Below are 55,340 nucleotides of genomic sequence, written 5' to 3' on the forward strand. Positions count from 1 at the left end.
GCGGAACTCGCGGACGTGCACGCGCATGAACGCGTACTTCGCCTTTACCCCTTGGCAAAGTACGCGGCGGCTTTTTTAGGATGTCGCGCTCCTCGGTCACCCGCCGCAGCTCGGCCTTGAGCCGGCGGATCTCGGCCGAGTCACTCGGCGCGGCGGCAGCACCGGACGCCGGTGCCGTCTTCCTGGCCGCCTGCACCCAGCCATACAGCGTGTGCTTGGGAATCCCGATGCGGGAGGCGACGTCCACCACCGTGAAGCCGCGCTCGATCACCTGCTTTACCGCCTCGGAACGGAACTCATCCGTGTACTGCTTGTTGCTGCTCATAAACACCTCAGTCGTTGCCATGGATTATGGCGCCCGGATGTCTACGAAAGGCTGGTCGATCCACCCAAGAACATGGCACGGGCATGGCACGGATGTGGCACGGAATGCTCCAGGCGCCCCAAAAGCAAAAGGGCCAATGAGCGCTGACTCATTGACCCTTGTGCTTTTTGGATGGTGCGCCCGGAGAGATTCGAACTCCCGACCCCCAAGTTCGTAGCCTGGTGCTCTATCCAACTGAGCTACGGGCGCAGAAGCGGAATTATGCAGATCCGCTGGTTGCACGTCAACGGAAACTTCCGTGTCAGCGCAGGTTTTTCGCGTTTCGCCGCAAGTGGCGGAGACTGAGGGATTCGAACCCTCGATGGAGCTTTTGACCCCATACTCCCTTAGCAGGGGAGCCCCTTCGGCCTCTCGGGCAAGTCTCCGTGAGGCGAAACGCGAGCCGGCAAGAATACAGGCAACAAGCCGATCCGGCAAACCTCAGGACGACTTTTCTTCGTCCCGGTTGTCCTCGCCGCCCTGGATCCGCTGATAGATCTCCTCGCGGTGCACGGCGACGTCCTTGGGTGCGGTGATGCCGATCCTGACCTGGTTGCCTTTCACCCCAAGCACGGTGACGGTTACCGAATCACCGATCATCAAGGTTTCACCTACCCGTCTGGTCAAGATCAACATCGCGCAACTCCCCTGTCGCTGGTATTCATGCGCTGCCGACCATACGGGAGCACAGACGTCCAGTCTACCCGATCATACTGGTGCGGTTTCGGGATCCACAACCCAACTCAAGTACTGCAGCACTCACGCCTGCAGGGTCTCGCGCACCCTGGTCGGTACGCCTTCCAGCGCGGCGACCAGCGCGGGGCCGTCTTCGCCGCCGCCCTGCGCCATGTCCGGACGGCCGCCGCCCTTGCCGTTGATCCGGCGGGCGACTTCGCCCAGCACATCACCGGCCTTGACTTTGCCCAGCGCCGCACCGCTGACGCCCGCCACCAGCGCGGCCTTGCCGCCTTCGGTGCCGGCCAGCACCACGACTGCATCGCCCAGCTGCTGTTTGAGCCGATCCACCGCGTCGCGCAGGGCCTTGGCGTCGAAGCCTTCCAGCCGCACCGCCAGCACCTTGATGCCAGCGATCTCCTGCGCCTGCGCGGCGAGGTCGCCGGTGGCGTTGGAAGCGGCCTTGGCCTTGAGCGCCTCGACTTCGCGCTCCAGCTTCTTCTGGCGGTCAAGCAGCGCATGCAGCTTGCCGGAAAGATCGGCGGCGTTGCCGCCCAGCAGGTGCGCGGCTTCGTGCAGGCGATGCTCTTCGTCGGCCACGAAATCCAGCGCGCCCTGCCCGGTCACCGCCTCGATGCGGCGCACGCCGGCGGACACCCCGCCTTCGGACACGATCTTGAACAGGCCGATGTCGCCGGTGCGGCCGACATGGGTGCCGCCGCACAGTTCGGTGGAAGTCGGGCCGAAACGCAGCACGCGCACATGTTCGCCGTACTTCTCGCCGAACAGCGCCATCGCGCCGAAATCCAGCGCTTCCTGCATGCCCATGTGGCGCACTTCGCCCTCGTGGTTGGCGCGCACCTCGGCATTGACGCGGCGCTCGACCTCGGCCAGTTCAGCCGCGGTCATCGGCTGGAAATGCGAGAAGTCGAAGCGCAGCCGGTCCGGCGCAACCAGCGAGCCCTTCTGCTGCACATGGGTGCCCAGCACGTTGCGCAGGGCCGCGTGCAGCAGGTGGGTAGCGCTGTGGTTGAGGATGGTGGCGCCGCGGCGGCTTGCATCGACTTCGCCGCGCAGGTGGTCGCCCACGCGCAGGCGCCCGAACTGCAGGCGGCCCGCGTGGCCGTGGAACTGGCCGGCCAGCTTGAGCGTGTCGCTGACGTTGAAGCGGCTTTCCACGCCGTCGAGGTCGCCGGTATCACCGACCTGGCCGCCCGACTCGGCGTAGAACGGCGTACGGTCGAGGATGACGATGGCGTCATCGCCGGCCTCCGCCACTTCCACCGGCTTGCCGTCCTTCAGCAGCGCCAGCACTTGCAGGCTGCCTGCGGCCAGTTCGTCGTAGCCGAGGAACACGGTGGGCGCGAGTTTTGCGACCAAGTCCGCCGGCAGCTGCACGCCACCGCCGAACTTGCCCGCGGCGCGCGCGGTTTCCTTCTGGTGCTCCATCGCCGCATCGAAGCCGGCCACGTCCACCGACATGCCGCGCTCGCGTGCCATGTCCTGGGTCAGATCGAGCGGGAAGCCGTAGGTGTCGTACAGGCGGAACGCATCGACGCCGGGGATGACGTTGTCGCCGACCCGGCCAGCCACGTCCTCGAAGATCTTCATGCCGGAATCCAGCGTCTCGGCGAAGCGCTCCTCCTCTGCCTTGAGCGCGCGCTCGGCAGTGGCGCGGCCTTCGCGCAGCACCGGGTAGGCCTCGCCCATCAATTCGTCGAGGGTTGCCACCAGCTTGTGGAAGAACGGCTCGCGCACGCCCAGCATCCAGCCGTGGCGCAGGGCGCGGCGGATGATCCGGCGCAGCACGTAGCCGCGGCCTTCGTTCGACGGCAGCACGCCGTCGACGATCAGGAACGCGCAGGCGCGGATGTGGTCGGCGATCACGCGCAGCGACTTGTTCTCCAGGTCGGCGGTGCCGGTGAGCCGGGAGGCATGCTTGATCAGCGCCTGGAACAGGTCGATCTCGTAGTTGGAATGCACGTGCTGCAGGATCGCGGTGATGCGCTCCAGGCCCATGCCGGTGTCCACGCAGGGCGCGGGCAGCGGCGTCAGGGTGCCGTCCGCGCCGCGGTCGAACTGCATGAAGACGTTGTTCCAGATCTCGATGTAGCGGTCGCCGTCCTCGTCGGGCGAGCCCGGAGGGCCGCCGAAGTGGCTTGGGCCGTGGTCGTAGAAGATCTCGCTGCACGGACCGCAGGGCCCGGTGTCGGCCATCTGCCAGAAGTTGTCGGAAGCGAACGGCGCGCCCTTGTTGTCGCCGATGCGGATGATGCGGTCTTCCGGCAGCCCGATGTCGTCGCGCCAGATCGCGTAGGCCTCGTCGTCGGTGTGGTAGACGGTCGCCAGCAGGCGCTCCTTCGGCAGCTTCCAGACCTCGGTCAGCAGCTCCCAGGCCCAGGCAATGGCGTCCTTCTTGAAGTAATCGCCGAACGACCAGTTGCCGAGCATCTCGAAGAAGGTGTGGTGGCGCGCGGTGTAGCCCACCGAATCCAGGTCGTTGTGTTTGCCGCCGGCGCGCAGGCAGCGCTGCACGTCCGCCGCGCGCACGTAACTGCGCTTCTCCGCGCCAAGGAACACGTCCTTGAACTGCACCATGCCGGAATTGGTGAACAGCAGGGTCGGGTCGTTGCCTGGCACCAACGGTGCCGACGGCACGATGGTGTGGCCCTTGGAGGCGAAGAAATCGAGGAAGTCGCGGCGGATCTCGGAGGTGGTCTTGACTGGAGTGTTCATGCGGGCATCGGGGAGGTGGCGGGCAGCGCTGCGCCCGCGAACCGCTCAAGATGCAGCCGCGAAACCGAGTTGGCAACCCAAGGCCGCAAGTTTACAGGCGATCAGCCCTGCTCGGCCTCCATTGCCGCGCGCACATGCTCCATCCCGAAGCCCCTGCGCAGCAGGAAATCCGCGGCCTTGCGGCGGGCGTCGCGATCGCCGGCCAGCGCCTGCGGATGGCGGCGCTGCAGCAGGTCGCGGGCGTTCTCGACCCAATCGCCCTCGAACCCCCCCATGACGGCGGCAATGATTTCGCTGCCCAGACCGTGAGTGGCCAGCTCCGCGCGGATATAGGCGGGGCCGTAGCCCCCGCTGGCGCGGGTGCGCAGCAGCGATTCGGCAAAGCGGCCGTCGTCCTGCCAGCCCGCCTCGGTCAGCTTGCCGATGGCGGCGTCGGCCTGGGCGCGCTCCACCCCGCGCTGCTGGAGCTTGCGCGCCAGCTCCAGCCTGGAATGCTCGCGCCGGGTCAGCAGGCCCAGCGCGCGTTGCAGGGGCGTGGGCTCCGGGCGGCGGCGACGCTTCGGCGCTGACGAGGCTACCCCGTCGTCACCGCCGCCCGACCCGGTCATTCTTCGGCGGCCCCGCCCTCGTCGCGCGAGGACTCTTCCGGCACGAACTGCTCGCGCAGTGCGGCTTCCAGCTTCGCGGCAGAGGCCGGATTCTCCTTGAGGTACTGACGGGCGTTCTCCTTGCCCTGACCGATGCGCTCGCCGTCGTAGCTGTACCAGGCGCCGGCCTTGTCCACCAGCTTGGCGTTCACGCCCATCTCGATCAGTTCGCCCTCGCGGCTGATGCCCTCGCCGTACAGGATCTCGGTGACCACCTGCTTGAACGGGGGCGCCAGCTTGTTCTTGACCACCTTGATCCGGGTCTGGTTGCCGATGATCTCCTCGCCCTTCTTGATCGAGCCGATCCGGCGGATGTCCAGCCGCACCGAGGCGTAGAACTTCAGCGCATTGCCGCCGGTGGTCACTTCCGGGCTCTGGCCGGGCATCATCACGCCGATCTTCATGCGCAGCTGGTTGATGAAGATCACCAACGTGTTGCTGCGCTTGATGTTGCCGGTCAGCTTGCGCAGCGCCTGGCTCATCAGGCGGGCCTGCAGGCCGGGGAGCTGGTCGCCCATCTCGCCTTCGATTTCGGCCTTGGGGGTCAGCGCGGCCACCGAATCCACCACCACCATGTCGACGGCGTTGGAGCGCACCAGCATGTCGGCGATCTCCAGCGCCTGCTCGCCGGTATCCGGCTGCGACAGGTACAGATCGTCGAGGTTCACCCCCAGCTTCTGCGCATAGATCGGGTCCAGCGCGTGCTCGGCATCGATGAAGGCGCAGGTGCCGCCGACCTTCTGGCACTCGGCGATGGCCTGCAGGGTCAGGGTGGTCTTGCCCGAGGACTCCGGCCCGTAGATCTCGACCACGCGCCCCTTGGGCAAACCGCCGATGCCCAGCGCGATGTCCAGCATCAGCGAACCGGTGCCGATGGTTTCCACCGCTTCCACGGTGCGGTCGCCCATGCGCATCACCGAACCCTTGCCGAACTGGCGTTCGATCTGGCCCAGGGCCGCCGCAAGCGCGCGCTTCTTGTTCTCGTCCATCGTGGTGCTCCTCAAGTCGGTGATCTCTGTCAGGTGGTCAGCTTAGGCAGACCTGGTCGCACGGACTGCGACACGGCGGCCCGCATGGAAAAAATCCCACCCGCGCCCTGGGCCGGGTATCGGGATATGCCGCGTCGGCGGCTCGGGGGTCTACGCATTGGGACGCACCAGGCCGCAGTACAGGCCTTCGATGGCGAAATCCTGGCCCGGCTTCACCTCGATCGGCGCGTAGTCCGGATTGCGCGGCAGCAGGCGGATGCGGCCCTGGCCCATCCGCAGCAGCTTGACCGTGATCTCGTCGTCGATGCGGGCGATGACGACCTGCCCATTGCGCGCCTCGTTGGTGCGGTGCACGCCGATCAGGTCGCCGTCGAAGATGCCCTCGTCGCGCATCGAATCGCCGCGCACCTTGAGCAGGTAGTCCGGCGTGGGCGAGAACAGCGCACGGTCCATCAACACCATCTGCTCGCTGCCGATGTCGGCACCGATCGGCACACCGGCGGCCACCTGCCCCAGCACCGGCAGCTGCAGGGTGTCGTCGTTGGCGGGGAGGTCGAGTTGGCGCGGCCCATCGGGCAGCTGCAGCAGGCGCAGGCTGCGGGCGCGCCCGGGGCTGCGCCCGACGACGCCGGCCGCCTCCAGGGCCTCCAGATGGTACTGGGCGGCGCGCACGCCCTTGAAACCGAAGGCGCGGGCGATCTCCGCCTGCGAGGGGGCGAAGCCGTCTGCTTCGATGCGCTCGGCGAGGAAGGCGTGGATGGCGCGCTGGGTGTCGGTCAGGCTCATGGTTAGTAGTAATACTACTAACAACCCCGGCCGTCAACGCCCGGTCAGGCCAGCTGCGACTCCAGGCCGCGCAGCGCCGCGGCCACGGTCTGGCGGCGGACCGCGTCGCGGTCGCCTTCGAAGTGGAAGACTTCGGCGCGGGCGTAGCCGCCGCGCCGCTTCCAGCCGACCCACACGGTGCCGACCGGCTTGTCCTCGCTGCCGCCGCCGGGTCCGGCGATGCCGGTGACCGCTACCGCGATGGTGGCGCCGGAATGCACCAGCGCACCGGACACCATTTCCACCACGGTCTCGCGGCTGACCGCGCCGAACTCTTCCAGCGTCTGCGGGCGCACGCCCAGCAGCGCCTGCTTGGCCTCGTAGCTGTAGGCCGCCATGCCGCAGTCGAACCAGCCCGAGGACCCCGGCACATCGGTCATGCACTTGGCGATCCAGCCACCGGTACAGCTCTCGGCGGTGACCAGCATGTGCCGAAGCGCCAGCAGGCGCTCGCCGGTGGCGCGGGACAGGGAATCGAGCTCGGCATCGGAGGGGGCGATCATCAACGGACCCGGCGGAAGACTTGCGGGCGTTGTAGCGCATCCGGCGCCGAAAACAAAACCGGCCCGCGGGTGCGGGCCGGTGGATTGCATCGCTGAAGGCTGGACTCAGAAGCGGAACCGCAGGGTGGCGCCGTACATCCGCGGGGCGCCGAGGAAGGCGTTGTAAGTGTTCTTCGGGTTACCCGGCTCGGGCGTGCCCAGCGCCTGCAGCGGGCCGTCGAAACCGACCTGCACGTAGTCCTCGTCGAACAGGTTCTGCGCCCACAGCTCCAGCTGCCACTTGCGGTCGCGGGAACCGATGCCGAGGCGTGCGTTCGCCACCGTGTACGCGTCCTGCGCCTTCTCGGCATCCAGGTCGGAGCCGGTGTTGTAGCTGGACATGTACTTGGCGCCGATGTTGAAGCGGCCTTCCAGGTTGGCGCCGATGTCCCATTCGTAGGTCGCCGACAGCGAACCGGAGAACTTCGGTGCGAAGCTCATCTGCGCACCGGGCAGCTTGTACAGCGCGCCCGGATAGGTGAAGTCCGCACCCGGGATGTCGTTGCCGTACTTGGTGTCGGCGTACATCGCGCCTGCCTGCAGCATCAGGCCGGGCGTGGCCTGCCACAGCAGTTCGGCGTCCAGGCCCTTCGACACCACTTCCGGGATCGAGCGCACCACGAAGCTGGTGCCGAGGAAGCTGTTGAGCTGGAAGTCGTTGTAGGTCTGGTGGAACAGCGCCGCGTTCAGCAGCAGGTTGCCGCCGGCCCAGGTGGTCTTGGCGCCCAGCTCCCAGCTGTCGACGAACTCACCGGGGAAGGAGGTGTCGTTGACCGGGGTGATGCCGGCGCCGCCGCTGGACAGGCCGGTGGACGACTGCACCCGATCCATGTTGAAGCCGCCCGCCTTGTAGCCGCGCGCGTAGGACAGGTAGGTCATCGTGTGCTCGTTCCAGCGGTAGGCCGCCTTCACCGTGCCGGACCATTCGTTCTCGCTGCGCGACTGGTCGGTGACCCGGCCGTTATGCAGTGCGTTGGCCCACGGCAGGCAGCTGTAGCCGACGATGTTGCTGATCAGCGCCTGCTGGTTGGCGGCCGGCAGCGAGGCAAACGGCACGCCGCGCGCGGTCAGGGCGGCGGCAATGCGGCCGATTGCAGCGGCGCTGACCCCGGTGGGGCCGAAATACGAGGCGCAGCCGGGGCTGCCGTTGGGGTTGCTGTAGACCGAGTGCAGGTCCTTGGTCTCGCGGGTGTAGCGCAGGCCCAGGGTGAAATCCAGCGCTTCGGTGGCGTGCCAGGTGGTGTTGCCGAACAGCGCGGTGCTCTTGGCATCCTGGGTGTAGCGATCCAGGGAGCCCAGCCCGGCGAAGGTGGTGCCGTAGGGCTTGCCGGTCGCGGCCGACAGGAAGGTCGCCGCGTTTGGCAGCGATGCCAGCGCCGGGTTGATCATCGACAGCAACCCGATCGACAGGTAGGGCTCGTAGTGCGCGCCGATGCGGTAGCTTTCGGTGCGGTTGATGGTTTCTTTCGTATAGAAGCCACCGAACAGCCAGTCGACCTTGTCGGTGGCGCCGGTCAGGTGGAATTCCTGGCTGAAGTTCTTGAAGCGCGCGTACGACTCGTCCTCCTTCGGATCCATGTAAAGGATGTCGGCGGTAGTGAAGTCGAAGTCGCGTCCGTTGACCGCGTCCCAGTCACGGCCGGCGGTGATCGAGGTGAGCCTGGTCCCGCCCAGCATGTCCAGGTCGATGTTGACCTCCGCCTGCACGCCGCGGTCGCTGATCTTCTGCGCGGTGCTGCGGTTGCTGTAGGAAACGCGCGACCACGGATCGGCCTGACCGGTGGGGGCGATGGCACCGCCGCCTGCCAGCGCGTTGATCAGGGTCGAGCTTTGGCCGCTGACCAATTGCACGGCGGTGCAGCAGTTCTCGTCGCGGCGGGTGGAATCGGCCGACAGGATGATCTCCACGTTGTCGGTCGGGGCGATCAGCAGCTTCGCCCGGAAGGTGTCGAAGTCCTGGTCGTAGTCGCGATCCTCGCTGCGCGGGCCGGCGCCGGTCTTCACCGACATCCAGCCATCGCGGTTGCGATGCGCGGCATACACGCGAAGCGCGGCGTAGTCGCCCAGCGGGGTATTGAACGAACCGGCCAGCCCCAGCGCGGAATAATTGCCGAAGGTGACTTCGCCGTCGGCGGAGCGCTCGAAGCCCGGTTTGCGGGTGACCACGTTGATCACGCCGGAGGAGGTGTTCTTGCCGAACAGGGTGCCCTGCGGGCCCTTCAGCACCTCGATGCGCTCCAGCTCTCCGAGGTCACCGAAGCCAGTCGAGTTGCGCGAGCGGTAAACGCCGTCGATCACCACGCCCACCGAGGATTCCAGGCCGACGTTGTCGCCCACCGTGCCGATGCCGCGGATGCGCGCGGTGGTGATGGTCTCGCTCTGGGTGCTGGTGACGGTCAGCCCCGGCACCAGGATCTGCAGGTCCTTGATGTCGCGGACGCCGGTGTCCTGCAGGGTCTGCTGGGACAGTGCGGTGACCGCGATCGGCACGTCCTGCATGACCTCTTCGCGCTTCTGCGCGGTGACGACGATGGTATCGAGGGTCTTGGCTTCCTGCTTTGCCGCCGGGGCGGCATCCTGCGCGAAGGCAGGCAGGGCGAGCGTGGAGACCAGTCCGGCGATGACTGCCATGGACAGCGGACTACGTTTCGGTTGCTTGCGAAGCATGACCTTCCCCCCAGCTGGTGGTTTCGATTGAATCGATATGGATAGCTGCCTGTTGCCGCGGCCACGTGGGGGTATGGCCGCATGGCAAGGACGCTAGCACACCTGCAACAGGGCGAACAGCCGCCGCGTGCGCGCCCGCGGTAAGGGACGGGAGCGGATCGCAGGACGTGTGCGGAGCGCATCGGTCTGCGCTCAGCGCCGCACCCGTCAATGCCTCGTGAACCATCTCCGCGCACGGTGGCAATACACTCGTGCGCAAACCAGGGAGGCCGCCATGACAAGCAGATCCGACCTCGACGCCCGGCTGGATGCCATCGCTGCGCAGATGCCGCGCTTCCGCCAGGACATGCAGCGGGTGTTCGCGGACATCGATCGCCGCGACGACCAGCCCTGTCCGGAAGCGGAGCCAGCCGCGAACCCGCGGCAGCAACCCGACGCCCGCCCCGCCACCACGGTGGACCGTGCCGCACTCCATTGAAGACAGCTGGACGGTGCTGCCACGCGCGTTCTACCGCCGGCATCCCGCGCTGGTGGCGCCGGAACTGCTCAACAAGCTGCTGGTGCGGGCCGACGGACGCGTCGCCCGCATTGTCGAAGTGGAGGCCTATGCCGGCCACGAAGACCCGGCCGCGCATTCCTTCCGCGGCCAGACCGCGCGCAACGCCACCATGTTCGGACCGCCCGGCCACCTGTATGTCTATTTCAGCTACGGCATGCACTGGGGCAGCAACGCCGTCTGCGGCGAAGTGGGCGAAGGCGTGGGCGTGCTGCTGCGCGCCGCCGAACCGTTGCGCGGCATCGACGCCATGCGCGCGGCGCGACCCGCCGCCCACCGCGACACCGACCTGGCCAGTGGCCCGGGCAAGCTGTCGCAGGCGTTCGGCATCACCCGCGAACTGGATGGCGCCGACCTGGTGCTGGGCGATCGCGGCATCCGCATCGTCGGCGACGGCACGCCGCCGCCGGAACACCCCATCGCGGGCCCGCGCATCGGCATCAGCAAGGCCACCGATTTCCCCTGGCGCTGGCACGTGCCCGACCATCGCCACGTCTCGGTGCGGCCGCGCCGGCCGCGCGGCTGAAGGCCTCGCGGAACCGCGCCGATCCGGCAAGCCTGCGCCTTGTGGCAGGCGCGCAGCCGTCCCCTTCCCCGGTGTTGCCCACTAAGATGGCTGCCCACCTGCTGCGAATCCGCAGCCACCTTTCGATCCCGGCAACCGCGGCACATGCCCGACACCAAAGAACAATCCAGGAAACCCGCGCCAGCCGCGGAACACACCCCGCTCATGAAGCAGTTCTTCGCCGCCAAGGCGGAGCACCCGGACGTGCTGCTGTTCTTCCGCATGGGCGACTTCTACGAGCTGTTCTTCGATGACGCCCGCAAGGCGGCGCGGCTGCTCGACATCACCCTGACCCAGCGGGGCAATTCGGCCGGCCAGCCGATCCCGATGGCGGGGGTGCCGCACCACGCCGCCGAAGGCTATCTGGCACGGCTGGTGGCGCTGGGCGAGTCGGTGGCGATCTGCGAGCAGATCGGCGACCCGGCGACCTCCAAGGGCATCGTGGAGCGCAAGGTGGTGCGCATCGTCACCCCCGGCACCGTCACCGACGAAGCCTTGCTCGACGAACGCCGCGACACCCTGCTGCTGGCGATCAGCCGCGGCAAGCACGGTTACGGCCTCGCCTGGGCCGACCTTGCCAGTGGCCGCCTGCGCGCCAACGAAGTGGTCGGCGAGGATGCGCTGGAGGCCGAGCTGGCGCGCCTGCAGCCGGCGGAAACGCTGATCGCCGACGAAGACGGCTGGCCCGCCTGCGCGCTGGAATCGCGCGGCCTGCGCCGGCGCGCGCCGTGGCTGTTCGACGCCGACTCCGGCCGCCGCCAGCTGCTGCAGTTCTTCGCCGTGCATGACCTCACCGCCTTCGGCCTGGACGAGCGCCCGCTGGCGATCGCCGCCGCCGCCGCGGTGCTGGGCTACATCGAGGAAACCCAGAAGCAGCGGCTGCCGCACCTGCGCAGCATCGCGCTGGAAACCAGCTCCGAGGCCATCGCCATGAACGCGGCCACGCGCCGCCACCTGGAGCTGGATTCGCGCGTCGATGGCGATGTCAAAGCCACCCTGCTGGGCGTGCTGGATTCCACCGTCACGCCGATGGGCGGGCGCCTGCTGCGGCGCTGGCTGCATCGCCCGCTACGCGACCGCCGGGTGGTCGGTGAGCGCCACCACGCGGTGCAGACGCTGATCGAACATCGCGCGGACGACGCCCTGCGCGAGGCCTTCCGCAGCCTTGGCGACATGGAGCGCATCCTCTCGCGCGTGGCCCTGCGCAGCGCGCGCCCGCGCGATCTCTCCACCCTGCGCGACGGACTCTCGCTGCTGCCGGCCGTGCGCGAGATCCTCGCCCCGCTCGACTCTCCGCGCCTCGCCGCGCTGCACGCCGAACTGGGCGAACACGACGCCACCGCGCACGCCCTGCGCAGCGCCATCGTCGCCCAGCCGCCGCTGCTGGCGCGCGATGGCGGGGTGATCGCCGACGATTACGATGTCGAACTCGATGAGCTGCGCCGCTTGTCCACCAACGCCGACCAGTTCCTGATCGATCTGGAAGCGCGCGAACGCGAGGCCACCGGCATCGCCAACCTCAAGGTCGGCTACAACCGGGTGCACGGCTATTTCATCGAGATCAGCAAGGGCCAGAGCGACCGGGCGCCTGTGCACTACACCCGCCGCCAGACCCTGACCGGCGCCGAGCGCTACATCACCGAGGAGTTGAAGGGCTTCGAGGACAAGGTGCTGTCCGCGCGCGAGCGGGCGCTGGCGCGCGAGAAGCTGCTCTATGACGGCGTGCTGGACCTGCTCAACGCGGTGCTGGAGCCGCTGCGCCAGTGCGCGCTGGCGCTGAGCGAACTGGACGTGCTGGCCGGTTTCGCCGAGCGCGCGCAGGCGCTGGACTGGAACCGGCCGACGCTGCGCGACGACCCCGGCATCCGCATCGAACGCGGTCGCCACCCGGTGGTGGAAGCGCTGCGCGATGCGCCGTTCGAGCCGAACGACCTGGTGTTCGATGACGCAACGCGGATGTACGTCATCACCGGCCCGAACATGGGCGGCAAGTCCACTTTCATGCGCCAGAACGCGCTGATCGTGCTGCTGGCCTGCATCGGCAGCTTCGTGCCGGCTTCGCGCGCGGAGATCGGGCCGATCGACCGCATCCTCACCCGCATCGGCGCCGGCGACGACCTGGCGCGCGGCCAGTCCACCTTCATGGTGGAGATGAGCGAAACCGCCTACATCCTCCACCACGCCAGCGAACAGTCGCTGGTGCTGATGGACGAGATCGGCCGCGGCACCTCCACCTACGACGGTCTGGCCCTGGCCGACGCGGTGGCGCGCCAGCTGGCCGCGGCGAACCGCAGCTACACGCTGTTCGCGACCCACTACTTCGAGCTGACCGCACTCGCCGAGCCCGGCAGCGGCATCGCCAATCTGCATCTGGATGCGGTCGAGCATGGCGACGCGCTGGTGTTCATGCATGCGGTGCGGCCCGGCCCGGCCAACCGCAGCTTCGGCCTGCAGGTGGCGGCGCTGGCCGGCCTGCCGAAAGCCGCGCTGCAGCAGGCAAGAACGCGGCTGGCTGAGCTGGAAGCGCAAAGCCGCGATGCGCCGCACGTCCCGCTGAGCGCAGCGGCGCTGGACCAGCCACAGCAGTTCGGCCTGTTCGCGCCCTCCAGCGCCGCGCTGGACGCGCTGGCAGGCATCGATCCCGACGAGCTGACCCCGAAGCAGGCGCTGGAAGCGCTGTACCGGCTGAAGGCGCTGGCATGAGCGTTGCGCCCACTGTGATTGTCGAAGCGCTGCTGACCGGCAAGGCCCGCGCCTACACGCGACCCGGCACAAGCAGCGCCATCGACAAGCGACCGCTGGCTGGCAAGGTGCGCATCGGTGAGCTGGGCATCGAAGGCGACGAGCAGGGCGACCTGCGCGTGCACGGCGGCGTGGACAAGGCGGTGCACCATTACGCCTTCGATCACTACGCGCTCTGGCGCGATGACCTCGGTGCCCTGGCCCTGCTGGAGTCGCCCGGCGCGTTCGGCGAAAACATCAGCACGTGCGGGTTGACCGAAGCCGTGGTCTGCCTGGGCGACCGCTTCGCGCTGGGCGATGCGCTGCTGGAAGTCAGCCAGGGCCGGCAACCGTGCTGGAAGCTCAACGACCGTTTCGGCGTGGCCGACATGGCCCGCCGGGTGCAGGCCACCGGCCGCACTGGTTGGTACTACCGCGTGCTGCGGCCCGGCACGGCGCGCACCGGCGACGTGCTGGCGCTGGCCGAACGCCCCCATCCGGGCTGGACGCTGCAGCGCCTGGGCGAACTGCTGTCACGGCGCGTGCTCGATCCGGCCCAGCTGGAACCCGCGCTGGCACTGCCGCTGGTGCCATCGCACCGCAAGCTGATCGAACGGCGCATGGAACAGGGCGCGGTGGAGGACTGGAGCCGGCGCATCGACGGGCCAGGCGCAGATTGACCCCCACTTCTGGCGCATAGCCAGCATCGATGGCGCCGATCCCGCCAATCGATTTCCCAAGATCGATCAAGGCTCCTAGAGTGGCCGCATCACCCGCCACGGAGCCAGTGCGATGCGCAAGCCCACCGATCCCCTCAAGCCCAGCTTCCTGACCACCGATTTCGGCGCGCCGGTGCCCGACAACCAGAACAGCCTGACCGCCGGCCCGCGCGGGCCGCTGCTGGCGCAGGACGTTTGGCTGCACGAGAAGCTCGGCAACTTCGTGCGCGAGGTGATCCCGGAGCGGCGCATGCACGCCAAGGGCTCCGGCGCGTTCGGCACCTTCACCGTCACCCAAGACATCACCAGGTACACGCGCGCCGCGATCTTCTCCCGGGTCGGCAAGAAGACGGAAATGTTCGCCCGCTTCACCACGGTGGCCGGCGAGCGCGGCGCGGCGGACGCCGAGCGCGACATCCGCGGATTCGCGCTGAAGTTCTACACCGAGGAAGGCAACTGGGACATGGTGGGCAACAACACCCCGGTGTTCTTCATCCGCGATCCGCGCAAGTTCCCCGACCTCAACAAGGTGGTCAAGCGCGATCCGCGCACCAATCTGCGCAGCGCCACCTACAACTGGGACTGGTGGACGCTGCTGCCGGAGGCACTGCACCAGATCACCATCGTGATGAGCGATCGCGGCATTCCCGCCAGCTACCGCCACATGCACGGCTTCGGCTCGCATACCTACAGCTTCTGGAATGCGGCCGGCGAGCGCTTCTGGGTGAAGTTCCACTTCCGCACCCAGCAGGGCATCAGGAACCTCACCGACGCCGAGGCCGCCGAAGCGATCGGCAATGACCGCGAGACCCACCAGCGCGACCTGTTCGATGCCATCGAGCGCGGCGATTTCCCGAAATGGAAAATGTATGTGCAGGTGATGCCGGAAACCGACGCGGAGAAGGTGCCCTATCACCCGTTCGATCTGACCAAGGTGTGGCCGAAGGCGGACTACCCGCTGATCGAGGTGGGCGAGTTCGAGCTCAACCGCAACCCCGAGAACTTCTTCGCCGACGTCGAGCAGAGTGCGTTCGCGCCCAGCAACCTGGTGCCGGGCATCGGCGTGTCGCCCGACAAGATGCTGCAGGCGAGGCTGTTCAACTACGCCGATGCGCAGCGCTATCGGCTGGGCACCAACTACCAGCAGATCCCGGTCAACGCCGCACGCTGCCCGGTGCACAGCAACCACCGCGACGGCATCGGCCGTGTCGACGGCAACTACGGCGGCATGCCCCATTACGAGCCCAACAGCTTCCAGCAGTGGCAGGAGCAGCCGCAGTTCCGCGAACCGCCGTTGAAGATCAGCGGCGACCTCGCCGACTGGTTCAACTACCGCGAGGACGATGCCGACTACTACAAGCAGCCCGGCGACCTGTTCCGCCTGATGACGCCGGAAAAAAAGCAGCTGCTGTTCGACAACACCGCCCGCGCCATGGGCGACGCGCCCGACTTCATCAAGCGCCGCCACGTGGACAACTGCAAGAAGGCCGACCCGGCCTACGGCGCCGGGGTGGAGGCCGCGCTGCGCAAGCTCGGCGCCTTCGCCGGCGAGCAATCCCCGAACAGTCTGGGCTGAAGACTTCGCCATCCCGTCTGGACGCCGGCAGGTTCGCCTGCCGGCGTTTTCATTGCGGGGTTACCCTAGCCGCACCCGCCAACCGGCGACCGCGCAGGAGTCCCGCATGCCGTCCCTGACCGATGACCTCTTTTCCCAGTTGTCCGGCCCCGCCCTGCAGCAGATCAGCCAGCAGCTGGGCACCAACCCTGCGCAGACCTCGGGGGCGATTGCCGCCGCCCTGCCGATGATCCTCGGCGCGATGGGCCGCAACACCGCCCAGCCGGGCGGCGCGGAAGCCCTGTTCGGCGCGTTGGGCCGCGACCACAACGGCGGCGGCGGGCTCGGCGACGTCCTCGGCGCGGTGCTGGGTGGCCAGCAGGGCCGCCAGACCGACGGCCTCGGCCAGCTCGGCCACATCTTCGGCGGCCAACTGCCGCGTGCGGAAAGCGGCCTCGGCCAGGCCACAGGGCTGGGCGGGGACAAGGCGCAGATGCTGCTGAAGATCCTTGCCCCCATCGTCATGGCCTATCTGGCCAAGCGCATGTTCGGCGGCCAGCGGGAAGCGGCATCGCCGCAGGCGCTGGGCGACATCCTCGGCCAGGAACACGCACAGGTGCGCCAGGCCGGCGGCCTCGGCGGTGGACTGCTGGGCGCCGTGCTCGACCAGGACGGCGACGGCCAGCTGGGATTGGGCGATCTGATGAAGATCGGCGGCGGGCTGCTCGGCGGCGGTCGCTGACGCCCCGCCGGGTGCGCGGACCTCCCCGTCCGCGCACCCACCCCGCACGTCCTCCCCGAATGAAGCGCAACGCAAATCTTCCGCAGGCGGGTTCCAGCTTTTTCGTCGGCTGGGGAACCCTGTCACTGATCAACGCCGGCCTGGCCCAGTCCAAGGGCCGCAGCGGCTTCGGCTGGTGGCTGGGCTCGCTGTTGGGCGGGCCGCTGGCGACGCTGCTGATCATCCTGCTGCCAGCGGTCGGCGGCCGGACGGGCTGAAGCCGCGGCACCGCGACTCAGGCGCCGGCCTCTCTTGGGGCTCAGCCGCCGCTGGCCGCCATCGCCTGCGCCAGATCGTCCCACAGGTCTTCCACGTCCTCGATCCCCACCGACAGGCGCAGCAGGCCGGCGGTGATGCCGGTGGCGGCCTTGACCTGCTCGTCCACCATGCGGTGGGTCAGGCCGGCGGGATGCTGGATCAGGCTGTCCACCGAGCCAAGGCTCACCGCCGCGGTCATCACCTTCACCGACGCCATCACCTTGGCAGCTGCGTCGTGGCCGCCGCGCAGCTCGAACGCCATCAGGCAGCCCGGCCCGCGCATCTGGGTGCCGACCAGGTGCGCGCCGTGCGCGCCCGGCAGGCCCGGATAGAACACCTTCGACACCGCCGGGTGTTCGCTCAGGCGCTGCGCCAGCACCTGCGCATTGGCCTGCGCGGCTTCCACCCGCAGCTTCAGCGTGGGCAGGCCGCGGTGCAGCAGGTAGGCGGCCAGCGGGTGCAGCAGCGCGCCGGTGGCGGCGCGCACGGTGCGCAGCGGCGCGGCGCGGGTTTCATCGCAGCAGACCACCCCGGCGATCACGTCGCCGTGGCCGCCGAGGAACTTGGTGGCGCTGTGCAGCACATAGGCCGCGCCCAACTCCGCCGGACGCTGCAGCACCGGGGTGGCAAAGGTGGAGTCGACCAGCACCGGCACGCTGCCGGCGGCCGCGACCACGGCCCGGATGTCGACCAGGTTGAGGGTGGGATTGGCGGGGGTTTCGATCACCACCAGCGCGGTGTCGGCGCGAAGCCGCGAGGCGATGTCCTCGGCCTTCACGAACTCCGCCTCCAGCCCGCACATGCCGGTGGCCAGCAGATGGTCGGCGGTGCCGTACAGCGGGCGCACCACCAGCACGTGCTTGCCGTGCTGGGCGCGATCCAGCAGCACGGCCGTCATCGCCGCCATGCCGGAGGCGTAGGCCACGCAGGCCTGGGTGCCCTCGAGTGCGGCGATGGCGTTTTCGGCGCGGGCCACGGTGGGGTTGTGCAGGCGCGCGTAGATCGGGTTGGCGGCGCTGGCGTGGCCGCCGACCAGTGCATCGAAACTGGCGCTGCCGACGTCGAGGTCGGCGATCGGATAGGTGGTGGACAGGTCCAGCGGCGGCGCGTGCACGCAAAGGTCGCCGAAGTCTTCGCGGCCGGCGTGGACGGCAGTGGTCTGGAAACGGTGCATGGCGGCCTCGTGTGCGATGGGATCCCGCTATCCTAGAACCCTGTTCGGCATGAATCCGTCATGCCGAAGGATATTTCGCCAAGGCAGAGAATCACCATGCTGGATCGAATCGACTACGCCCTGCTCCGCCTGCTGCGGAAGAATGCACGCCTGCCCAACAAGGACCTGGCCGAAAAAGTCGGCATCGCGCCGTCCACCGCACTGGAGCGGGTGCGGCGGATGCGCGAGGACAGGATCCTGCTGGGCTACCACGCCGAGATCGCCCCCGAAGCCATGGGCGTGGGATTGCAGGCGATGATCTCCGTGCGGCTGGCCCGGCACTCGCGCGCACTGGTCGACGGCTTCCACCAGCACCTGCTGGGCCTGCCCGAGGTGCTGGCCTGCTACCACGTGGCCGGCGCGGACGACTTTCTTGCCCACGTCGGCGTGCGCGACAGCGAGCACCTGCGCAACTTCACCCTGACCGCGTTCACCGAGCGGGAGGAAGTGGCGCATATCGAAACGCGGCTGATCTTCGAGTTCCAGCGCAACGTGGAGCTGCCGGCGCGGGAAGCCGGGGCGTGACCTGCCGTCCCTTCACTGGAACAGCCGGTAGGTGCGGGTGCTGACCTCGGACACCCAACGCAGATAACTCACCCGCCACTGCCGCCCGATGTTCGGCTCCCACGGGTCATACACCATCAGGGTGGTGCCGCGTCCGCTGGGGTCGTTGTCGCCGCGGACGCCCACGACCAGCGTCATGTGCCCCGGGCTGCCCTGATAGCCGCCGGGGATCCGGCGCAGATAGCCGCCGGTATTCCACAGCGTATCCACCATCACCGGGCCCTGTCGCACCATGGCCGCGAAGGCCTGCGGTATCCACGAGGCCGGCGGATACGTGCGCAGGTGGTGCACCCGCGCATAGCGCTCGGTCTGCGGCACCCAGTTGGCGACGTCCGACTGGTTGTACAGGCCGTTGGTGTCATCCCACATGTCGGCAGGCGTCGCCGCTTTCACCGCGGCGACGCTGCTGCTCTTGAGCATGGCCGTCGCCGCCGCCCAGCAGGTGCTGTTGGTGGGCTGGGGGATGAAGGTGCGCTGGTGGCGGGCCGGCGGATAGGCTTCCGCATCGAACAGCGCGTTCTGCGTGCACTGGCCCGCCTCGCCGTCCACCACCAGCCAGGCCTGGTCCTGGTAGCGACGCACGGCATTGCGGGTGTTGTTGCCGAAGTCGCCGTCCGGGCGGAGATTGCAGCCCGGCAGCTTGCGGTTGAGCGCCTCCTGCAGGCGCCGCACTTCGCTGCCCTTCGAGCCCATCCTCAACACGGTGACGGCCATGCGCTTGCTCCTTGCGTTTCAGCGCATGGTGGCAACGCGCCGCGCGCGCCGCCATTCGCTGGAAGCACTAGCCAGCGCGCCCGGGCCTAGCGCATTCCGCCTATCCGTTCCGCCAAGGCGCAGCGGCGCCAGCGCGCCGAATGGGGAATCCCGACGGCGCGCTGGCGAGATGCATGCGCATGCCTTCAGTGCGCGTCGTCGGACGCCGGCTTCGGCGCGGTTCGGGCCAGCGCATCGTCGCGCGCGTTGGCGCGCTGCGCGGCGGCGCGCTGCAGGTGCGGCATCGCGTAGTCCTGCAACGCCGGCGTCGGCTCCAGCTCGCCGATCTGGATGTAATAGCCAATGAAGGCGGCGATGTAGAGATCGGCCACGGTGAAGCGGTCGCCGACCAGGTACCGCTTGCCCGCCACCGCCCCTTCCAGCGTGCGCAGCAAGTCGGCCTGGTTGCCGTAGCCGGCCTCCATCGACGGTGCGATGGTGCCGTGGCGGCGCGCGGTGATGAAGAACTCCAGCGGGCTGGCGAACAGCATCCAGCGATAGCAGGCGCCGCGCTCCGGCGTGCCCGGCGGCGGCAGCAGGCCCAGCTCCGGCACCAGGTCGGCCAGGTGCAGGCAGATCGCGGCGTTCTCGGTGATCGCCACGCCGTCATGCAGCAGCGCCGGCACCTTGCCCATCGGATTGATGGCGAGGAAGTCCGGCGACTTCATGCTGGTGCCGAATTCCAGCTGCACTTCCTCGTAGGGCAGGCCGGTTTCCTCCAGCATCCAGCGGGTGATGCGGGCGCGCGACATCGGGTTGGTGTAGAAGCGCAGCTGCGGGGTCATGGCGGGTCCTGGGTTGGGTGGACGCGCAGTCTGCGCCGGCCCTGCTGACAGCTGCTGGCAGCAGCCCTCAATCGCGCTGGCGGATTCGCGCGTGTTCGCGCCAGCGCTGCAGGAGGCCATGCCGCGTCTGCGGGTAGTGCCGGCCGGCATCCTCCAGTCCCAGCACGCGGTCGGCGCGGAAATGGCGGAAGTCGCCGCGCAGCTCGCACCAGGCCGCGAGCAGGCGACGGTCGTCGAGGAAGGCCATCGCGAACGGCCAGACCGTGCGCTGCGAGACCCGGTCGCCGGCATCGGCGTAAGCCAGGTGCAGCACGCGCTGCTCGCGGATGGCGCGACGCAGCGTGGGCAGCCAGGGTTCGGGGGTCTTCGGGCACCAGTCCGGCGCGAACAGGCCGCCGGTTTCCACCTGCAGGCGCAGGGCCTCCGGCAGGATGCCGAGGATGCGGTCCATCGCGCCGCGCGCCGCCACCGCCAGCTCGGGATCGGCATGCGAGGCCACCCAGCGGGTGCCCAGCACCATCGCCTCCAGCTCCTCTTCCGAGAACATCATCGGTGGCAGCAGGAAGCCGGGGCGCAGCAGGTAGCCGATGCCGGGGTCGCCGGCGATGTCGGCGCCCTGCCCGCGCAGGGCTTCGATATCGCGGTACAGGGTGCGCAGGCTGATCCCCAGCTGCTCCGCCAGCTGCGCGCCGCGAACGGGGCGGCGCCGGCGCCGGAGATCATCCAGCAGCTGCAGCAGACGGGTGGCGCGCTGCGTCATCGGGCGATACGCGAAAAAAGGCCCCGCAGCATAGCGGTCGCGACCGCCGTGCGCGCAACGATCACGAGGCGTCGATATCGCCCAGCGCGCGGATCAGCCGGCGCGCGCGCTTGTCGGGTTTGGTGTCGGGCGGGTGGTAGCCGGCGCGCTCGGCGGCGCGCTGCGCGCGGGCCTGCTCGCGCGCGAGCCGGGAGGTTTCGGATTCGCGATACAGGGTCTGCGCGATGCTGGCCGGGCCGCGCACATCGCGCAGCGCCAGCACCTCGATTTCGAAGCGTTCGTCCAGACGCATCACCTGCAGCGCGTCGCCCACCCGCACCCCGCGCGCGGGTTTGGCGCGCTGCCCGCCGATCTCCACCTTGCCGGTATCGATGGCCTGTTTGGCCAGCGCTCGGGTCTTGAAGAAGCGCGCCGCCCACAGCCACAGGTCGAGGCGAACGCTGGCGGTTTCGTCTGGCATCGGCATCGGCATGGCGTGGATTTGCGGCTCCCGAAACGCAAACGGCCACCCGAAGGTGGCCGTCGTGCGGAAGCTGCGCCGGATTACTCGGCGGCGGCGGCTTCGGCAGCGGCCTTGGCACGCGCCTTGGCGTTGCCGGCCAGGTCTTCCTTGATGCGCGCCTTCTTGCCTTCCAGGCCACGCAGGTAGTACAGCTTGCTGGCGCGCACGGCGCCACGGCGCTTCACTTCCACCGAGTCGATGGCGGCGCTGTGGGTCTGGAACACGCGCTCCACGCCGAAGCCGTGGGAAATCTTGCGCACGGTGAAAGCGGAGTTCAGCCCGGCGTTCTTCTTGCCGATGACCACGCCTTCATAGGCCTGCACGCGCTCGCGGTTGCCTTCCTTCACCTTGACGTTGACGACGACGGTGTCGCCGGGGCCGAAGTCGGGCAGCTTGCGCGAGATCTGCGCGGTTTCGAAGTCCTGCAGCAGGGTGTGGATCGAGGGCTTGTTCATGGGATCAACCTTGGATTTTTGTTGCGTGCATTGGCACGCGCCTGTTGGTGTCGTTGTTGCGCGAGTGCACGTGGACCCGCGTCATGGCTCGGTGCAGCGTGGTACATGGGCAGGGCCCAGCCGCGCATTGTAGCGGATATTCAGCCGCGGTGCCGGCTCAGGCGTCACCGGCGGGCGGTTCGCCCACCGCCTGCAGCCAGCGCGCTCGGAATGCCTCCAGCAGCGCCCGGTCGGACTTCGACAGCGCCGCTTCGTCCAGCAGGTCGGGCCGCCGCAGCCAGGTGCGGCCCAGCGACTGCTGCCGACGCCAGCGCGCGATCTCGGCGTGGTTGCCGGACAGCAGCACGCCCGGCACCGCGCCGAGCGCGTGCTCGACCGGGCGGGTGTAGTGCGGGCAATCCAGCAGACCGTCACCCTCGAAACTGTCCTGCACGGCCGACTCGGCGTCATTCAGCGCCCCGTCCTGCAGCCGCGCCACCGCGTCCACCAGCACCGCCGCGGCCAGCTCGCCGCCGGACAGCACGTAGTCGCCGATGGAGATTTCCTCGTCCACCTCGGCCTGCAGCAGGCGCTCGTCGACACCCTCGTAGCGGCCGCACAGCAGCACCAGACGCGGCAGCGCCGCCAGTTCGCGGACCTTGCGCTGGTCCAGCCGGCCGCCCTGCGGACTGAGATAGACCACCCGCGCCGGGGCCGGGTCGGCCTCGCGCGCCGCGCGGATCGCCGCGCGCAGCGGCTCGATCATCATCACCATGCCGGGGCCGCCGCCGAACGGGCGGTCGTCGACCCGGCGGTAGTTGCCCTCGGCGTAGTCGCGCGGGTTCCAGCCGTGCAGCGACAGCAGCCCGCGCTCGCCGGCACGCCCCACCACGCCATGCGCGGCGATCTGGGCGACGAATTCGGGGAACAGGCTGACGATGTCGAAACGCATCGGCATCCGCCTCAGAAGTCCGCGTCCCAGTCGACGGTGACCACGCCGGCATCGAAATCCACGCCATGCACGTACGCCGGCTGCACGAACGGGATCATCCGCTCGCGCTCGCCCTGCGCCACCAGCACGTCGTTGGCGCCGTTGTTGAACAGGTGCGAGACCACGCCGAAATCCGCGCCGTCCAGATTGACCACGCGCAGGCCTTCCAGGTCGATCCAGTAATACTCACCCGGCGCCGGCGGCGGCAGCGCGGAGCGCGGCACCAGGATTTCCGTGCCGCGCAGCGCATCGGCGGCGTCGCGGTCTTCCACGTCCGGCAAGATGGCAATCAGCCCCTTGACGCCCTCGCGCACCTTCGCGCCCTCGCACAGCCGCTCGTTGCCGCGCGCGTCGCGCAGCGTCCACGGCTGGTAGCGGGCGATGGCGCGCAGCGGATCGGCGTAGCTTTCCAGCTTCACTTCACCGCGCACGCCGAACGCACCGTGCAACCGGCCCATCGGGATCATCCGTTCTGGATTCTTCCGCTGGCCGGCGTCCGGTGCGTTCATGCGTTCAATGCGACGGGCCGCGCGAAGCGGCCCGAAGCCGTCAGGCGGCCTTGGCGGCCTGCTTGTACAGGTCGGCGACCTTGTCGGTCAGCTGCGCGCCGTTGTCGAGCCAGAACTTCATGCGCTCGACGTTCAGCTCGATGCGCTTTTCCTGGCCCTGCGCTACCGGGTTGTAGAAGCCCACGCGTTCGATGTTGCGGCCATCGCGGGCGCTGCGGCTGTCGGTGACGATGATGTGGTAGAAGGGGCGCTTCTTGGCGCCGCCACGGGTAAGGCGGATCTTGACCATGGTGCTTTCTCGGTGTTGCCCAGCGGCCGGGATGGCCGGGTAAGCCGGCAAGTATACCGGCGCCGGCCGCTACGGGGAAGCCGCCCCCGCCGCCACGGCCGCCTGTTCGGCCGCCGCGATCCGTTCGGGGCTGGGCGGATGGGTGGACAGGTAGCCGATCGGGCCTTGCTCCAGCGCCTCCGGCACCTGCGCCGACAGCCTCCGCATCATCGAAGCAAACGCCTTGGGCGATTGCCCGTGCCGACGCAGCAGGTCGAACGCATAGGCATCGGCCTCGCGCTCGTGGCCGCGGGAGAACCCGCTGCCGAGCAAGGTGACCGGGATCGACACCGCCAGCGACGAGCCCGAGGCGTCGCCGAACAGCAGCCCGGCGATGACGAACACCGACGACTGCTCCAGCGCGCTGCGCATACCGTGCCGGTGCACGTGGTGCCCGGCCTCGTGGGCCAGCACGGCCAGCACCTCGTCGTCGCTGCCGGCCAACTCCAGCAATTGATCGGTGACGAAGATGCGCCCGTCCGGCAGCGCGAACGCGTTCGCGCCGATCCTCGCCGCGTCCACGAACACGATGCGCATCTGCGCCGAACGCGGTTCGCCCCGCACCAGCTGCAGGAAGCGCTGCTCCAGCGTCGCCCGACGCGCGGCCGGCACTTGGCTTGGCTCGAAATGCAGCCGGTCGAGCAGCGCGACCACCTGCTCGCTGACGTGCCGCTCGACCACCGGCGGCATGCGCTCGGCCGCCTCGCGCGCCAGCCACGGCATGCCGTGGCGCAGGAACAGCACGGTCGCCGCCAGCACCAGCAGCGCCGAGCCGAGGATCGCGCTGCGGCGGCGCTCCAGCCAGTCGGCCCAGCCCTCGATGCGGCCGCCGCCATCCGGGAACCAGCGCTCCAGTTCGGGACTGTCCGCCACTTCCACGCGGCCGCCATCGGGCAGCTGCAGCAGCCGCGGGGTATTGCCCAGCCGCGGCCGGATCCGCACCGCTTCCAGCGGCCACTGCTGCAACTGGCCGTCCTCGAACGCCAGCTGCAGGAACCCGTCGGCGCAGTCCAGCCGCGCCGCGCGCATGCGGCTGGACTGGCCGTCGTAGCAGTGCGCGGCGAGCGCCATCAGAAGCCCAGATCGACGCCCACGTCGAGCGCATCGACCAGCTCCGCGCCGGTGGCGCCGTGGTCACGCTCGTTGTCGCGCACGAATTCCTCCAGGTTGCCTTCCACCCACACCGCGAAGTGGGCCGCGCGGTAGCGGGCGAGCCGGATCATCGCCCACGGCACCGCCAGGCCCAGGGTGCAGACGATGGCGACCAGGTTGCTGAAGTAGATCCACAGCATGTCGCGCACGCGCAGGCTGGATTCGAAGCGGTGCGGGCCCAGCCGCGCGCTGTTCCACAACAGGTTGGCGAACTTCACCCGCAGGAAGATGCCGACGCCGAACATGCCGGCGTAGAGCAGCAGCAGCGCCGCCACCATGCCGACCCCGAGCGCCGCGCCGCCGGCCCCATTGGCCTCGCCCTTGCCAGCGACCACACCGGCCGCGATCACAGCGCCGAAGACCAGGAAGAACAGCACCATCAGGCCGACGCCGATTCCCAGCGCGATCAGGTACGGCACGTAGTAACGCCCGGCATCGCCGGCGTAGACGAAGCGCTGGCGCCCGAAGCCATGACCGGCAACAACGAACTCGTGCTGCCGCAGCTTCATCAGCGGATACAGCAGGGTGGCGGTCAGGCCGCTGAGGATCGGCCAGCCCAGGAACGGGCCGTAGGCCGCGCCGCCCGTGCGGTCGAAGCGGAAGCTCAAGCCGCGCCAAGCCGAATTGCGCGCGCGGAAGCGCAGCCCCAGCACGATGACCAGCGGCATCAGCGCAGCCAGTGCCAGCAGGATCACCGCGTACAGCAGCGGCAGGAAATGCGACGACAGGGCCAGCGCGATCACCACCGCATAGGCGATCAGGCGCCCCTTGAGGATGGCGATGGGGTCGGCCAGGTAATCGAAACTGGAACCCGCCAGCCGGGTATTGCCGTAGAAATAGCGCTCGGTGCGCACCTTCGCCCAGGCCGAGTAGATGCCCAGGGTGACGATGCCGAGCAGCAGGTTGACGAACCAGATGCCGAAATACTCGCCGACGCGGCCGGAGAACTCCGGCTGCTGGCGAACCACCGGCGTTTCCGCCGGCGCGGCAGACACATGCTCCGGCGTACCGGATTCCCCTTCGAACATTGCAGCCTCCCCATGCATGCGTCCCCCGACGCGACGGCGAAGCTTAACCGCAGGCTTCCGGCAGCGCTGCGAATGATTGGCAATGGCGTGCGGGATCAGCCGGCCGGCGCGTGCGGGCTGACGTAGTCGCCGACGCGGGTGCGGAAGGCGACATTGAGGCGGTTCCAGCCGTTGATGGCGATGATGGCCAGGGTCAGGTCCACCAGCTGTTTTTCATCGAAGTGCTGGCGTGCCTGCGCATACACCTCGTCCGGCACGTCCGCGGCACTGGCCAGCCGAGTCAGCGCTTCGGTCCACGCCAGCGCTGCGCGCTCGCGCTCGCTGTAGCAGGGGGCATCGCGCCAGGCGACGAGCAGGTGCAGGCGCTGTTCGGTTTCGCCCAGCGCGCGCGCGTCCTTGCTGTGCATGTCCAGGCACCAGGCGCAACCGTTGAGCTGGGAGGCGCGCGACTTCACCAGTTCCAGCAGCAGCGGTTCCAGCCCGCTCCTGTGCACCTGTTGTTCAAGCTGCAGCATGGCCTTGAAGGCGTCCGCGGACGCGGCCTTGTAATCGAGGCGTTGCGACATGGGTGTTTCCCTCCGAGCGACTCAGTCAAACCACTGCTGCACGTCGTCATAGCCAACGCCTGACGCCAGTACATCGAAACCGCCGGTATCACGCACGGCCTGCGCGGCATCGCGCGCGGCCGACAGCGCCAGCATTGCCAGCCGCGTCGCCGTGCTGACCCGCGCCACGCCCAGCCGGCCCAGCGCGGCCAGATCCGGCAGGCCCGGACGCGCACCGATGTTCACCGGCGCGGCAACCGCAGCGCAGAACTCGCCGATGGTGGCCGGCTCGGCCAGCGCGATCGGGTAGATGCCGTCGGCACCGGCGTCCAGATAGGCGCGGGCGCGGCGCACGCCGTCTTCGAACAGCGCATCCGCGGTCATCCCGCCGACGATCCAGCCATCCACGCGGGCGTTGATGAAGGCGGGAATGCCCATCCCCTCCGCCGCCGCCCGCGCCGCAGCGATCCGCGCCGCTGCATCGTCCAGGCTGCGCAGGCTGGCGTGGGCGATGCCGTCTTCCAGGTTCAACCCCACTGCGCCGGTATCCAGCAACGCGCGCACGCTCTCACCCACCTGTGCGGGCGTGGCGCCAAAACCGGCTTCGAAATCCACCGTCACCGGCACGTCGACCACGCGCACGATCCGGCACACGGCCGCCAGCAGTTCCCGCAGCGGCAGCTGCTCGCCATCGGCATGGCCAAGCGACCACGCCAGCCCGCCGCTGGTGGTGGCGATGGCGGCGAAGTCCATTCCGGCGAACATTGCCGCGCTGCCGGCATCCCAGGCGTTCGGCAGCAGCAGTGGCCGGCCGGCCCGGTGCAGCGCGTGGAAGTGCCGGGCCTTGTCCATCATGCGATCAGCGGAACGGCAGCCCGCCGCGCCCACCCATCATCCCGGACAGGCCGCGCATCATGCCCTTCATGCCGCCGCGGCCCAGCTTGCCCATCATCTTTTCCATCTGCTGGTACTGCTTGAGCACCTTGTTGACGTCGGCCGGGGTCTGGCCGCTGCCACGCGCCACGCGCGCGCGCCGCGAGCCGTTGAGCAGGTCGGGATTGCGGCGTTCCTTCTTGGTCATCGAGTTGATGACGGCGATCATCCGCGGCACTTCCTTGCCGGTGACCTGCTGCTTGACGTGCTCCGGCAGCTGGCCGACGCCGGGCAGCTTGTCCATCAGCCCGGACAGCCCGCCCATGTTCTGCATCTGCTCGAGCTGGTCGCGCATGTCGTTGAGGTCGAACTTCTTGCCCTTGGCGACCTTCTCGGCCAGCTTCTTGGCCTTGTCCTGGTCGACCTGCGCCTCGACCTGCTCGACCAGCGACAGCACGTCGCCCATGTCGAGGATGCGGCCGGCGGCGCGGTCGGGGTGGAACACGTCGAGGCCGTCGGGCTTTTCGCCCACGCCGACGAACTTGATCGGCTTGCCGGTGATGTAGCGCACCGACAGCGCCGCACCGCCGCGGGCGTCGCCGTCGGTCTTGGTCAGCACCACGCCGGTCAGCGGCAGCGCCTCGCCGAAGTGCTTGGCGGTGACCGCGGCGTCCTGGCCGGTCATCGAATCGACCACGAACAGGGTTTCGACCGGGTTGACCGCGGCGTGCAGCGCCTTGATCTCGGCCATCATCGCGTCATCGATGCTGGTGCGGCCGGCGGTATCGACGATCAGCACGTCGGCGAAGGTCTTCCTCGCCTCGTCGATGGCGGCCCTGACGATGGCCTCGGGCTTCTGCGAGGCCTGCGACGGGAAGAACACCGCGCCCACCTGCCCCGCCAGCGTCTGCAGCTGCTCGATCGCGGCCGGGCGATAGACGTCGGCGCTGACCACCATCACCTTCTTCTTGCGCTTGTCCTTCAGGTGCTTGGCGAGCTTGGCCACGGTGGTGGTCTTGCCGGCGCCCTGCAGGCCGGCCATCAGGATCACCGCCGGCGCCGGCACGTTGAGGTTGAGCTCCGCGGCCTGCGAACCCATCACCAGCGCCAGCTCGTCGCGCACGATCTTCACCAGCACCTGGCCGGGGCTGAGCGAACGCATCACTTCCTGGCCGAGCGCGCGCACCTTGATGCGCTGGATCAGCGCCTGCACCACCGGCAACGCCACGTCGGCTTCCAGCAGCGCGATGCGCACCTCGCGCACGGCCTCGCTGATGTTGGATTCGGTCAGGCGGCCGCGGCCGCGCAGGCGCTCGACGGTGCCGGACAGGCGCTGGGTCAGGGATTCGAACACGCGGCGTGGCCTTCGACGGGAAAACGGGGACCGCGAATTATAAGGCCATGCGGCGGCGGCCCATCGGTGCGCGCATCCGCCGGCCGCGCGCGCTTTGCCGGCATGGCCTTGCCCTACACTTGCGTCGTTCACCCAAGGAACGGACATGACCCGCAACCGCTTCGTTGGCCTGCTGCTGGCGCTTGCAGGCTTCCTGCCCCTCGCCGCGCAGGCGCAGGGTGCCGCCGGCAAAGCGGCCGTGCCGGTGGTGGCAAGGGTGGCAGTGGCGTCCAATTTCGCCGACGCCGCCAAACAATTGGCCGCCGCCTATGGCAAACAGAGCGGGCACCGGATCGAGGTCAGCGCCGCCTCCACCGGCAAGCTGTATGCGCAGATCCGCCACGGCGCGCCGTTCGACGCGCTGTTGTCGGCGGATGCGGAAACGCCGCGGATGCTGGTGGAAGAAGGCCTGGCCGACGGCGACACCCTGCACGACTACGCCATCGGCCGGCTGGTGCTGTGGAGCCGCGATCCTGCGCGGGTGAAGGACGGCGAAGCGCTGCTGCGCAAGGGCGAAGTCGAGCGGCTGGCAATCGCCAATCCCGAGCTTGCCCCGTACGGCGCGGCGGCGCGCGAGTCGCTGGACTATCTGCGCCGCTGGGAAGAGCTGCGACCCAGGCTGGTGCTGGGCGAAAACGTCGGCCAGGCCACCCAGTTCGTGGTCAGCGGCGCCGCGCCGCTGGGCCTGCTGCCGCGCTCGCTGGTGCAGGAAGCGCGCAAGACCCACCGCGGTTCCGGCTGGGAGGTGCCGGCCAGCTGGCACGCGCCGATCGTGCAGAGCGCGGTGCTGCTCAAGCGCGGCGAACGCAATCCGGCCGCGCGCGGGTTCCTGAGGTACCTGCAAAGCCCGGCAGCGAAGCAGCGCATCCGCGCCTTCGGCTACGACTGATCCGCGATGGATGCCGCCGCGCCGGCCTGGCTGGTCGCCAGCTGGGTGACCCTGAAGTTGGCCGGGCTGACCACCCTGATCCTGCTGGTGATGGGCATGCCGCTGGCGTGGTGGCTGGCGCATACGCACTCGCGCTGGCGCGCGCCCGTGGGCGCGGTGGTGGCACTGCCGATGGTGCTGCCGCCGACGGTGCTGGGCTTCTACCTGCTGATCGGCTTCGCCCCCGATGGCCCGGTCGGCCAGCTCACCACCGCGCTGGGGCTGGGCACGCTGGCGTTCACCTTCAAGGGCCTGCTGCTGGCTTCGGTGCTGTACTCGCTGCCGTTCGTGGTGCATCCGCTGCAGGCGGGCTTCGCCGCGCTGCCGCCATCGCTGCTGGAGGCCGCTGCCACCCTGCGCGCCTCGCCGCTGGATCGCTTCTTCAGCGTGGTGCTGCCACTGTCGCGGCCGTCGCTGATCACCGCCAGCCTGCTCGGCTTCGCCCATACCGTGGGCGAGTTCGGGGTGGTGCTGATGGTGGGTGGCAATATCGAGGGCGAGACGCGGGTGCTGTCGGTGCTGCTGTACGACCAGGTGGAAGGCATGGCTTATGCCGATGCGCACCTGCTGGCGGCCGGGCTGCTGGGTTTCTCGTTCGCGCTGCTGCTGCTGATGCAGTGGCTGGGCCGACGCACGGCGGTGGCGCATGGCTGAGCGCGCCGACGATATCCACATTGCGCTGCGGCTTGCCCGCGGCGATTTCCGCATGGACCTCGACCTGCGGCTGCCGGGCAGCGGCTGCAGCGTGGTGTTCGGCCCGTCCGGCTGCGGCAAGAGCACCTTGCTGCGCGCCATCGCCGGGCTGGAGCCACGCGCGCACGGCGAAATCCGCGTGGGCGAGGCCTGCTGGCAGGACGCACGCAGCGCGCTGCCGGCGCATCGGCGCGGGGTCGGCATGGTGTTCCAGCACAGCGCGCTGCTGCCGCACCTGTCGGTCGTCGACAACCTGCGCTTCGGCTGGAAGCGCGCCCGCGCCGCGCCGGAATTGCTCGAACGCTGGATCGAGCGGCTGGCGCTGGCGCCGCTGCTGTCGCGCAAGCCGGACTCGCTGTCCGGCGGCGAACGGCAGCGGGTGGCGCTGGCGCGCGCGCTGGTCAGCAACCCGCGCCTGCTGCTGCTGGACGAACCGCTGAGCGCGCTGGACGCGCCGCGTCGCGGCGAGATCCTGCCGTATCTGGAAGCGGTGCGCCGCGAAGCCGGCATCCCGGTGCTGTACGTCACCCACGCGCTCGAGGAGGTCGCGCGCCTGGCCGACCATCTGATCGTGCTCGACGCCGGCCGGGTCAGCGCCGCCGGGCCCGCGCTGGACGTGCTCAATCGCGACGACCTGCCGCTGGCGCTGCGCGACGATGCCGGGGTGGTGCTGGAAGCCGAAGTCAGCGCGCGCGATGCGCACGGCCTGCTCTCGCTGCACACGTCGGCCGGCACCCTGCACGCGCATGGCGGCGCGCACCCGCCCGGCACCCGCCTGCGGGTGCGCATCCAGGCCCGCGACGTCAGCCTGGCGCTGGGCCGGCACGATGATTCCAGCCTGCTCAACCTGCTGCCGGCCACGCTGGTGGCACTGTCCGACCTGCCCGGCGGGCAGGTGCAGGCGCGGCTGGAGGTGCAGGGCCAGGCGCTGCTGGCGCGCATCTCGCACCGCTCGGTGGAACGGCTGGGGCTGCAACCGGGCATGCCGCTGTGGGCGCAGGTGAAGGCGGTGGCGCTGCTGGTGTGAGCGGCGACATCCGCATGCCCCGACTTGATCCCGATCAAACGGCCTGCACGCCCCCGCCACTAGTCTCGATCAGCCTCCCCACGGCAACGATCCACCGCCCAAGCCCGCCATGGGAGAACCGCCATGCCTGCCCTCCTCCAGCACGTCCGCGCGTCCACCGAGAACCTGTCGCCGGGCTATTTCAGCATGGTGATGGCCACCGGCATCCTGTCGCTGGCGGCGCACATGCTGCACGTGCCGGTGCTGCCCGTCGCCCTGCTGGTGTTGAACTGGTGCCTGTTCGTGGTCATCGGCGTGCTGGCGCTGGCGCACCTGTACTGGCACCCGCGGCGGGTGCTGGACGACCTGTTCAATCACCTCAATGCGCCGGGCTTCTTCACCTTCGTCGCCGCCTGCTCGGTGCTCGGCAGCCAGAGCCTGCTGATCGGCGGCAGCCTGCGGGTGGCGGCGGCGCTGGGCATCATCGGGCTGCTGGCCTGGGTCGCCTTCACCTACACCATTTTCACCGTGCTCACGGTCAAGCAGGACAAGCCCGAACTGGCCCGCGGCATCAACGGCGGCTGGCTGCTGGCGGTGGTGGCCACCCAGTCGATGGCGGTACTGGCCGCGCTGATCGCGCCCGAAGTGGCGCAGCCGCTGCGGCTGGAGCTGAACTTCTTCGCCCTGTCGATGTGGCTGTGGGGCGGCATGCTCTACATCTGGATGATGTCGCTGATCTTCTACCGCTACACGTTCTTCTCGTTCTCGCCGGCCGACCTGTCGCCGCCGTACTGGATCAACATGGGGGCGATGGCGATTTCCACCCTGGCCGGCTCGCTGCTTATCCTCAACACGCCGCACGCGCCGTTCCTGCACTCGATGCTGCCCTTCATCAAGGGCTTCACGGTGTTCTACTGGGCCACCGGCACCTGGTGGATCCCGATGCTGGTGGTGCTGGCGATCTGGCGGCACGGCGTGCGCCGCTTCCCCTTCAGCTACGACCCGATGTACTGGGGCGCGGTGTTCCCGCTGGGCATGTACGCGGCCAGCACCCTGCGGATGATGCAGGCGATGGAACTGGGCTTCCTGCACCCGCTGCCGCAGGTGATGTTCGGGGTCGCCCTGACCGCCTGGGTACTGCTGTTCAGCGGCCAGCTGCGCGCCCTGCATCGGCAGTGGCGGACAGCAGGCGCCGGTTGAAGCCGCCGCCGCGTCATCGCCGCGGCGGCGCCATGCTCGAACCTCAGCGACCCGCCTGGGCGTTGATGATTTCCGGCAGGTCGGTCTCGCGATCCAGCTGCGGGAACCTGCTGCGCTCCATCCGGCGGATGGCGAAGTGCATCCATGCCAGTGCGCTGCCCACCACGACGAACAGCAGCATGAAGCAGCTGGTCCAGATGCCGGTCAGGTCGTTGAGCGCGCCGAAGGCGATCGGCAGGATGAAACCGCCCAGGCCGCCGATCATGCCGACCACGCCGCCCACCGAGCCGACGTACTGCGGGTAGTACACGGGGATGTGCTTGTACACCGCCGCCTTGCCCAGCGACATGAAGAAGCCGAGCACGAACACCAGCATGGTGAACGGCACCAGCCCGATGGCCAGATGGAAGCTGATGTCGCCCTGGATGCCCTTCACCACGTACTGCGTGTCCGGGTAGGCCAGCAGGAAGCAGCAGACCACCGAGACGCTGAAGGTCCAGTACATCACCTTGCGCGCACCCAGCCGATCCGACATCCAGCCACCGACCACGCGGAACAGGCTGGCCGGGATCGAGTAGCACGCGGCCAGCACGCCGGCGGTCTTCACGTCCATGCCGTAGGCGCCGATCAGGTAGCGCGGCAGCCACAGCGCCAGCGCGACGAAACCGCCGAACACGAAGAAGTAGTACAGCGCGAAGCGCCAGACCTGCAGGTTCTTCAGCGGCGCCATCTGCTCGCGGAACGGCATCGGCTTGACGCCGGACTTGCGGCGCTGCTCCAGCGACGGATCTTCCTGCGAGAACAGGAAATACAGGATCGCCGCCACCGCCAGCCCTACCGCCCACACCTTGGCCACCATCGTCCAACCCGCCGCCACCATCACCATCGGCGCCAGCAGCTTGGTGACCGCGGAACCGATGTTGCCGGCGCCGAAAATCCCCAGCGCGGTGCCCTGCTTCTCCGCCGGGAACCACTTCGAGACGTAGGCCACGCCGACCGAGAACGAGCTGCCGGCGATACCCACGCCCAGCGCCGCCAGCAGGAACTGCGGATAGGTCTGCGCATGGGTCAGCAGCCACGTGGCAACCGCACCGGCCAGCATCACCCCGGTCAGCACCTTGCGCCCGCCGAGCTGGTCGGCCCAGACGCCGAGGAAGATGCGCAGCAGCGACCCGCTGAGCACCGGCGTTGCGATCAGCAGGCCGAATTGGGTGTCATTGAGGCCCAGGTCCTTCTTGATCTGGATGCCGATGATCGAAAAGATCATCCAGACGGCGAAGCACGTGGTGAAGGCAAACGTGCTCAGCCACAGCGCCCGCTGCTGGCGGGCGCCGCTGACTTGCGAAAGGTCTTGCATGGGTCACTTCCGGTCGAGGTTGGAAAACTCGTGGTGCCGTGGCGACCCTTGCGTGCAATCAGGCCGTTTCGGCTTCGATGGCATCCAGCCCGCGAACCTCGTAGCGCTCCTGCAATCCCTGCAGATACTGCTGGAGTTCGCGCTGGCGGACCTGCAGTTCAAGGTAGTCGGAAATGCGCTGGCGGACTTGATCGAACGCAAGTTCTTCGCCGCTTTCGATCGCGTCCACGCTGACCACGTGGTAACCCCAGCGCGACTCCACCGGGAACGCCGCCAGCCCGACGCGCAGGCGGAATACCTGGCGATCGAATTCCGGCGTGGTCTGACCACGTTCCAGCCAGCCCAACTCGCCGCCCTCGTCCTTCGACGGGCAGTCGGAATGGCGCATGACGAAGTCGGCGAACAGGTGCGGCTGCGCCTTCAGCTCGGCGATGAGTTTTTCCGCCTGCTCGCGCGCAGCGAAACGGCCGCCGACGTCATCGACCGCCGCACCCAGCAGGATGTGGCGCACGCGAATGCGATCCGGCGCGTGGAAGCGCTCCGGGTTCTGCGCGTAGTAGCGGCGGCAGTCGTCTTCAGTCGGTACCCGGTTTTCGATCTCCTGCTCCAGCAGGACCCGGATGCAGGCTTCCTCGACCGCCTCGCCGCCAACCGGCTGCACGGCTTCCTGCAGGCCCAGCCGTGCGGTTTCCTGCCGCAGCAGCTCGCGCACCACCAGCGCACGCGCCGCGTCGGCGCGCGAGCGTTCCGGGGTCATCGCGCGATGGAACTGCATCTCGCGCGCGATCTCCGCCTCGCTGATTGCCACGTCGCCGACGAACAGCCAGCTCGGCGCCGCCTGGCCCAGCGAACGCGGGCCCTCGTCGGCATGGTCGTGGTGGTGCGCATGCGCCTCCTCGGTCACCGACTTGCCGCTGTCGATGACGGTGATCGGAAGTTCGCGCCGCGGCTTGCTCTCGCCCATCGCTTATGCCCTCGGCCCGTAGCGCAGCGCCGGCTGGCGGCGACGCACCACCTGGTAAGGACGCCACAGGTAGCTGACCGGGATGCTCCACACGTGCACCAGGCGGGTGAACGGCGCCACCAGGAACAGGGTCAGGCCCAGGAAAATGTGCGCCTTGTACACCCAGGCCACCGGCGCCACGAATTCGGCCGCGCCGCCGCGGAAGGTGACGATGTGCTGCGCCCATTCGGCCAGCATCATCATCACGCTGCCGTCCATGTGGTGGGTGGAGGCGACGATGGTGTACATGCCCAGCAGCAGCTGCGCGAACAGCAGCAGCAGGATCACCGTGTCACCGGTGGTGCCGGTGGCCTTGACCCGCGGGTTGGTCAGCCGGCGCACCGTCAGGATGGTGATGCCGACCAGGCAGACCAGCCCGAACGCGCCACCCGCCACCATCGCCAGCAGCTGCTTCTGCGGCGGCGTGATGAAGTCCTCGTACAGTGCATGCGGGGTCAGCAGGCCGACCAGATGGCCACCGAGGATGGCGAGGATGCCGAGGTGGAATAGGTTGCTGCCGATCCGCATGCCCTTGTCGGACAGCATCTGGCTGGAGCCGGTGCGCCAGGTGTACATCGAGCGGTCGAAGCGCACCCAGCTGCCGATGAAGAACACCGCCAGCGCGATGTACGGATAGAGCTGGAACGCGAAAGTATTGAGATAGTTCATGGCTGCACCTGTCGGGGGGCGGCGGGGGTGGCGGCGCGGGAGGGAAGGCGGGTTGCCGGCTGGCAGTCTTCTCCGGGCGCTTCCGCCCCGAATCGCACTGCCTCTTCTTCCCACAACCGGTCCATCACTTCGGCGGTGTCGTCGCGCGGCTCTTCGCTTGCGCGCTTGCGCAGGGCGCCGAGGTCGAGCCCGCCTTCGGCGTATTCGACCAGCAGCTCCAGCAACAGCGCGTACGGGCTCTGGCGCTCGCCGGCGCGCGCGGCCAGCAGGCCGATGATGTGGCTGACGTGGTGCAGCCAGTCGCGCGCCTCTTCCTGCGGGCGCAGGCTGAGGTATTCCAGCAGCAGCGGCAGGTAGTCCGGCAGCTCCTTGGCATCCAGCTCGAAGCCGTTCTTGCGATAGGCCTCGATCAGGTCGACCATCGCCTGCCCGCGATCGCGCGATTCGCCGTGGATGTGTTCGAACAGCAGCAGGCTCATCGAGCGGCCGCGGTCGAACAGCGACAGCCAGCGGTCCTGCGCCTCCAGCGGGTCGCTGGCCAGCAGCTCGCGCACGAAGCCGGCCAGCGCCGCGCGTCGCGCCTGCGGCAGGCCCGGGTCGTCGGCGGCCGCCAGCAACTCATCGCCGTGCTGCCACAGCGCGTCCTGCGGATAGTCCAGCAGCACGCCGACCAGCTTCAGCAGGCTCATTCGATCACCTCGAGCGATTTCTCCTGCCGGTTCGGATGCACCGCATAGCTGGTGGTCTTGCGCTGGCCGAACAGGTCGGCCGGCGAATCGCCGCTGCAGCCGTTGCCGAAGGTGAAGCCGCAGCCGCCGCGTTCACCGAAGGTGTCGTTGGCGTACTCGCGGTGGGCCGACGGGATCACGAAGCGGTCCTCGTAGTTGGCGATGGCGAGGTAGCGGTACATGTCCTCGGCCTGCGCCACGGTCAGCCCGGCCTGCTTCAGCACCGCCAGGTCTTCCACCCCGTCCACGTTCTTGGCACGGCGCCAGGCGCGCATCGCCATCATCCGCTCCAGCGCGCGGATCACCGGCGCTTCGTCGCCGGCGGTCAGCATGTTGGCGAGGTAGCGCACCGGGATGCGCAGCGAACCCACGTCCGGCAGCTCGCCGTTCATGCCCACCCGGCCGCGTTCGGCGGCGGACTGGATCGGCGACAGCGGCGGCACGTACCAGACCATCGGCAGGGTGCGGTATTCCGGGTGCAGCGGCAGCGCCAGCTTCCAGTCGATCGCCAGCTTGTAGGTCGGCGAGTTCACCGCCGCTTCCAGCCAGCTGTCGGGGATGCCTTCCTTGCGCGCGGCCTCGATCACCGCCGGGTCATTGGGGTCGAGGAAGATGTCCAGGTGGGCCTGGTACAGGTCCTTCTCGGCCGGCACCGAGGCGGCTTCCTGGATGCGGTCGGCGTCGTACAGCAGCACGCCGAGGTAGCGGATGCGGCCCACGCAGGTTTCCGAGCACACCGTAGGCTCGCCCATCTCGATGCGCGGGTAGCAGAAGATGCACTTCTCGGATTTGCCCGACTTCCAGTTGTAGTAGATCTTCTTGTACGGGCAGGCCGACACGCACATGCGCCAGCCGCGGCACTTGTCCTGGTCGATCAGGACGATGCCGTCCTCTTCGCGCTTGTAGATCGCGCCCGACGGGCACGCCGAGACGCAGGCCGGATTGAGGCAGTGCTCGCACAGCCGCGGCAGGTACATCATGAAGGTCTTCTCGAACGCGCCGTAGATCTCTTTCTGCACGTTGTCGAAGTTCTTGTCCTTGGAACGCTTGGCGAACTCGGTGCCGAGGATTTCCTCCCAGTTCGGGCCCCAGTGGATCTTCTGCATGCGCTGGCCCGAGATCAGCGAGCGCGGGCGCGCTGTCGGCTGATGCTTGGAATCCGGGGCTTCGTGCAGATTCTGGTAGTCGAAGTCGAACGGCTCGTAGTAGTCGTCGATCTGCGGCAGGTCGGGGTTGGCGAAGATCTTCGACAGCATCCGCCAGCGCCCGCCGGCGCGCGGCACCAGCTTGCCGGCACGGGTACGGACCCAGCCGCCGTTCCACTTGTCCTGGTTCTCCCATTCCTTGGGATAGCCGACGCCGGGCTTGGTCTCGACGTTGTTGAACCACGCGTATTCCACGCCCTCGCGCGAGGTCCAGACGTTCTTGCAGGTGATGGAGCAAGTGTGGCAACCGATGCACTTGTCCAGGTTCAGCACCATCGCGATCTGTGCGCGGACCTTCATCACACCACCTCCCGGGCATTGGCAGGCACGGGCTCGCCGTCCAGCCAGTCGATCTTGTCCATTTTCCTCACCACCACCAGTTCATCGCGGTTCGTGCCCACGGTGCCGTAGTAATTGAAGCCATAGGCATATTGCGCATAGCCACCGATCATGTGGGTCGGCTTGAGCACCACCCGGGTGACCGAGTTGTGGATGCCGCCGCGGGTGCCGGTGATCTCCGACCCGGGCGTGTTGATGATGCGTTCCTGGGCGTGGTACATCATCGCGATGCCGTTCATCATGCGCTGGCTGACCACCGCCCGCGCCGCGATCGCGCCGTTGACGTTGAACAGTTCGATCCAGTCGTTGTCCTCGATCCCGGCGCTGCGCGCGTCATCCTCGCTGAGCCACACGATCGGCCCGCCGCGCGACAGCGTCTGCATGATCAGGTTGTCGGAATAGGTGCTGTGGATGCCCCACTTCTGGTGCGGGGTGATCCAGTTCAGCACGATCTCCTTGTGGCCGTTCGGCTTCTTGCCCAGGATCGGCGCGATGGTCTTGGTGTCCACCGGCGGGCGGTACTGCATGAAGCCCTCGCCGAAGGCCAGCATCCATTCGTGGTCCTGGTAGAACTGCTGGCGACCGGTCAGGGTGCGCCACGGGATCAGCTCGTGGACGTTGGTGTAGCCGGCGTTGTAGCTGACGTGCTCGTCCTCCAGCCCCGACCAGATCGGCGAGGAGATGATCTTGCGCGGCTGCGCCTGGATGTCGCGGAAGCGGATCGCCTCGTGTTCCTTGCCCACCGCAAGATGGGTGTGGTCGCGGCCGGTGAATTCGCCCAGCGACTCCCACGCCTTGACCGCCACGTGGCCGTTGGTTTCCGGCGCCAGGTGCAGGATCACCTCGCAGGCGTCGATGGCCGAATCGATCTGCGGGCGGCCGTGGCTTACGCCCTCCTCGCGCACGCGATGGTTGAGATCGCCGAGGAAGTGCACCTCGTCCTTGGTATCCCAGTTCATGCCCTTGCCGCCGTTGCCCTGCTTGTCCAGCAGCGGGCCCAGCGAGGTGAACTTCTTGTAGAGGTTCGGGTAGTCGCGCTCCACCACCACCATCGACGGCATGGTCTTGCCGGGGATGGCCTCGCACTCGCCCTTCTTCCAGTCGGTGACGCCCAGCGGCATCGCCAGCTCGTTGGGGGTGTCGTGCAGGGTCGGCACCAGCACCAGGTCCTTGACCACGTCCAGCACGCCGGGGGCCAGGTCGCTGACGGTGCGGGCGATGCCCTTGAAGATCTCCCAGTCGCTGCGCGACTCCCACGCCGGATCCACCGCCTTCGACAGCGGGTGGATGAACGGGTGCATGTCGGAGGTGTTGAGGTCGTTCTTCTCGTACCAGGTCGCGGTGGGCAGCACGATGTCGCTGTACAGCGCGGTGGTGCACATGCGGAAGTCGAGCGTGACCAGCAGGTCAAGCTTGCCTTCCGGCGCCTCGTCACGCCACTTCACTTCCTCGGGCTTGACCGCCCCGCGCTCGCCGAGGTCCTTGCCCTGCACGCCGTGGCGGGTGCCCAGCAGGTGGCGCAGCATGTACTCGTGGCCCTTGCCGGAAGAACCCAGCAGGTTGGAGCGCCAGATGAACATGTTGCGCGGGTAGTTCTGCGGCGCGTCCGGGTCGGCGAAGGCGAAATCCAGCGCGCCTGACTTCAGCTGCGCCACCGCGTAGTCGACCGGCGCCACGCCGGCCTTTTCGGCCTCGCGCACCACCTCGATCGGGTTGCGGTCCAGCTGCGGGGCGCTGGGCAGCCAGCCCATCCGCACCGCGCGCAGGTTCATGTCGGCCATCGAGCCGGTGAATTTCGACGGATCGGCCAACGGCGACAGGATCTCCTTCACGTCCAGCTTTTCGTAACGCCACTGGTCGGAGTTGAAGTAGAAGAACGAGGTGCCGTTCATGTGACGTGGCGGCTTGCTCCAGTCCAGCGCGAACGCCAGCGGCTGCCAGCCGGTCTGCGGGCGCAGCTTCTCCTGGCCGACGTAATGCGCCCAGCCGCCGCCGGTCTGACCCACGCAGCCGCACATGAGCAGCATGTTGATCAGGCCGCGGTAGTTCATGTCGTTGTGGTACCAGTGGTTCATCGCCGCGCCGACGATGATCATGCTGCGACCATGGGTCTTGTCGGCGGTGCGGGCGAACTCGCGGGCGATCTCGATCACGTCCAGACGCGGCACGCCGGTGATCTTTTCCTGCCACGCCGGGGTGCCCGGGATGTTGTCGTCGAAACTGGTGGCCACGTTGCCGCCGCCGAAGCCGCGGTCCACGCCGTACTGCGCCAGCAGCAGGTCGTACACCGTGGCGACGAGGGTTTCGCCGTCGGCGGTCTGCACGCGGCGCACCGGCAGGTTGCGCTCCAGCACGTCCTCGAACTTCGAAGCCGTCCACTTCTCGTGCTCGACGCCGCCGAAGTAGGGGAAGCTCACCGCCTCGATGCCGTCGCCGCCGTCCTTGAAGCTCAGCTGCAGGCGCGTCTCGCGGCCGGCGCTGTCCTTCTCCTCGATGTTCCACTTGCCCTTTTCGCCCCAGCGGAAACCGACCGAGCCGTTCGGCACGGTGATGGCGCCGGTGGCCTCGTCGAACGCCAGCGTCTTCCATTCGGGGTTGTTGGCTTCGCCCAGCCCGCCCAGGTCGGACGCGCGCAGGTAGCGTCCCGCCACCAGCCGGCCGTCATCGCGACGCTCCAGCCGCACCAGCAGCGGCATGTCGGTGTACTGCCGGCAGTAGTCGGTGAAGTACTGCGAGGGCTGGTCGACGTGGAATTCCTTCAGGATCACGTGGCCGAACGCGAACGCCAGCGCGGCGTCGGTGCCCTGCTTGGGATGCAGCCAGTGGTCGGTGAGCTTGGCGACTTCGGAATAGTCCGGGGTGATCGCCACCGTCTTGGTGCCGTTGTAGCGCGCCTCGGTGAAGAAGTGCGCGTCGGGCGTGCGGGTCTGCGGGACGTTGGAGCCCCAGGCGATGATGTAGCGGCTGTTGTACCAGTCGGCCGATTCCGGCACGTCGGTCTGCTCGCCCCACACCTGCGGCGAGGACGGCGGCAGGTCGCAGTACCAGTCGTAGAACGACAGGCAGGCGCCGCCGAGCAGCGACAGGTAGCGCGCGCCGGAGGCGTAGGACACCATCGACATCGCCGGGATCGGCGAGAACCCGACCACGCGGTCCGGACCGTACTGCTTCACCGTATAGAGGTTGGCGGCGGCGATCATCTCGTTCGCCTCGTCCCAGCGGACCCGCGCGAAACCGCCCATGCCGCGGCGGGACTTGTAGTCCTTCGCCTTGGCCTGGTCTTCCACGATGCTGGCCCAGGCGTCCACCGGCGCCATGGTCTTGCGCGCCTGCCGCCACATGCGCAACAGCGCGCCGCGGATCAGCGGGTACTTCAGGCGGTTGGCGCTGTACAGGTACCAGGAATAGCTGGCGCCACGCGGGCAGCCGCGCGGCTCGTGGTTGGGCAGGTCGGGCCGCGTGCGCGGGTAGTCGGTCTGCTGGGTTTCCCAGGTCACCAGGCCGTTCTTGACGTAGATCTTCCAGCTGCAGGAGCCGGTGCAGTTCACCCCGTGGGTGGAACGCACGATCTTGTCGTACTGCCAGCGCGCGCGGTAGCTGTTCTCCCATTCGCGGCTTTCGGTCTTGGTGAAGCCGTGGCCGTCGGCGAACTCTTCCGGATTGCGCTTGAAGAACTGCAGACGGTCAAGGAAATAACTCATGGGAACATCCTCTTGGCTGGCACGCACGAGACGCGCGCATGCATCTTGCTGGGGGTGGCCGCAGCCACCGCGTCAGGGGTGTCGCAGGTCAGCACGGCGTCTCGGCACCGCGCCGGTAGTACCACCACCAGGTGGCCGCAAGGCAGGTGGCGTAGAAGGCGACGAAGCCGTACAGCGCCAGCTCCGGGCCGCCGGTCCAGGCGATCGAGGAGCCGTAGCTCTTCGGGATGAAGAAGCCGCCGTAGGCGCCGATGGCCGAGCTGAAGCCGATCACCGCCGCCGACTCGATGCCGGCCTGGCGCGCCGCAGCGGCCTTGCCGGCGGCATCGGCATCGGCCGACCAGCGCTCGTGCAGGGTGCGGAAGATCACCGGGATCATCCGGAACGTCGAAGCGTTGCCGATGCCGCTGAGCACGAACAGGCCCATGAAGCTGCCGAGGAAGCCGTAGAAGTTGCCGCCCCGGCCGCCGTGGTCGGGCAGGAAATGCAGCACGAAGAACACGCCGACGATCATCAGCGCGAACACCCAGAAGGTCAGCAGCGCGCCGCCCAGCTTGTCGGACAGCCAGCCGCCCACCGAACGCATCAGTGCGCCGACCAGCGGCCCGAGGAAGGCGTAGGTCATCGGATTGACGTCCGGGAACTGGGTCTTGATCAGCATCGGAAAGCCGGCCGAGAAGCCGATGAACGAACCGAAGGTGCCGATGTACAGCCAGCACATCAGCCAGTTGTGCTTGCGCTTGAAGATCACCGCCTGCTCGGCGAACGAGGAGCGCGCCGCGGCCAGGTCGTGCATGCCGAACCACGCGGCGACGGCGCAGACCAGCAGGAACGGCACCCAGACGAAGCCGGCGTTCTGCAGGAACAGTTCCTTGCCTTGCGCGGTCAGCTGCGGGCCACCCACGATTCCGCCAAACAGGCCGAGGGTGATGACCAGCGGAATCACGAACTGGGTGGCGGATACGCCGAGGTTGCCCAACCCCGCATTCATGCCCAGCGCGAAGCCCTGCTTCGCCTTGGGATAGAAGAACGAGATGTTGGACATCGACGAGGAGAAATTGCCGCCGCCGAAACCGCACAGCATCGCGATCGCAACGAAGTGCCAGTACGGGGTGCTGGTGTCCTGCACCGCGATGCCCAGCCAGACCGCCGGAATCAGCAGCGAGGCGGTGGCGATGGCGGTCCAGCGGCGGCCGCCGAACAACGGCACCACGAACGAATAGAAGATGCGCAGGGTCGCACCGGACAGCGCCGGCAGCGCCGCCAGCCAGAACAGCTGGTTGGTGTCGAACTGGAAACCCACCAGCGGCAGGCTGATGGCCACCGCCGAGAACATCTGCCAGATCGCGAATGCCAGCAGCAGGGCCGGAACCGAGATGGCGAGGTTGCGGTTGGCGATGCGATTGCCCGTCTGTGCCCAGAACGCCGCATCTTCCGGCCTCCAGTCCTGGATCACGGAACCGACGCTGCGTGGCTTGCTGGCCAGTTGGGCGCTCATGGGACGTACCTGTGCTAGGGATAGCCGGCGATGCCGATCATCACCCTATTTCGGCGCGCCGGCAAAATTTGTTGGCGCAAGCGTGCGGCAATACCCCCCAGGCCATATTGATCGGAGTCAAATCCCGTCCGCACCCCATTGCGAGTTGATCCCGGTCAAGCCAACGCCACAAAGGCGTCCGGCCCCCTTGCGCTCAGCGCTTGGGCACGCCCCGGCTGCGCACGCTGTCGCGCACGTCAACTTCCAGATCGATCTCGATGGCGTCTTCCGCCCCTTCGGCCAGCGGCAGGCGCAGGCGCAATCCCTCGCGGCAGGGCAGCCGCGCAACGTAGGCGGCCAGCTCGGCGGGCGGCAGCAGGCAACCCCAGCCCTGCGCGTCGCCCACCAGCAATTCCGGTTGCGACCCCTTTCCCAGCCGCAGCCACTGCCGCAGCGCCAGCCCGGCCGGCAGCCGAGTGAGGTTTTCCACCGTCCCGCCGGCCTGCAGGCGTGCCAATTCGGCCTCGCTGATGCGCAGCCGCACCAGCTGCCCCTGCAGCTGGACTTTCACCGTCCCGGCTCCGGGGCGTGCTGGTGGTCGTGGCCGGGGGCGTGTGCATGCGCATGCCCGCCCGCTGGCGCGTGGCCCTCGCACAGCGAACAGCCTTCGCTCCAGACGCTGTCGCCATCGACGTAGTGCTCCTGCTTCCAGATCGGGCTGGTGTGCTTCACCGCCTCCACCACCTGCCGGCAGGCACGGAAGGCCTCATCGCGATGGGGAGTGCCGGCAGCCACCACCATCGCCAGATCGCCGATCCCCAGCCGCCCCTTGGCGTGACCGATGTAGAGCTTGAGCTTGCCGCCGAAGTCGCGCTCGGCCTTGGCGGCGATCTCGGCGAACCCGTTCAGCGCCAGCGGCACGAACATGTCGTAGCTGATGCCGGTGACGTCGCGACCGTGGTTGAGATCGCGCACGCGGCCGACGAACATCGTGATGCCGCCGAAACCGGGGTCGGAGACGAATTCCAGCGCGGCTGCTGGATCCAGCCGGGCCTCGGCTAGCTCGGCGACGGTGAGGTGATGGCGATCCATGCTCAGCCCCCGCTCACCGGCGGCAGCACCGCCATGGCAACGCCCGCCGGGACCGGTTGCGCATCGCGCAGTACCGCGGTGTCGCTGGCGAAGGCGGAGCGCGCCAGCAGCACCGGGTTGAAGTTCGGCCAGTGCGCCCGCCCATGCACCTCCAGCGCCGCGCGCAGGTCGGCCACCAGCGCGCCGTCGGCCAGCGCCAGCACCAGCTGCGGCTCCGGCTGGCAGTCGCGGAAGGCCCCGAACAGCTTCACTTGCACATCCATCAGCCTTGTCCCTGCAATTGCAGCCCGAGCAGGTGCCCGGGCGGGTACACATCGACCAGTGCGCCATCGGGGAGGTCGCCGGCGGCGGCATCGACCACGACCCACGCATTGCTGTGCGCCAGCGGCGCGATCCGGAACGACTCCTGCCCCGGCAGCACCCGCGCCTGCAGCCGGCCCTCGCCATCCAGCGCCACATGGCCCTTGAGGTGGAAGCGCAGCGCGTGGCGCTTGCGGTAGCCGCCCAGCAGCGGCAGCCGCAGCGGGCGCTCCGGCGCCAGCCCCAGCATCGCCCGCAGCGCCGGCTCGACGAAGAAGCGCAACCCCACCGCGCTGGACGCAGGATTTCCCGGCAAACCGAAGAACAGCGCACCGTTCGGCAGGGTGGCGAACAGCAGCGGCTTGCCGGGGCGGATCGCCACCTTGTGGAAATGGAGGGTGGCGCCGAGTTTGCGCAGCGCATCGGGAATGAAATCGTAGCGGCCCATCGACACCGCGCCGGTGCTCAGCACCAGCTCCGCGCCGGCCGAGCGCGCCTGTTCCATCGCGATGAAGAAGGCCTCTGCATCGTCGCTGACGGTCTGCCGCAGCACCACTTCACCACCCGCTTGTTCAATCCGTCGGGCCAGGTACGGGCCATTGCTGTTGCGGATCTCGCCAGAGCCCAGCGCCTGCGCGGGATCGTCCACCAGCTCGCGACCGGTATTGAGCAGCGCCACCCGCGGGGTTGCATGCACGTCGACCAGCGGCACGCCCAGCGCCGCCAGCAGCATCAGCTGCGGGGCATCCAGACGGGTACCGGCGGCGAGGAAGCGATCGCCCTTGCGCACGTCCTCGCCGTGCCGGCGCAGATGCTGGCCGGGCGGCACATCGGCCTGCAGGCGGATGCGAGCGGGCTTGCCGTCGCCATCGCGGGCCAGCACTTCGACCTGTTCCACCGGGATCACCGCATCCAGTCCATCCGGGATGCGCGCGCCGGTCATGATTTCCCACGCTCCACCTTGCGCCACGGCCTGCGCGTCGCCTGCCGCCTGCGCGCCCAGCACCTCGAACTCGCCGCCGGCAACGGCGCCGGCATCGCCCACCCGCAGGGCAAACCCGTCCATCGCGGAATTGTCGAACGGCGGCAGGTCTTCGCCACTGTGCACCGGCTCGGCCAGCACCTGTCCCGGCACCGGCGTGCGCGACACCACCGGCAGCGGCTTCGCCTCGCGCTGGATGAGTACCAGCGCCTCGTCGTAGCCGATCACGGGTGCGGCCTGCCATCGAGCATCGCCAGCGCGTGCGCCAGCAGCGGCTGCAACATGTCCATGCACTGCTGCGCGGCGCGCGGGCTGCCCGGCAGCGCGAACACCAGCATGCCGTCCAGCTGCACCACTTCGGCGCGACTGAGCCAGGCCAGCGGCGTGTGCTTGGCGCTTTCGCTGCGCAGCATTTCCGCCAGTCCCTCCACCGGGCGGTCGGCGACCAGCCGCAGTGCTTCCGGGGTCACATCGCGCGGGCCCAGACCTGTTCCGCCGCTGCACAGGCACAGGCGCACGCCCTTGCCGGCCAACGCGCGCAGGCGTTCGGCCAGCGGGTCGATGCCGTCCGGCAGCACTTCGATGTGGCCGACATCCGCACCCAGCTTGCGCAGGCCTTCCACCAGCACCGGGCCGGAACGGTCCTCGTATTCGCCGGAACTGGCGCGATCGCTCAGGGTGATGACGGCGCAGGGCACGCCGTCGAGACGGGCCAGAGCGCGCGGTTGGTAGTGCGCGCGCTCGTCATCGCTCATCCCGTCGGGATGCACCCACAGCCCCTTCTTGCCGCCTTCCTTGAACAGCAGGCGGATGCCGGAAATCGCCAGTGCCGGCTCGACCGGCTTGGTCAGATCGTAAAGCGTGAGCAGGGCCGCGTTGACGCCGGCCAGCGCTTCCATCTCGACGCCCGTGCGGGCCTCCAGCGCGCATTCGCAATAGACGCGGATGGCGTGGCGCTCCGCCACCGGCACGCAGCGCACGCGCACCAGTTCCAGCGAAATCGGGTGGCACAGCGGCATCAGCATGGAGGCCATCTTCGCCCCCTGCAGGCCGGCGATTTCCGCCATCACCAGCGCATCGCCCTTGGGCAGGCGGCGCTCGATGACGGTGGCGAAGGCGTCCGGGCCGGGCAGGAATTCGCCCACCGCCACCGCGCGGCGGCGGGTCGGGCGCTTGTTGCGGATGTCTGCCATGTAGAAGGCCGCGTCGCGTTGCGTGGTCATGAGTGCCTGCTTATCCGCCGATGGAGGCGAGGTGCGGGGTGATGCCGGTGTTGCCCTGGTGCAGGCCGTGGCCGGCGGCCTTCAGGCCCAGCTGGGTGGCGATGCGGGCCACCAGCGCGTCGTGGTCGTCGTCCGACTGCAGCAGCGCCCGCAGCGGGATGCCGAAGTCGCCGAACAGGCACAGCCGCAGGTCGCCGCGCGCGGTCACCCGCAGGCGGTTGCAGCCGGCGCAGAAATCCTTCGAATACGGCGCGATGATGCCGATCCGCCCGCGGAAGTCGGGATGCGCGTATTCGCGCGCCGGGCCAGCGTCGGCGGCGCGCGGGCGCAGCGTCCAGCCGGCATCGACCAGCTGCTGTTCCAGCGCCTCGGCGCGGTAGTGGTGGCGTTCGAAATAGGCCTGGTTGTCGCCGGTTCGCATCAGCTCGATGAAGCGGAGCGACACGTCGCGGCCGCGCAGGAAGTCCATCCACGCCGGCAGCTCGTCGTCGTTCAAGCCGCGCAGCAGCACCGCGTTGAGCTTGACCGCATCGAAGCCGAGGGTCTGCGCGATCTCGATGCCTTCCATCACCTCGTCGAAACGGTCATGGCCGGTGATGGCGGCAAAGCGCGCCGATTGCAGGCTGTCGAGGCTGACGTTGAGCGCGGTCAGCCCGGCTTCGCGCCACAGCCGCACGTGGCGGGGCAGCAGGCAGCCATTGGTGGTCAGGGCGATCTTCTGCACGCCCGGCTGGGCCGAGACGGCGGCGATGATCGACGCCAGGTCCTTGCGCAGGCTGGGCTCGCCGCCGGTCAGGCGGATCTTGCGCATGCCCACCGCCGCGAAGCCGCGCACCAGCCGCCGGACTTCTTCCAGTGTCAGGAAGCCGGGCCGCCCGTCGGCCTGATAGCCATTCGGCAGGCAGTAGCTGCAACGGTAGTTGCAGGCCTCGGTGAGCGAGAGCCGCAGATAGGGGAACGTGCGGCCGAAGCCGTCCACGAGGGTTGCCATGTTGTCGCTCCAGTCCAAACGCGGGAGGCCGGTCCGTTTCCGGATTCGACCCGGTGGCGGCGGCCTTCCGGCCGATGCCACGGCCCCTTTGCCGTATTCGCGAACGAACCCAGGCAAGGGGGCTTGGAGGTAGTACGGCGACAGCTTAGCCCCGGCGCAGGCTGCGCGCTTGACTGCGATCAATATTCGCGGGCGTCGGCGCCGCCACGGGCGCGAGGGCGTGTTAGCTTCGCGCCTCCCTAAACAGCCCCTGCACCGCCATGAGCCTTGCCAGCTTTCAGGATCTCCTCGACGCCGCCCGCCAGCAGCCGGAACCGCAGCGCCTGCTGCTGGTGTTCGCCAAGGTCGAGTTGCCGCAGAACGCCACCGCCGAGCAGCGCGAACGCTTCGAGCGGCGCGAAGGCGGCACGCTCTCGCCCTGCCTGTGCGTGGACAAGACGCCGGAAGAGATCGCCAGCTTCGAGGCGCTGGCCGAGGAGTCCAAGGCCACCGGTCAGGATTGGGACCTGCTGTTCGTCGGTGGGCTGGCGGGTCGCGCCGGCATCGCCCCGAGCGCGGACGAAGCCGCGCAGCCGCTGCGCTTCATGGTGAACGCGATCAACGACGGCCGAGTGGCGCAGTTCGCCACCTTCGACCGCCGGGGCGAGGTGGTGCAGTTCGGTTGAGCCGGCTCAGCCGCCGACCAACGCGCGCACCATCTGCAGGCCGAGGAAGAACGCGATCAGCACGGTGTTGATCGCCCAGGCCACGGTCAGCGCCTGCGCCATCACGCCATAGCGCGGATCTTTCGCATTCGGCGCCGCCTTCCAGACCGCGGCGACGATCCAGGCGGTATAGCCCAGCAGGAACGCCAGCAGGCCGAGGGTGGCGCCCGGAAGCTGGTTGTGATCGACCAGCCAGGCCACGGCCAGCCACAGCAGGTTGCTGGGCAGGACGCCGTACAGCCAGAACACCTTCCACAGTGGGCTGCGTTCGGGCAGATGGATGGCATGCGAAGCGTGCATCGGAACTCCCCGGTGGTGGTGGTGTTGCCGCCAGAATAGCACCGTGTCCGGGCGTTCTGGGTTGGCGTGTCGCTGTGCGACACTTGCCGGATGTTGATCGTCCTGTCCGCCGTCGTTCTGTACCTTGCAGCCGCCGTCTGGCTGGCGTTGGACGCCCGCCGCGGTCAGGGCAGCGGCGGGCGCGGCTGGTTGCTGCCGGCCGATGCCGCGGTGCTGCTGCACGGACTGGCCCATTACCTGGCCTGGCGCGACAGCGGCGCCACCGACCTGCACTTCTTCGCCGCGCTGTCGCTGGTGGGGCTGGGCATGGCCGCACTGACCGCACTGGTTGCCGCCACCGGGCGCATGCGCGCGCTGGGCGTGGTGGTGTTCCCGCTGGCCGCACTGGTGCTGCTGGCTTATCGCTTCTATGGCCACGCCGCGGCACCAGATCCGCTGGACTGGCGGATGCTGCTGCACGCCTGGCTGGCCCTGCTGGCCTACGCCACGCTGGCGCTGGCGGCGGTGCTGGCGGTGTTCCTGTGGGCACAGGAACGCGCCCTGCGCCGGCGTGAATTCCACGCCTGGCTGCGCGCGCTGCCGCCGCTGACCGAGCTGGAAACCCTGTTGTTCCGCACGATCGCCGTCGGCTTCGTGCTGCTGACCGCCACCCTGCTGACCGGGGTGCTGTTCGTGGAAAACCTGTTGGCCCAGCATCTGGTGCACAAGACCGTGCTCAGCCTGCTGTCGTGGCTGGCCTTCGGCGCGCTGCTGCTGGGCCGCTGGCGGCGCGGCTGGCGCGGCGCCACCGCGGTGCGCTGGACGCTGGCGGCGATGGCGCTGCTGGTGCTGGCGTTCTTCGGCAGCAAGTTCGTGCTGGAACTGGTGCTGCACCGCACCGCCTGAGCGGAATCCCCGCACCCCGTCTTCATCCCGATTCGCGCCTGCTTCGCTGGCGTGCCGCCGTGCCTTCGCTGACGAGCTTCCGATGCGCTGGCCGCTGGCGATGGGGTCGTCTGTCGCGAATACGTTTGCAGTGCATGTATTTGCATTGACAACTATTGCCCATCGACACAAAATGCCGGCCCATGAAACCTTCCGACGCCTCCGCTGGCGCCTGCAGCACCTCCCTCGGCCTGCTGTTCCGCCAGTTGCGCGATGCCATGTGGGCGCGGATGGAACGCGAGCTGGCCGCGGCCGGGCATGAGCTGACCTTCAGCCAATACGTCACCATGAAGAAGCTGGCCGGCGGTTGCACGGCCGGCGTGACCGACCTCGCCCGCGCCGCCGACCTCAATCCGGGCGCGATGACCCGGCTGCTGGACCGGCTGGAGGCGCGCGGGCTGCTGGTCCGGGTGGCCGACCCCGGCGACCGGCGTGCCCTGCATATCCACCTGACCGATGCCGGCCGCGCCATGTGGCGGGACGTCGACCAGTGCGGCCGGCGCGTGCGGGAACGCGCGTTCCACGGCATGGACGAAGCCACCCGCGCGCAACTGACCGGCCTGCTCGAACGGGCCCGCGACAACCTGCTTTCCCCGGACTGACCCCCCATGCCCCGACTCTCCCCCATTGCCATCGCCCTGGGTGGCACCCTGCTGTTGGCCGGCTGTGCCAGCAGCGCGGGCCTCGCCCCGCAAGGCACACCGCGTGACGCAGCCACCATCGAGGCAGGCCGCGCCCTGGCCGGCGCCCCGCTGTCGCCCGCCGCGTGGCCCGGCGCACGCTGGTGGACCGCGCTGGGCGACCCGCAGCTGGACGCGCTGGTCGATGAGGCGCTGGCCGATGCGCCGCCGCTGGCCGCTGCCGACGCGCGGGTGCGCAAGGCGCTGGCACAGGCCGGCCTGGCCGACGCCGCACGCAAGCCCAGCGTGGGCGGCGGCACCCAGTACGCGGTGGCCCAGCTGCCGGCGGGGCTGGCCGGCGAAGAGCTGGGTGGCCAGCTGATGCACAACGCGGTGCTGACCCTGAAATTCGACTGGCCGCTGGACGTCTGGGGCGGCAAACGCGCCGACTACCTTGCGGCGCTGGGCCAGGCCCGTGCCAGCGAAGTAGACGCGCAGGCCGCGCGACTGTCGCTGGCGGCCAACGTGGCGCGCAGCTACGTCGCGCTGGCGCAGGCGTTCGATGATCTCGACCTGGCCCGCCGCGAGCAGGCGCGCACCGGCGACCTGGTGGCGCTGGGCAAGCAGCGCATCGCCGCCGGATTGGACAACCAGGCCGCCCTGCGCGGCAATGAGGCCCTGGCCGCCACCGCCACGGCACAGGCGGACGCCGCACGGCACCGCATCGATGCGCTGCGCAACGCGCTGGCCGCGCTGCTGGGACAAGGCCCCGATCGCGGCCTGGCGATCCAGCGCCCGCACCTGCTAGAGACCCCCGCCCCGGCGCTGCCGTCGGTGCTGCCCAGCGAACTGCTGGGCCATCGCCCCGACGTGGTCGCGGCGCGCTGGCGGGTGGAAGCCGCCGCGCAGGGCATCACCTCCGCGAAGGCACGCTTCCGCCCCAGCATCGACCTGAGCGGCCTGGTCGGGCTTGCCGCCACCGGCTTCAAGGGCCTGTTCGACAGCGACGCCTTCCTCGGCTTCGGCGGTCCCGCGCTGAGCCTGCCGATCTTCGACGGCGGCCAGCTGCGCAGCAATCTGGCCGCGCGCGATGCCGATTACGACCTCGCCGTGGCCGAGTACAACCGGACCGTCGTCGATGGCCTGCGCCAGGTCACCGACGCGGTGCAGGCCATCCGCGCGCTGGACGCCCAGGCGGCCGCGCTGGAACAGGCCCGCACCGCCGCCGCTGCCGCCGCGCAGGTGGTGGAGCAGCGCCAGCGCGCCGGGCTGGCCAACCGGCTCGACCTGCTGGCGGCCCGCAAGCCGCTGCTGCAGGCGGAGCAACAGCTGGCGGCCGTGCGCAGCCAGCGCTACGCCGCCGCCGTCGACCTCGACCAGGCGCTGGGCGGCGGCATCGCCGCCACCGCGCCCACCCCCATCGCCTCCCACTGACGCGCCCCCCCATGACCACCGAAACCACTCCGAACACCTCCACCGGCCCAGCCGCCCCGCTGCCGCCCTCGCAGGTCACGCGGACGCCCGCGCAGGGCAAGCGCCGCCGCGCGCTGCTGGTCCTGCTGGCCGTGGTCGTCGTCGCCGGCATCGCCTGGCTCGCCTACTACCTGCTGGTCGCCCGCTGGCACCAGGACACCGACGACGCCTACGTGCAGGGCAACATCGTCAGCGTCACCGCGCAGACCCCGGGCACGGTGGTGTCCATCAACGCCGACGACGGCATGCGGGTGAAGGCCGGCCAGGTGCTGGTGCGGCTGGACCCCAACGACGCCCAGGTGGCGCTGGCGCAGGCCGAAGCCAACCTGGCGGCGACGGTGCGCCAGGTTCGCGGCCTCTACAGCAGCGTGGACAGCGCGCAGGCCGACATCGCCGTGCGCGAAGTGGCGCTGCGGCAGGCGCGCGCCGACGTGGCACGGCGCAGCGGACTGGTCGCCAGCGGCGCGGTGTCGTCGGAGGAACTGGCGCATGCGCAGGCGCAGCTGCAGGCGGCGGAAGCGGCGCTGTCGGCCTCGCGCGGCCAACTTTCGCGCAACCGTGCGCTGGTCGATGCCACCACCGTGGCCAGCCAACCGCAGGTGCAGGCGGCGGCGGCGCAGCTGCGCAAGGCCTATCTGGATCTGCAGCGCGCGGCCATCATGGCGCCGGTGGACGGCTTCGTCGCCAAGCGCAGCGTGCAGCTGGGCCAGCGCGTGCAGCCCGGCGGCGCGCTGATGGCGGTGATCCCGCTGCAGGACGTATGGGTGGACGCCAACTTCAAGGAAACCCAGCTCCACAACATGCGCCTGGGCCAGCCGGTGAGGCTGACCGCCGACGTCTACGGCGACGACGTGACCTTCAACGGCAAGCTGGTCAGCCTGGGCCTGGGCACCGGCAGCGCGTTCGCCCTGCTGCCGGCGCAGAACGCCAGCGGCAACTGGATCAAGATCGTGCAGCGCATCCCGGTGCGCATCCAGCTGGACCCCAAGCAGCTGCGCGACCACCCGCTGCGGCTGGGCATGAGCATGGCGGTGGACGTGGACGTGCATGAACAGGGCGGCCCCGTGCTGCCGGCGGCAGCGGCCGACAAGCCGCTGCTGACCACCAACGCCTACGCCCGCCAGCTGCACGATGCGGATGCGCTGATCGACGACATCATCAACCGGAACCTGCCGCGCGCCCGCGCGTCCTGACCTTTTCCAACGCAGGAGTCGCGCTGGCGACGCACCGCGCCTCCCCTCCCCTCGGGCAGCGGAACCCGCCATGCCGGCAGCCAGCGTGCTGCCGCTCCTGCACCTTCCCCGATAGCGAACACCCATGGCCAACACCCTCGCCGAGCAGGAAGAATCGATGGGCCTGTCGCCCGGCCGCGAGGCGGTGGCGAAGCCTTCCGACTTCCGCCCGCCCAACATGGCCTTGACCACGCTGGGGCTGGCGCTGGCCAGCTTCATGCAGGTGCTGGACACCACCATCGCCAACGTGTCGCTGCCGGCCATCTCCGGCAACCTGGGCGGCAGCGCCAACCAAGCCACCTGGGTGATCACCTCGTTCGCGGTCAGCACCGCGATCGCGCTGCCGCTGACCGGCTGGCTGACCCGCCACTTCGGCGAGCGCAAGCTGTTCATGTGGTCCACGCTGGCGTTCGTGTTCGCCTCGTTCCTGTGCGGCATCGCCCACAGCATGGGCCTGCTGGTGGTTGCGCGCGCGCTGCAGGGCTTCGTGGCCGGCCCGATGTACCCGGTGACGCAGGCGCTGCTGCTGTCGATCTACCCGCCCGCCAAGCGCGGGCAGGCGATCGCGCTGCTGGCGATGGTGACGGTGGTGGCGCCGATCGCCGGCCCGATTCTGGGCGGCTGGATCACCGACAACTACAGCTGGGAATGGATCTTCTTCATCAACATTCCCATCGGCATCTTCGCCAGCACGGTCGTCGGCCGGCAGCTGAAGGGCCGGCCGGAGCGGCTGGAAAAGCCGAAGATGGACTACGTAGGCCTGGCCACGCTGGTGGTCGGCGTGGGCGCGCTGCAGGTGCTGCTGGACCTGGGCAACGACGAGGACTGGTTCGCCTCGACCATGATCGTGTCGCTGGCCGTGGTGTCGGCGATCGCGCTGTCGGTGTTCGTGATCTGGGAGCTGACCGACAAGGACCCCATCGTCAACCTGCGCCTGTTCCGGCACCGCAACTTCCGCTCCGGCACCATCGCCATGACCGTGGCATACGGCGCGTTCTTCAGCGTCGGCATCCTGGTGCCGCTGTGGCTGCAGCGCAACCTCGGCTATACCGCCATCTGGGCCGGCTTCGCCACCGCGCCGATCGGCATCCTGCCGGTGATCCTGACCCCGTTCGTGGGCAAATACGCCAACCGCTTCGACCTGCGCATCCTCGCCAGCTTCGCCTTCATCGCGATGTCGCTGACCAGCTTCGCGCGCTCGCACTTCAACCTCGACGTGGACTTCCCCCACGTCGCGCTGGTGCAGCTGTTCCAGGGCCTGGGCGTGGCGCTGTTCTTCATGCCGGTGCTGCAGATCCTGCTGTCCGACCTGGAGCCGCACGAAATCGCCGCCGGCTCCGGCCTGGCCACCTTCGTGCGCACACTGGGCGGCAGCTTCGCCGCCTCGCTGACCACCTATGCCTGGAGCGAGCGCGGCGCGGTGCACCACGCGCACATGACCGAGCGGGTGTCCACGCTCGATCCCACTGCGATGGAAGCGGTGGCGCAGTACGGCGGCGGCGACCTCCAGCGGGGCGCGGCGGTGCTGGAGAAGATGATCTCCAACCAGGCCGCGCAGCTCGGTTTCAACGAGATCTTCCACCTGCTGGGGATCATCTTCATCGGCGTGATCCTGTTCGTGTGGCTGGCGAAGCCGCCGTTCGGGGCCAAGACGGGCGGCGCGCCCGCGGGTGGCGGGCACTGAGCGAAGCCAGCCCCTCGTTCCGTCAGCCGGCAACTTCCAGCGCGTCGGCCAGCCGCTCCACGGCGATGACCTGCATGCCCTTGTAGCTGCCCGACTTCGGCGCGTTCGCCTTCGGCACGATGGCGCGCCGGAAGCCGTGCGTGGCCGCTTCCTTGAGGCGCTCCTCGCCGTTTGGCACCGGGCGGATCTCGCCGCTCAGGCCCACTTCGCCAAAGGCGATGGTCTTCTCCGCCAGCGGCGCGTCGCGCAGCGAGGACAGCACCGCCAGCAGCACCGGCAGGTCGACGGCGGTTTCCTGCACGCGAATGCCGCCGACCACGTTCACGAACACGTCCTGGTCGCCCACCATCACCCCGCCATGGCGATGCAGCACCGCCAACAGCATCGCCAGGCGGTTGCCTTCCAGACCCACCACCACCCGACGCGGATTGGACAGCGGCGAGGCATCGACCAGCGCCTGCACTTCCACCAGCAGCGGACGGGTGCCTTCGCGCGTGACCATCACGCAGCTGCCCGGCTGCGGCGCGCCGGTGCCGGACAGGAAGATCGCGGAGGGATTCGAGACTTCGCGCAGGCCGCCATCGGACATCGCGAACACGCCCAGCTCGTTGACCGCGCCGAAGCGGTTCTTGAACGCGCGCAGCACGCGGAAGCGGCTGCCGGAATCGCCCTCGAAATACAGCACGGCATCGACCATGTGTTCGAGCACGCGCGGGCCGGCGATGCCGCCTTCCTTGGTCACATGGCCAACCAGGAACACCGCGGTTCCGGTTTCCTTGGCGTAGCGCACCAGCCGCGCGGCGCTTTCGCGCACCTGCGACACCGAGCCCGGCGCGGCGGTCAGGGTGTCCGTCCACAGGGTCTGGATGGAGTCGGCGATCAGCAGGCGCGGCTTGGCGGCAATGGCGTGTTCGAGGATGCGCTCCACGCAGGTTTCGGCCAGCGCCTGCAGCCCTTCCAGCGGCAGCCCGAGGCGCTGCGCGCGTCCGGCCACCTGCGCCAGCGACTCCTCGCCGGTGACGTACAGGCCCGGCCAGGTGGGCGCCATCTGCGCCAGCGCCTGCAGCAGCAGGGTGGAC

At 68.9% G+C, this 55,340-nt stretch carries 54 protein-coding genes, 2 tRNA genes, 1 pseudogene and 1 riboswitch (1 of these 58 running past the window's edge); of the genes and pseudogenes, 18 read left to right on the plus strand and 39 right to left on the minus strand.

The genetic code is table 11. From position 1 onward, the window contains the following. The 10 genes and pseudogenes from E5S66_RS07830 to E5S66_RS07875 form a co-directional block, all read right to left on the minus strand. Nucleotides 1–325, minus strand: a pseudogene (locus tag E5S66_RS07830) (transposase); the annotation flags it as partial. Nucleotides 326–497: 172 nt separating this feature from the next. Beyond that, nucleotides 498–574, minus strand: a tRNA-Arg gene (locus E5S66_RS07835). A gap of 83 nt (nucleotides 575–657) precedes the next feature. Further along, nucleotides 658–750, minus strand: a tRNA-Ser gene (locus tag E5S66_RS07840). A 55-nt stretch (nucleotides 751–805) separates the two neighbouring features. Next, a complete protein-coding gene (gene csrA / locus E5S66_RS07845) occupies nucleotides 806–1,000 on the minus strand; it encodes a carbon storage regulator CsrA (RefSeq protein WP_028838817.1) in 195 nt (64 codons plus the stop codon). A gap of 123 nt (nucleotides 1,001–1,123) precedes the next feature. Next, entirely contained in the window at nucleotides 1,124–3,775 is a 2,652-nt protein-coding gene (alaS, locus tag E5S66_RS07850; RefSeq protein ID WP_138348726.1) for an alanine--tRNA ligase, read from the minus strand. A gap of 101 nt (nucleotides 3,776–3,876) precedes the next feature. Next, nucleotides 3,877–4,383, minus strand: coding sequence for a regulatory protein RecX (locus tag E5S66_RS07855; RefSeq protein ID WP_138348727.1), 507 nt, complete (start codon nucleotides 4,381–4,383; stop codon nucleotides 3,877–3,879). Then, nucleotides 4,380–5,411 (minus strand): recombinase RecA, encoded by a 1,032-nt coding sequence (gene recA, locus E5S66_RS07860; RefSeq protein ID WP_028838820.1) that lies wholly within the window; start codon nucleotides 5,409–5,411, stop codon nucleotides 4,380–4,382. Before recA ends, E5S66_RS07855 begins: the two co-directional genes overlap by 4 nt. A 150-nt stretch (nucleotides 5,412–5,561) precedes the next feature. Beyond that, nucleotides 5,562–6,197: a transcriptional repressor LexA gene (gene lexA, locus E5S66_RS07865; RefSeq protein WP_138348728.1), complete on the minus strand. Its 636-nt coding sequence runs from the start codon at nucleotides 6,195–6,197 to the stop codon at nucleotides 5,562–5,564. Between the two features lie 44 nt (nucleotides 6,198–6,241). Then, complete coding sequence (locus E5S66_RS07870) at nucleotides 6,242–6,739, minus strand: CinA family protein (RefSeq protein WP_138348729.1); 498 nt, start codon at nucleotides 6,737–6,739, stop codon at nucleotides 6,242–6,244. Between the two features lie 105 nt (nucleotides 6,740–6,844). Next, complete coding sequence (locus tag E5S66_RS07875) at nucleotides 6,845–9,409, minus strand: TonB-dependent receptor (RefSeq protein WP_246037182.1); 2,565 nt, start codon at nucleotides 9,407–9,409, stop codon at nucleotides 6,845–6,847. Between the two features lie 310 nt (nucleotides 9,410–9,719). Between E5S66_RS07875 and E5S66_RS13755 the strand changes: the two genes are divergently transcribed. From E5S66_RS13755 to E5S66_RS07905, 7 genes are all read left to right on the plus strand, one after another. Continuing rightward, the gene (locus E5S66_RS13755) at nucleotides 9,720–9,923 is read left to right on the plus strand and encodes a hypothetical protein (protein ID WP_246037183.1); all 204 of its coding nucleotides are present in this window, start codon (nucleotides 9,720–9,722) and stop codon (nucleotides 9,921–9,923) included. Continuing rightward, nucleotides 9,907–10,527 carry a DNA-3-methyladenine glycosylase gene (locus tag E5S66_RS07880; protein WP_246037184.1) on the plus strand — a complete coding sequence of 207 codons (621 nt, stop codon included), beginning with the start codon at nucleotides 9,907–9,909 and terminating at the stop codon, nucleotides 10,525–10,527. The genes E5S66_RS13755 and E5S66_RS07880 overlap by 17 nt, the downstream gene beginning before the upstream one ends. Nucleotides 10,528–10,671: 144 nt before the next feature. Beyond that, on the plus strand, nucleotides 10,672–13,269 hold the full coding sequence (gene mutS / locus E5S66_RS07885) for a DNA mismatch repair protein MutS (RefSeq protein WP_138348732.1): 2,598 nt from the start codon (nucleotides 10,672–10,674) through the stop codon (nucleotides 13,267–13,269). Further along, nucleotides 13,266–13,967 (plus strand): MOSC domain-containing protein, encoded by a 702-nt coding sequence (locus E5S66_RS07890; protein WP_138348733.1) that lies wholly within the window; start codon nucleotides 13,266–13,268, stop codon nucleotides 13,965–13,967. The genes mutS and E5S66_RS07890 overlap by 4 nt, the downstream gene beginning before the upstream one ends. Before the next feature lie 112 nt (nucleotides 13,968–14,079). After that, nucleotides 14,080–15,582, plus strand: a complete 1,503-nt coding sequence (locus E5S66_RS07895) for a catalase (RefSeq protein ID WP_138348734.1) — start codon at nucleotides 14,080–14,082, stop codon at nucleotides 15,580–15,582. A 106-nt stretch (nucleotides 15,583–15,688) separates the two neighbouring features. After that, nucleotides 15,689–16,303 carry a DUF937 domain-containing protein gene (locus E5S66_RS07900; protein WP_138348735.1) on the plus strand — a complete coding sequence of 205 codons (615 nt, stop codon included), beginning with the start codon at nucleotides 15,689–15,691 and terminating at the stop codon, nucleotides 16,301–16,303. Nucleotides 16,304–16,362: 59 nt separating this feature from the next. Beyond that, nucleotides 16,363–16,560: a hypothetical protein gene (locus E5S66_RS07905; RefSeq protein ID WP_138348736.1), complete on the plus strand. Its 198-nt coding sequence runs from the start codon at nucleotides 16,363–16,365 to the stop codon at nucleotides 16,558–16,560. 41 nt (nucleotides 16,561–16,601) lie between these two features. Here E5S66_RS07905 and E5S66_RS07910 read toward each other — a convergent pair whose 3' ends face one another. Continuing rightward, nucleotides 16,602–17,774: a trans-sulfuration enzyme family protein gene (locus E5S66_RS07910; RefSeq protein WP_138348737.1), complete on the minus strand. Its 1,173-nt coding sequence runs from the start codon at nucleotides 17,772–17,774 to the stop codon at nucleotides 16,602–16,604. Between the two features lie 96 nt (nucleotides 17,775–17,870). Here E5S66_RS07910 and E5S66_RS07915 point away from each other — a divergent pair, with 96 nt between their 5' ends. Next, nucleotides 17,871–18,338: an Lrp/AsnC family transcriptional regulator gene (locus tag E5S66_RS07915; RefSeq protein WP_138348738.1), complete on the plus strand. Its 468-nt coding sequence runs from the start codon at nucleotides 17,871–17,873 to the stop codon at nucleotides 18,336–18,338. Nucleotides 18,339–18,350: 12 nt separating this feature from the next. Here the strand turns inward: E5S66_RS07915 and E5S66_RS07920 are convergent, their stop codons facing one another. From E5S66_RS07920 to ffh, 13 genes are all read right to left on the minus strand, one after another. After that, nucleotides 18,351–19,091, minus strand: coding sequence for a peptidoglycan-binding protein (locus E5S66_RS07920; protein WP_138348739.1), 741 nt, complete (start codon nucleotides 19,089–19,091; stop codon nucleotides 18,351–18,353). Nucleotides 19,092–19,276: 185 nt separating this feature from the next. Beyond that, a complete protein-coding gene (locus E5S66_RS07925; protein ID WP_138348740.1) occupies nucleotides 19,277–19,915 on the minus strand; it encodes a glutathione S-transferase family protein in 639 nt (212 codons plus the stop codon). Nucleotides 19,916–19,982: 67 nt separating this feature from the next. After that, nucleotides 19,983–20,675, minus strand: coding sequence for a helix-turn-helix transcriptional regulator (locus E5S66_RS07930; protein WP_138348741.1), 693 nt, complete (start codon nucleotides 20,673–20,675; stop codon nucleotides 19,983–19,985). Between the two features lie 61 nt (nucleotides 20,676–20,736). Next, a complete protein-coding gene (locus E5S66_RS07935; RefSeq protein ID WP_425472199.1) occupies nucleotides 20,737–21,135 on the minus strand; it encodes an RNA-binding S4 domain-containing protein in 399 nt (132 codons plus the stop codon). 83 nt (nucleotides 21,136–21,218) lie between these two features. Next, nucleotides 21,219–21,632, minus strand: coding sequence for a 50S ribosomal protein L19 (rplS, locus tag E5S66_RS07940; protein ID WP_028838838.1), 414 nt, complete (start codon nucleotides 21,630–21,632; stop codon nucleotides 21,219–21,221). A gap of 157 nt (nucleotides 21,633–21,789) precedes the next feature. Next, nucleotides 21,790–22,563: a tRNA (guanosine(37)-N1)-methyltransferase TrmD gene (gene trmD, locus E5S66_RS07945; protein WP_138348743.1), complete on the minus strand. Its 774-nt coding sequence runs from the start codon at nucleotides 22,561–22,563 to the stop codon at nucleotides 21,790–21,792. Between the two features lie 11 nt (nucleotides 22,564–22,574). After that, nucleotides 22,575–23,111: a ribosome maturation factor RimM gene (rimM, locus tag E5S66_RS07950; protein ID WP_051246694.1), complete on the minus strand. Its 537-nt coding sequence runs from the start codon at nucleotides 23,109–23,111 to the stop codon at nucleotides 22,575–22,577. A 40-nt stretch (nucleotides 23,112–23,151) separates the two neighbouring features. Next, the gene (gene rpsP / locus E5S66_RS07955) at nucleotides 23,152–23,400 is read right to left on the minus strand and encodes a 30S ribosomal protein S16 (RefSeq protein WP_028838841.1); all 249 of its coding nucleotides are present in this window, start codon (nucleotides 23,398–23,400) and stop codon (nucleotides 23,152–23,154) included. A 69-nt stretch (nucleotides 23,401–23,469) separates the two neighbouring features. Then, entirely contained in the window at nucleotides 23,470–24,510 is a 1,041-nt protein-coding gene (locus E5S66_RS07960) for a M48 family metallopeptidase (protein ID WP_138348744.1), read from the minus strand. Then, entirely contained in the window at nucleotides 24,510–25,619 is a 1,110-nt protein-coding gene (locus E5S66_RS07965) for a YjgN family protein (protein WP_171033509.1), read from the minus strand. Before E5S66_RS07965 ends, E5S66_RS07960 begins: the two co-directional genes overlap by 1 nt. A gap of 95 nt (nucleotides 25,620–25,714) precedes the next feature. Next, nucleotides 25,715–26,185, minus strand: a complete 471-nt coding sequence (locus E5S66_RS07970) for a carboxymuconolactone decarboxylase family protein (protein ID WP_138348746.1) — start codon at nucleotides 26,183–26,185, stop codon at nucleotides 25,715–25,717. Nucleotides 26,186–26,206: 21 nt separating this feature from the next. Next, complete coding sequence (locus tag E5S66_RS07975; RefSeq protein WP_246037185.1) at nucleotides 26,207–27,016, minus strand: isocitrate lyase/PEP mutase family protein; 810 nt, start codon at nucleotides 27,014–27,016, stop codon at nucleotides 26,207–26,209. A gap of 7 nt (nucleotides 27,017–27,023) precedes the next feature. Further along, nucleotides 27,024–28,391 (minus strand): signal recognition particle protein, encoded by a 1,368-nt coding sequence (ffh, locus tag E5S66_RS07980; RefSeq protein WP_138348748.1) that lies wholly within the window; start codon nucleotides 28,389–28,391, stop codon nucleotides 27,024–27,026. A 145-nt stretch (nucleotides 28,392–28,536) separates the two neighbouring features. On the opposite strand from ffh, the gene modA reads away from it, so the two are divergent. From modA to E5S66_RS08000, 4 genes are all read left to right on the plus strand, one after another. Next, nucleotides 28,537–29,319: a molybdate ABC transporter substrate-binding protein gene (gene modA / locus E5S66_RS07985; protein WP_138348749.1), complete on the plus strand. Its 783-nt coding sequence runs from the start codon at nucleotides 28,537–28,539 to the stop codon at nucleotides 29,317–29,319. Between the two features lie 6 nt (nucleotides 29,320–29,325). Further along, entirely contained in the window at nucleotides 29,326–30,012 is a 687-nt protein-coding gene (gene modB, locus E5S66_RS07990) for a molybdate ABC transporter permease subunit (RefSeq protein WP_138348750.1), read from the plus strand. After that, complete coding sequence (gene modC / locus E5S66_RS07995; protein WP_138348751.1) at nucleotides 30,005–31,078, plus strand: molybdenum ABC transporter ATP-binding protein; 1,074 nt, start codon at nucleotides 30,005–30,007, stop codon at nucleotides 31,076–31,078. The genes modB and modC overlap by 8 nt, the downstream gene beginning before the upstream one ends. 123 nt (nucleotides 31,079–31,201) lie before the next feature. Next, entirely contained in the window at nucleotides 31,202–32,257 is a 1,056-nt protein-coding gene (locus E5S66_RS08000; RefSeq protein ID WP_138348752.1) for a tellurite resistance/C4-dicarboxylate transporter family protein, read from the plus strand. Nucleotides 32,258–32,300: 43 nt separating this feature from the next. On the opposite strand, the gene E5S66_RS08005 is transcribed toward E5S66_RS08000, so the two are convergent. From E5S66_RS08005 to moaA, 13 genes are all read right to left on the minus strand, one after another. Continuing rightward, complete coding sequence (locus tag E5S66_RS08005; protein WP_138348753.1) at nucleotides 32,301–33,614, minus strand: MFS transporter; 1,314 nt, start codon at nucleotides 33,612–33,614, stop codon at nucleotides 32,301–32,303. 58 nt (nucleotides 33,615–33,672) lie between these two features. Beyond that, nucleotides 33,673–34,578 (minus strand): peptidylprolyl isomerase, encoded by a 906-nt coding sequence (locus E5S66_RS08010; RefSeq protein ID WP_138348754.1) that lies wholly within the window; start codon nucleotides 34,576–34,578, stop codon nucleotides 33,673–33,675. 3 nt (nucleotides 34,579–34,581) lie between these two features. Continuing rightward, nucleotides 34,582–35,286: a respiratory nitrate reductase subunit gamma gene (gene narI, locus E5S66_RS08015; protein ID WP_138348755.1), complete on the minus strand. Its 705-nt coding sequence runs from the start codon at nucleotides 35,284–35,286 to the stop codon at nucleotides 34,582–34,584. After that, nucleotides 35,283–35,975: a nitrate reductase molybdenum cofactor assembly chaperone gene (gene narJ, locus E5S66_RS08020; RefSeq protein WP_138348756.1), complete on the minus strand. Its 693-nt coding sequence runs from the start codon at nucleotides 35,973–35,975 to the stop codon at nucleotides 35,283–35,285. Before narJ ends, narI begins: the two co-directional genes overlap by 4 nt. Further along, entirely contained in the window at nucleotides 35,972–37,519 is a 1,548-nt protein-coding gene (gene narH / locus E5S66_RS08025) for a nitrate reductase subunit beta (protein WP_138348757.1), read from the minus strand. Before narH ends, narJ begins: the two co-directional genes overlap by 4 nt. Next, nucleotides 37,519–41,259, minus strand: a complete 3,741-nt coding sequence (locus E5S66_RS08030; RefSeq protein WP_138348758.1) for a nitrate reductase subunit alpha — start codon at nucleotides 41,257–41,259, stop codon at nucleotides 37,519–37,521. The genes narH and E5S66_RS08030 overlap by 1 nt, the downstream gene beginning before the upstream one ends. Nucleotides 41,260–41,347: 88 nt before the next feature. Then, nucleotides 41,348–42,757: a NarK family nitrate/nitrite MFS transporter gene (locus E5S66_RS08035; RefSeq protein ID WP_138348759.1), complete on the minus strand. Its 1,410-nt coding sequence runs from the start codon at nucleotides 42,755–42,757 to the stop codon at nucleotides 41,348–41,350. Between the two features lie 193 nt (nucleotides 42,758–42,950). Continuing rightward, nucleotides 42,951–43,307 (minus strand): hypothetical protein, encoded by a 357-nt coding sequence (locus E5S66_RS08040; protein ID WP_138348760.1) that lies wholly within the window; start codon nucleotides 43,305–43,307, stop codon nucleotides 42,951–42,953. After that, nucleotides 43,304–43,828, minus strand: a complete 525-nt coding sequence (locus E5S66_RS08045) for a molybdenum cofactor biosynthesis protein MoaE (RefSeq protein WP_138348761.1) — start codon at nucleotides 43,826–43,828, stop codon at nucleotides 43,304–43,306. The genes E5S66_RS08040 and E5S66_RS08045 overlap by 4 nt, the downstream gene beginning before the upstream one ends. A gap of 2 nt (nucleotides 43,829–43,830) precedes the next feature. Continuing rightward, nucleotides 43,831–44,091, minus strand: coding sequence for a MoaD/ThiS family protein (locus tag E5S66_RS08050; protein WP_138348762.1), 261 nt, complete (start codon nucleotides 44,089–44,091; stop codon nucleotides 43,831–43,833). Then, on the minus strand, nucleotides 44,091–45,338 hold the full coding sequence (locus E5S66_RS08055) for a molybdopterin molybdotransferase MoeA (RefSeq protein ID WP_138348763.1): 1,248 nt from the start codon (nucleotides 45,336–45,338) through the stop codon (nucleotides 44,091–44,093). Before E5S66_RS08055 ends, E5S66_RS08050 begins: the two co-directional genes overlap by 1 nt. Beyond that, nucleotides 45,335–46,333 (minus strand): bifunctional molybdenum cofactor biosynthesis protein MoaC/MoaB, encoded by a 999-nt coding sequence (gene moaCB / locus E5S66_RS08060; protein ID WP_138348764.1) that lies wholly within the window; start codon nucleotides 46,331–46,333, stop codon nucleotides 45,335–45,337. Before moaCB ends, E5S66_RS08055 begins: the two co-directional genes overlap by 4 nt. Nucleotides 46,334–46,343: 10 nt before the next feature. Continuing rightward, a complete protein-coding gene (moaA, locus tag E5S66_RS08065) occupies nucleotides 46,344–47,324 on the minus strand; it encodes a GTP 3',8-cyclase MoaA (protein WP_138348765.1) in 981 nt (326 codons plus the stop codon). Next, nucleotides 47,315–47,464: riboswitch (molybdenum cofactor riboswitch) on the minus strand. (Overlaps the previous gene by 10 nt.) Nucleotides 47,465–47,584: 120 nt before the next feature. Here moaA and E5S66_RS08070 point away from each other — a divergent pair. Further along, on the plus strand, nucleotides 47,585–47,989 hold the full coding sequence (locus E5S66_RS08070; protein ID WP_028839751.1) for a hypothetical protein: 405 nt from the start codon (nucleotides 47,585–47,587) through the stop codon (nucleotides 47,987–47,989). A gap of 6 nt (nucleotides 47,990–47,995) precedes the next feature. Here the strand turns inward: E5S66_RS08070 and E5S66_RS08075 are convergent, their stop codons facing one another. Further along, nucleotides 47,996–48,328 (minus strand): hypothetical protein, encoded by a 333-nt coding sequence (locus E5S66_RS08075; RefSeq protein WP_138348766.1) that lies wholly within the window; start codon nucleotides 48,326–48,328, stop codon nucleotides 47,996–47,998. Nucleotides 48,329–48,418: 90 nt separating this feature from the next. Between E5S66_RS08075 and E5S66_RS08080 the strand changes: the two genes are divergently transcribed. The 5 genes from E5S66_RS08080 (at nucleotide 48,419) to E5S66_RS08100 (ending at nucleotide 54,261) form a co-directional block, all read left to right on the plus strand. Next, on the plus strand, nucleotides 48,419–49,213 hold the full coding sequence (locus E5S66_RS08080; protein WP_138348767.1) for a cytochrome C assembly family protein: 795 nt from the start codon (nucleotides 48,419–48,421) through the stop codon (nucleotides 49,211–49,213). A gap of 182 nt (nucleotides 49,214–49,395) precedes the next feature. Continuing rightward, nucleotides 49,396–49,854 carry a MarR family winged helix-turn-helix transcriptional regulator gene (locus tag E5S66_RS08085; RefSeq protein ID WP_138348768.1) on the plus strand — a complete coding sequence of 153 codons (459 nt, stop codon included), beginning with the start codon at nucleotides 49,396–49,398 and terminating at the stop codon, nucleotides 49,852–49,854. A 6-nt stretch (nucleotides 49,855–49,860) separates the two neighbouring features. Beyond that, nucleotides 49,861–51,306 carry an efflux transporter outer membrane subunit gene (locus tag E5S66_RS08090; RefSeq protein WP_138348769.1) on the plus strand — a complete coding sequence of 482 codons (1,446 nt, stop codon included), beginning with the start codon at nucleotides 49,861–49,863 and terminating at the stop codon, nucleotides 51,304–51,306. A gap of 11 nt (nucleotides 51,307–51,317) precedes the next feature. Next, entirely contained in the window at nucleotides 51,318–52,538 is a 1,221-nt protein-coding gene (locus E5S66_RS08095; protein WP_138348770.1) for an HlyD/EmrA/EmrK family protein, read from the plus strand. Between the two features lie 157 nt (nucleotides 52,539–52,695). Then, complete coding sequence (locus tag E5S66_RS08100; protein WP_246037196.1) at nucleotides 52,696–54,261, plus strand: DHA2 family efflux MFS transporter permease subunit; 1,566 nt, start codon at nucleotides 52,696–52,698, stop codon at nucleotides 54,259–54,261. A gap of 22 nt (nucleotides 54,262–54,283) precedes the next feature. Here the strand turns inward: E5S66_RS08100 and radA are convergent, their stop codons facing one another. Next, nucleotides 54,284–55,340, minus strand: partial view of a DNA repair protein RadA gene (gene radA, locus E5S66_RS08105; RefSeq protein WP_138348771.1) — the 3' portion only. 350 nt of this gene lie beyond the right edge of the window; 1,057 of the gene's 1,407 nt are visible here — the last part of the coding sequence; the start codon falls outside the window, past its right edge; its stop codon occupies nucleotides 54,284–54,286.

Source organism: Thermomonas fusca (genome assembly GCF_005862345.1).
GTDB lineage: Bacteria > Pseudomonadota > Gammaproteobacteria > Xanthomonadales > Xanthomonadaceae > Thermomonas > Thermomonas fusca.

Excerpts from the sequence above, each read along its gene's own strand:
- csrA (WP_028838817.1), bottom strand. The coding sequence starts at position 1,000 with ATGTTGATCTTGACCAGACGGGTAGGTGAAACCTTGATGATCGGTGAT.
- alaS (WP_138348726.1), bottom strand. The coding sequence starts at position 3,775 with ATGAACACTCCAGTCAAGACCACCTCCGAGATCCGCCGCGACTTCCTC.
- E5S66_RS07855 (WP_138348727.1), bottom strand. The coding sequence starts at position 4,383 with ATGACCGGGTCGGGCGGCGGTGACGACGGGGTAGCCTCGTCAGCGCCG.
- recA (WP_028838820.1), bottom strand. The coding sequence starts at position 5,411 with ATGGACGAGAACAAGAAGCGCGCGCTTGCGGCGGCCCTGGGCCAGATC.
- lexA (WP_138348728.1), bottom strand. The coding sequence starts at position 6,197 with ATGAGCCTGACCGACACCCAGCGCGCCATCCACGCCTTCCTCGCCGAG.
- E5S66_RS07870 (WP_138348729.1), bottom strand. The coding sequence starts at position 6,739 with ATGATCGCCCCCTCCGATGCCGAGCTCGATTCCCTGTCCCGCGCCACC.
- E5S66_RS07875 (WP_246037182.1), bottom strand. The coding sequence starts at position 9,409 with ATGGCAGTCATCGCCGGACTGGTCTCCACGCTCGCCCTGCCTGCCTTC.
- E5S66_RS13755 (WP_246037183.1), top strand. The coding sequence starts at position 9,720 with ATGACAAGCAGATCCGACCTCGACGCCCGGCTGGATGCCATCGCTGCG.
- mutS (WP_138348732.1), top strand. The coding sequence starts at position 10,672 with ATGCCCGACACCAAAGAACAATCCAGGAAACCCGCGCCAGCCGCGGAA.
- E5S66_RS07890 (WP_138348733.1), top strand. The coding sequence starts at position 13,266 with ATGAGCGTTGCGCCCACTGTGATTGTCGAAGCGCTGCTGACCGGCAAG.
- E5S66_RS07895 (WP_138348734.1), top strand. The coding sequence starts at position 14,080 with ATGCGCAAGCCCACCGATCCCCTCAAGCCCAGCTTCCTGACCACCGAT.
- E5S66_RS07900 (WP_138348735.1), top strand. The coding sequence starts at position 15,689 with ATGCCGTCCCTGACCGATGACCTCTTTTCCCAGTTGTCCGGCCCCGCC.
- E5S66_RS07905 (WP_138348736.1), top strand. The coding sequence starts at position 16,363 with ATGAAGCGCAACGCAAATCTTCCGCAGGCGGGTTCCAGCTTTTTCGTC.
- E5S66_RS07910 (WP_138348737.1), bottom strand. The coding sequence starts at position 17,774 with ATGCACCGTTTCCAGACCACTGCCGTCCACGCCGGCCGCGAAGACTTC.
- E5S66_RS07915 (WP_138348738.1), top strand. The coding sequence starts at position 17,871 with ATGCTGGATCGAATCGACTACGCCCTGCTCCGCCTGCTGCGGAAGAAT.
- E5S66_RS07920 (WP_138348739.1), bottom strand. The coding sequence starts at position 19,091 with ATGGCCGTCACCGTGTTGAGGATGGGCTCGAAGGGCAGCGAAGTGCGG.
- E5S66_RS07925 (WP_138348740.1), bottom strand. The coding sequence starts at position 19,915 with ATGACCCCGCAGCTGCGCTTCTACACCAACCCGATGTCGCGCGCCCGC.
- E5S66_RS07930 (WP_138348741.1), bottom strand. The coding sequence starts at position 20,675 with ATGACGCAGCGCGCCACCCGTCTGCTGCAGCTGCTGGATGATCTCCGG.
- E5S66_RS07935 (WP_425472199.1), bottom strand. The coding sequence starts at position 21,135 with ATGCCAGACGAAACCGCCAGCGTTCGCCTCGACCTGTGGCTGTGGGCG.
- rplS (WP_028838838.1), bottom strand. The coding sequence starts at position 21,632 with ATGAACAAGCCCTCGATCCACACCCTGCTGCAGGACTTCGAAACCGCG.
- trmD (WP_138348743.1), bottom strand. The coding sequence starts at position 22,563 with ATGCGTTTCGACATCGTCAGCCTGTTCCCCGAATTCGTCGCCCAGATC.
- rimM (WP_051246694.1), bottom strand. The coding sequence starts at position 23,111 with ATGAACGCACCGGACGCCGGCCAGCGGAAGAATCCAGAACGGATGATC.
- rpsP (WP_028838841.1), bottom strand. The coding sequence starts at position 23,400 with ATGGTCAAGATCCGCCTTACCCGTGGCGGCGCCAAGAAGCGCCCCTTC.
- E5S66_RS07960 (WP_138348744.1), bottom strand. The coding sequence starts at position 24,510 with ATGGCGCTCGCCGCGCACTGCTACGACGGCCAGTCCAGCCGCATGCGC.
- E5S66_RS07965 (WP_171033509.1), bottom strand. The coding sequence starts at position 25,619 with ATGTTCGAAGGGGAATCCGGTACGCCGGAGCATGTGTCTGCCGCGCCG.
- E5S66_RS07970 (WP_138348746.1), bottom strand. The coding sequence starts at position 26,185 with ATGTCGCAACGCCTCGATTACAAGGCCGCGTCCGCGGACGCCTTCAAG.
- E5S66_RS07975 (WP_246037185.1), bottom strand. The coding sequence starts at position 27,016 with ATGGACAAGGCCCGGCACTTCCACGCGCTGCACCGGGCCGGCCGGCCA.
- modA (WP_138348749.1), top strand. The coding sequence starts at position 28,537 with ATGACCCGCAACCGCTTCGTTGGCCTGCTGCTGGCGCTTGCAGGCTTC.
- modB (WP_138348750.1), top strand. The coding sequence starts at position 29,326 with ATGGATGCCGCCGCGCCGGCCTGGCTGGTCGCCAGCTGGGTGACCCTG.
- modC (WP_138348751.1), top strand. The coding sequence starts at position 30,005 with ATGGCTGAGCGCGCCGACGATATCCACATTGCGCTGCGGCTTGCCCGC.
- E5S66_RS08000 (WP_138348752.1), top strand. The coding sequence starts at position 31,202 with ATGCCTGCCCTCCTCCAGCACGTCCGCGCGTCCACCGAGAACCTGTCG.
- E5S66_RS08005 (WP_138348753.1), bottom strand. The coding sequence starts at position 33,614 with ATGCAAGACCTTTCGCAAGTCAGCGGCGCCCGCCAGCAGCGGGCGCTG.
- E5S66_RS08010 (WP_138348754.1), bottom strand. The coding sequence starts at position 34,578 with ATGGGCGAGAGCAAGCCGCGGCGCGAACTTCCGATCACCGTCATCGAC.
- narI (WP_138348755.1), bottom strand. The coding sequence starts at position 35,286 with ATGAACTATCTCAATACTTTCGCGTTCCAGCTCTATCCGTACATCGCG.
- narJ (WP_138348756.1), bottom strand. The coding sequence starts at position 35,975 with ATGAGCCTGCTGAAGCTGGTCGGCGTGCTGCTGGACTATCCGCAGGAC.
- narH (WP_138348757.1), bottom strand. The coding sequence starts at position 37,519 with ATGAAGGTCCGCGCACAGATCGCGATGGTGCTGAACCTGGACAAGTGC.
- E5S66_RS08030 (WP_138348758.1), bottom strand. The coding sequence starts at position 41,259 with ATGAGTTATTTCCTTGACCGTCTGCAGTTCTTCAAGCGCAATCCGGAA.
- E5S66_RS08035 (WP_138348759.1), bottom strand. The coding sequence starts at position 42,757 with ATGAGCGCCCAACTGGCCAGCAAGCCACGCAGCGTCGGTTCCGTGATC.
- E5S66_RS08045 (WP_138348761.1), bottom strand. The coding sequence starts at position 43,828 with ATGGATCGCCATCACCTCACCGTCGCCGAGCTAGCCGAGGCCCGGCTG.
- E5S66_RS08050 (WP_138348762.1), bottom strand. The coding sequence starts at position 44,091 with ATGGATGTGCAAGTGAAGCTGTTCGGGGCCTTCCGCGACTGCCAGCCG.
- moaCB (WP_138348764.1), bottom strand. The coding sequence starts at position 46,333 with ATGACCACGCAACGCGACGCGGCCTTCTACATGGCAGACATCCGCAAC.
- moaA (WP_138348765.1), bottom strand. The coding sequence starts at position 47,324 with ATGGCAACCCTCGTGGACGGCTTCGGCCGCACGTTCCCCTATCTGCGG.
- E5S66_RS08070 (WP_028839751.1), top strand. The coding sequence starts at position 47,585 with ATGAGCCTTGCCAGCTTTCAGGATCTCCTCGACGCCGCCCGCCAGCAG.
- E5S66_RS08075 (WP_138348766.1), bottom strand. The coding sequence starts at position 48,328 with ATGCACGCTTCGCATGCCATCCATCTGCCCGAACGCAGCCCACTGTGG.
- E5S66_RS08080 (WP_138348767.1), top strand. The coding sequence starts at position 48,419 with ATGTTGATCGTCCTGTCCGCCGTCGTTCTGTACCTTGCAGCCGCCGTC.
- E5S66_RS08085 (WP_138348768.1), top strand. The coding sequence starts at position 49,396 with ATGAAACCTTCCGACGCCTCCGCTGGCGCCTGCAGCACCTCCCTCGGC.
- E5S66_RS08090 (WP_138348769.1), top strand. The coding sequence starts at position 49,861 with ATGCCCCGACTCTCCCCCATTGCCATCGCCCTGGGTGGCACCCTGCTG.
- E5S66_RS08095 (WP_138348770.1), top strand. The coding sequence starts at position 51,318 with ATGACCACCGAAACCACTCCGAACACCTCCACCGGCCCAGCCGCCCCG.
- E5S66_RS08100 (WP_246037196.1), top strand. The coding sequence starts at position 52,696 with ATGGGCCTGTCGCCCGGCCGCGAGGCGGTGGCGAAGCCTTCCGACTTC.